The sequence below is a fragment of the Pseudomonas sp. PDM30 genome, assembly GCF_019218985.1.
GTDB lineage: Bacteria > Pseudomonadota > Gammaproteobacteria > Pseudomonadales > Pseudomonadaceae > Aquipseudomonas > Aquipseudomonas jessenii.
Genome location: NZ_JAHUWM010000004.1, coordinates 459727 through 516314, shown reverse-complemented (window position 1 = coordinate 516314; position 56588 = coordinate 459727). Strand labels below are relative to the sequence as shown.

Sequence of the window (56588 nt, the reverse complement as noted above, 5' to 3'; positions counted from 1 at the left end):
TTTCAAGTCGTTTGAACAGTCGTAACTGTCGACTACGTTGCGCTGTCAGGGAGCATTGTTTGTTCCCGTACGGAATTTGAATCGACCACCCTCCCGGATTCGCGACGATATGCGCGCTGTTTACCGAGCCTTTCTCAACCAATCGTGTGAGGGTGCTGTGATCGATAGTTTCGGCTGTCATGAGAGTGAGTCCATGGGGGAACAATGGCTCATATGCTACGCAATCAATAATAGTTTGCAATATTCGGCTCCTATGTGGGACGGCAGGAATACATCATTGATCAGGCAGGCCGTCTTACTCGGGAACGGGAACCTGCCTGAACGAGCGCGTTAAGCGGGGGCTTTCCAGTTCAGCATGCGTTGCTGGGCGACTTTGAGCAGGTCGCAGCCGTCCTGGGTCAGCAGGTAGAGCGCGTGGGTGATGTGCGGGATGTCTTTGAGGTCGCCGTGTTTGAAGCATTGGCAGTGCAGGGTTTGCAGCAATTCGCTGGAGGCCCGGATGCGCTGGAGGGCGGCTTCGAGGATGTCTTGAGGGTTGGCCTCTGTGTCGATGATCAGGGGCCGGGTGTCGGTGAGGTTGGATTGGAGTGGACGGTAGCGATTTGGAAACGGATTCAGAGTTTGCATATGAATTACTCGGTTTGTTGTTAAGTAACCGCCAGCACCGTGACCAAACGATGGGAGGCGGACTGTGCGCAGGCTTGGTCAACCGAGAACAACAACTCGGCTCGCCCGAAGGCGTCCCGCACACAGCCGCCATAGCAATGCACTACGAGGACATAGATGTCCGCGGCGCGAATGATGGCACACATGTGTGCGTTGTTCTCAGGTGACCAAACCTGATCGCTGATTTTGCAGCGATGGGGAGACACTAAATGTTCGTTACCAGGCAGCGATAGCCGACAAGGTGTCTTGTTTTGTAGGACCTTGCCGAAGCTTTCATAGGTCGTTGCTGACGGAGTTATCCACAGCGAGATTTCCAGAATGTGCTTGTCCTCAGAAGGACCGCGTTATCGTTCATCGCGAGCAAGCTCGCTCCCACAGGAGGTTGTGGTGGGGCTTCAGTTGGTGAATTTCGGCAGGCGCTGCCGGGCGATGTCGAGCAGGTCGTTGCCGTCCTGGGTCAGCAGGTACAGGGCGCCGACGATCTTGGGGATGTCGCTCGCTTCGGCCTGTTTGAAACACGTGCAATAAAGGGTTTCGAGCAGGTCGCTGGCGGCGCGTATGCGTTGTCGGGCGGCGTCGAGGATCTCGTAGGGGTCGGCCTCGGTATCGATGACCAGCACTGGGGTTTCGCTGTAGCGGCTCTTGAGCGGGTGATAGCGGGCTGTCGGCGTGTCGGCTTTTTTCATCGAGTGGGTCCTGTGCGAAATCGGCAAGTGTTCCCGGCAGGCCGAGACACTGTTTTCAGCCGCGCCGGAAACTATAGGAGGACCTGGCGTTGCAGGACAAGATGGCTGAAATGGACAGGCGTTGTAGGGTATTTATCGTGTTCCGAGGAAAAGGCTTACACATTTTCGGAGGTTTGTGCGCCGTAGCCGCTGCCGGTAAAAATGCCTACGGGCTTATCAGTCGCTGTTTAGCAAGTATCGGCAGAGAGGGCTTTGGACGCTGTCGGGTATTTCGAGTTTTGCGGTGGGTGTGCTGGCCTCTTCGCGAGCAGGCTCGCGAAAGCGATCTCAAGCCCTTCCAGCCATCCGCTGTATCATCCGGTATCGTTTTTGCCCCCGACCTTTTCTCGACTCGCTGCGATCGCCGGCTAGGCTTTTGACTCCGCAGCAGTCAACGGAGTGACAGCTTATGCACAACACCCTGGAACAGGTTTTCGGTTATCCACAATTTCGACCCGGTCAGGAGGCGGCCGTCAGTGCCGTGCTGGCCGGGCGCTCGGCGGCAGCGATTTTCCCCACCGGTTCCGGTAAATCCCTTTGCTACCAATTACCGGCGTTGTTGCTGCCGCACCTGACGCTGGTGGTCTCCCCCTTGCTGGCGTTGATGCAGGATCAACTGGCGTTCCTGCAACGCCACGGCATCTCGGCGGGCAGTATCGATTCGGCCCAGAGCCGCGATGACGCGAGCGACGTCATGGCCCGGGCAAAATCCGGCGAACTGAAGATTTTGATGATCTCCGTGGAGCGCCTGAAGAACGAGCGCTTCCGGCATTTTTTACAGCAAGTACCGATCTCGCTGCTGGTGGTGGACGAGGCGCACTGCATTTCCGAATGGGGGCATAACTTTCGCCCGGACTACCTCAAGCTTCCCGACTATCAACGCCAGTTCAACATCCCGCAGGTGTTGCTGTTGACCGCAACGGCGACGCCCAAGGTCATCGCCGACATGCAGGCGAAATTCGCCATCGCCGCCGACGATGTGGTGACCACCGGTTTCTATCGCCCGAACCTCAATTTGCTGGTGGAGCCGGTTCGCGGAGCGGACAAGCGCCGACGTCTTGTCGAGTGGATGAGCCAGCGTCCGGACCAGCCGAGCATCGTCTATGTCACCTTGCAGAAAACCGCCGAACACATCGCCGAACACCTGAACCGCAACGGCATTCAGGCCGAGGCTTATCACGCCGGGTTGCCCCATGAGCAACGGGAAGCGATCCAGCGTCGCTTCATGGGCGGGCAATCCAATTGCATCGTCGCCACCATCGCTTTCGGCATGGGCATCGACAAAAGCGATATCCGCAACGTGGTGCATTTCGACCTGCCCAAATCCATCGAAAACTACAGCCAGGAAATCGGCCGCGCCGGGCGTGACGGGCAGCCGTCGGACTGCCTGGTATTGGCCAACCGCGACAGCCTCAACGTGCTGGAGAACTTCGTCTACGGCGACACACCCGAGCTGGATGGCATCCGTTGCGTGCTTGACGAGATGCATGCCGCCGCCACCGAAGGGCAGTGGGAGTTTCTGCTGGGGCCGTTGGCAGACCAGAGCAATATTCGCCAGTTGCCGCTCAAGACCTTGCTGGTGCAACTCGAATTGCGCGGGTTGATCGCCCCGCGCTACGCGTACTACGCCGAGTACCGTTTCAAGTATGTGCAGGAGCCCGAGGTGCTATTGGCGCGTTTCGAAGGCGAGCGCAGGGATTTTGTCGCTGCGATCATCCAGACCTCCAGCCGCGCCCGGACCTGGGCCACGGTGAATTTCGAGGCGCTGTACGAGCAGCATCAGGCCGAGCGCAGTCGGGTAGTCAAGGCGCTGGATTACTTCCAGGAGAAAGGTTGGGTGGAGCTCGAAAGCAAGCAGATGACCGAGGTCTACAGCGTACTGCAAAGCGGGTTCGACAACGTCGTGTTGAGCGAGGAACTGCACGGCTATTTCACTCGGCATGAGCGCACCGAGGTCGCGCGGATTCACGCGATGCTGGATCTGTTCGCCACCGACCGTTGCCTGGGTTATCGCCTGGCCGAGTATTTCGGTGACCACAATGCCCCGCAGCAATGCGGACATTGTTCGGTGTGTCATGGGCAGGTGGCGCGGCTACCGGCACCACCGGAGTTGCCGGCGCTTGTGGATAAGAATTTCGAGGCGCTGTGTGGCGGTTTTATCCACAGGCACGAGCAGCACACGGGCAACGTGCCCTCGGCTGAACGCGTAACACGGTTTCTGTGCGGGATCAGCGTGCCGTTGTTCACCAAGCTCAAGGCGCGGTCGATTCCCGGGTTTGCGGCGCTGGAAGATTATCCGTATGCCGGGGTGCGCAGTTGGGCAGAGCAACATCTTGCCGGCTGAACCAAAACCCTGTGGGAGCGAGCTTGCTCGCGATGAGGCTGGCACATTCAACATTGATGGCGACTGACACACCGCCATCGCGAGCAAGCTCGCTCCCACAGGGAACTCAGTACCTGGCAGGGCTACATCCATCCGCTGAATGTTGCTCATCACAGGAATAAATTTCAAAAAAAGCCGGTGGCTGACTATGGTGGTGGCTGTCTTCGGATCGCCAACAAGAGAACAAAACATGAGCCAGACACCGTCGAATATTCAGCGCGCCGCCGTCATCGGCGCGGGCACCATGGGCCGTGGCATTGTCATGTGCCTGGCCAACGCCGGAGTGGCCGTGCAGTGGGTCGACAACAATCCGCAAATGCTGGAGCAAGCGCTGGCCACCGTGGCGGACACCTATGCCCACAGCGTGCGTCAGGGCCGCATTGATCAGGGCGAAGCCGATGCCCGTGTCGCGCGCGTTACGGCGGCGGATGGTTATGTGGCCATACGCGATGTCGACCTGGTCATCGAAGCGGTGTACGAAAACCTTGAGCTCAAGCAGAAAATTTTCCGCGAGCTCGATGGCCTGCTCAAACCTGAGGCGATTCTGGCCAGCAATACTTCGGCGCTGGACATCGATGCCATCGCCGCGGTCACACGCCGGCCGCAGCAAGTGCTGGGCCTGCACTTCTTCAGCCCGGCGCATATCATGAAACTGCTGGAAATCGTCCGTGGCGCGCAGACTGCACCGGCGGTGCTCGACGCGGCACTGGCGCTCGGCCAACGCATGGGCAAGGTCAGTGTGGTGTCGGGCAATTGCGACGGTTTCATCGGCAACCGCATGCTCAATACCTATGTGCTCGAAGCGCGAAAAATGCTGCTCGAAGGCGCTTATCCCTACCAGGTGGACGCAGCGCTGCAAGCCTTCGGTTTTGCCATGGGGCCGTTCCGCATGTTCGACGTGGTGGGCGTCGACCTGCAATGGCGCTCGCGCCAGTTATCCGGCATCGGGCAGGATGCTCCGGAGGTCCAGGTGGATAACCGTTTGTGTGAGCAGGGACGTTTCGGCCAGAAGAGTGGCAACGGCTTTTACCACTATGAACCGGGCAGTCGTCAGGCCGAACACGATCCGCAGGTCGACGCACTGGTGCTTCAAGTCAGTGAGGAGCTGGGGTTCCAGCGCCGCGAGATTGGCCCGGAGGAGATTCTCGAGCGCTGCTTGCTGGCACTGGTCAACGAAGGCGCGAAGATTCTTCAGGAAGGCATCGCCGGGTCGGCTCACGATATCGATCTGGTCTACCTCAACGGATACGGTTTTCCGGCGGACAAGGGCGGGCCGATGGCCTGGGCGGATCAGCAAGGGTTGGCGGACATTCATCGGCGCTTGATCGACCTTGAGACGCGTCAGGGTGATCACTGGAATCCGGCGCGGGTGATTAGGGAGCTGGCGGCGACTGGCAAGGGCTTTGCTGACAAGTGATGGATGCGGCGCCTGCAAGGGCGCCTTCGTAAGCAAGCCCGCTCCCACATTGGATATCGGTCGTACACAAAATCTGTGTTCACCGAAGATCAAATGTGGGAGCGGGCTTGCTCGCGAAGAACGATAACGCGGTTTTCGCCTTAGACTGGCGAACCCACTCAGGAATCAACGCTGATGCCCCAACGCACCGACTATCCGCACTTCCAGCCCATCACCACCCGCTGGCACGACAACGACGCTTACGGTCACGTCAACAACGTTACCTACTACAGCTTCTTCGATACGGCGGTGAACACTTACCTGATCGAAGTCGGCGGCCTGGATATCCATGACGGTGAGGTGGTGGGGTTCGTGGTGAGCTCCTCCTGTGATTACTTTGCTTCCATTGCTTTCCCGGACCGCATCGAGATCGGTCTGCGGGTGGGCAAGTTGGGCAACAGCTCGGTGCAATACGAACTGGCCGTGTTCAAGCAAGGGGAAGACGAGGCCTGTGCGGCGGGGCGCTTCGTGCATGTGTTTGTCGATCGTGCGTCGAATCAACCCGTGGCGATTCCTGCAGGGTTGCGCGGGGCGCTGGAGCGTCTGGTGGTTCAGTAAGGCAAAAAAAATCGCAGCCCATGGGCTGCGATTTTTGTTGTACTTACCAGCGAGGCGCTCGAGGCCTTAGTCGCGGTAGTACTTGTGGTGCTTCTTGCGATGGCCATAGGCATGACCACGGCCCGGATGGCCGTCACGGTAGTAACGACGATCACCATGGCCGCGATACGAACGACGATCGTCGTCGTCATCATGATCGTACTCTTTGCCCATGTAGTTACCCAGCGCGCCACCGGCGCCGCCGCCTGCTGCAGCGCCGATCAAGCTGCCGGTGGTGCCGCCCATGCTGCGGCCGACCACGTTACCGCCTGCTGCGCCCAACGCACCGCCAAGGGCGGCTTCGCCACGGCTGTGTTTGTTTGCGCCGACGGCGCTACCACCCGCGCCACCCAGGGCCGCGCCGATGGTGGAACCTGTGCTGCCGCCTAACGACTGACCGACGACCGAGCCTAGAACCCCGCCCAATGCGCCGCCTACACCGGCTTCGGTGGTGCCGCCAGCAGATGCGATACCGCTGACCAGGCCAAGGGACAACAAGAGAATCGAGGAGAACTTCATGGAGGAACCTCAAGGGGATGACGGCGCGATCCTGAGGCTCTGGAATGGGCGTGACAATCGAAATCCGACGAATAACACGACCTGTATACAATATTGCAAGTTACTGTTTTTTGGACGGAACTTAACGTTTTTTTGCCGGTCTTTTACTACTTCGCAAAGGCCGTTTTCATGAGGAAACGGCCTTTTTTGTGGGCGATTGGAAAGCGCTGGATCCGGAGTTTTTGGTGATTGGTCTGGCCTCATCGCGAGCAAGCTCGCTCCCACAGGGATTTCAGTCGAACGCAGATTATGTGAACAGCAGAAAAAACTGTGGGAGCGAGCTTGCTCGCGATGGGGCCAGTTCAGACAACGTGTTACGCCGACTTGGCCATGATCAACCCCGTCTCACTCGCCGCTTCCAACCGGATCGCCACAAATTTGGATGTCGGCGTATGGCTGTCATCGCCGGTGCTTTCCAGCGGCACCAACGGGTTCACTTCCGGATAGTAGGCCGCCGCTTGCCCGGCCGGGATATCAAACGCCAGCAGCGTGAAGCCTTTTACCCGACGTTCAACGCCATCGTCCCAGAGCGAAACGATGTCCGCCTTTTGGCCCGGCTTGAAGCCCAGGCGAATGAGGTCGGCTTCGTTGACGAACAACACATCCCGCTGACCCTTCACGCCGCGATAACGGTCGTTGAGGCCATAGATAGTGGTGTTGTACTGATCGTGGGAGCGCATCGATTGCATGATCAGGTCCGGCAGTACTCCGGTGGCGCGGGTGCGTTCGTGCACCAGGTCTTTGGGCAGCGCGTTCGAGCGGAAATTGGCCCGGCCCGAAGCGGTGTTCCACTTGCGTGCGCCGGCACTGTTGCCCAGGTAGAAACCGCCAGGGTTCTTGATCTTCTCGTTGAAGTCCTTGAAGCCGGGAATGGTCTCGGCGATCAGGTCGCGGATGCGGCTGTAGTCGGCCACCAGCCAGTTCCAGTCCACCGGGTGGCTGCCCAGGGTTGCGGCGGCGATGCCGGCCAGGATCGCCGGTTCCGAGCGCATCTGGTTCGACAGCGCCTGCAGCTGGCCATTGGAGGCGTGGACCATGCTGAACGAGTCTTCGACGGTTATCGCTTGCGGGCCTTGGGTCTGGATATCGATGTCGGTGCGGCCCAGGCAGGGCAGGATCAGCGCGTCCTTGCCATGGGTCAAATGGCTGCGGTTGAGCTTGGTGCTGATCTGCACGGTCAGGTCGCAGTTTTGCAGGGCCTGGAACGTGCGCGCGCTGTCCGGCGTGGCCTGAGCGAAGTTGCCGCCCAGGCCGATGAAGACTTTAGCCCGGCCTTCAGCCATCGCATGAATCGCTTCGACCACGTTGTGGCCGTTGCCGCGTGGCACCTTGAACTGGAAGCGACGCTCCAGGGCATCGAGGAACGCGACAGGAGGGCGTTCGTTGATGCCCATGGTCCGGTCACCCTGCACGTTGCTGTGGCCACGCACCGGGCACAGGCCTGCACCCGGCCGGCCGATGTTGCCGCGCAGCAGCATCAGGTTGGCGATTTCCTGGATGGTCGCCACCGAATGACGATGCTGGGTGATGCCCATGGCCCAGCACATGATGACGTTCTTGCCCTTGACGTACATGCGCGCCGCTTGCTCGATTTCTACCAGGCTCAGGCCGGACTGCTCGACGATCTGCTCCCACGGGGTGTCGTCGATGACGGCCAGGTAATCCAGCACGTTGACGCTGTGCTCGTTGAGGAAGTCGTGGTCGAACACCGCCGGGTCGCCGGTTTTCTGTGCGTCGCGCTCCCACAGCAGGAGGAATTTCGCCATGCCGCGCATGATCGCCATGTCGCCGCCCAGGGCCGGGCGGAAGAACGCGGTGTTGGTCGGCTCGGAGCCGTTTATCAGCATTTCGATGGGGTGCTGTGGATGCTGGAAGCGCTCCAGGCCCCGCTCCTTGAGCGGGTTGATGCACACCACTTGAGCGCCGCGTTTCACCGCTTCGCGCAGTGGTTCGAGCATCCGTGGGTGGTTGGTGCCGGGGTTCTGACCCCAGACGAAAATTGCATCGGCGTGTTCGAAGTCGTCGAAGGTCACGGTGCCTTTGCCGACCCCGACGCTTTGCGACAACGCGACACCGCTGGCCTCGTGGCACATGTTCGAGCAGTCGGGGAAGTTGTTGGTGCCGTAGGCGCGCACGAACAGCTGATAGAGGTACGCCGCTTCGTTACTCGCCCGACCCGAGGTGTAGAACTCGGCCTGATTGGGGCTCGACAGGCCGTTCAGATGCCTGGCGATCAGGGCGAATGCGTCGTCCCAACTGATCGGCTTGTAGCGATCAGTCTCGGCGTCGTAGCTCATCGGCTCGGTCAGGCGGCCCTGGTATTCGAGCCAATAGTCACTTTGTTCCAGCAGAGAAGTGACGCTGTGTTTGGCGAAGAATCTGGCATCGACACGGCGTTTGGTCGCTTCCCAGTTCACCGCCTTGGCGCCGTTCTCGCAGAACATCACCATGCCCTTTTCCGGAGAATCGCCCCAGGCGCAACCCGGGCAGTCGAAGCCACCGTTCTGGTTGGTCTTGAGCATGATGCGCAGGTTCTTCAGCGCGTTGTCGCTGGTCAACCAGGCCTGGGCCACGCTGATCAGTGCCCCCCAGCCGCCGGCCGGGCCTTTGTAGGGCTTGAAGCGAGGGACGGGTTTCTGGTCGGCTTGACGGTGTTGACTCACGCTTGATTCTCCAACGTTGGGCTGTAGACCCGCGGCGCATTCTTCTGTGGCAGATGGATGAGATTGAGGTTGTGGCGACGGGCCCATTGCACGGCAAGGCCCGTGGGCGACGACAGGCTGACCAGGGTCTGGATGCCGGCACGCAATACTTTCTGGATCAATTCGAGGCTGCAGCGGCTGGTGACAATCGCCAGCCCGCCAGCGGTGGGGATTTTCTGGCGGATCAATCCGCCGATCAGCTTGTCGAGGGCGTTGTGCCGGCCGATGTCTTCGCGGCCCAGCAACAACTCACCCTTGTCGTTCATGAACACTGCCGCATGCACCGCGCCGCAATGCTGGCCCAAGGGCTGGAAGGCGCCGATGCGCTCGCGCAGGCCATCAAGCCATTCGATCGGCGGCAACGGGGCGCCAGGCAATATCTGAAGGTCCGGCAACGCCTGCTCGACCGCTTCCACGCCGCACAACCCGCAACCGCTGGTGCCTGCCAGTTGTCGGCGCTGCTGCTTGAGGTTCCAGAACGCGCGGTTGGCGATGGTCACTTGCGCGTATTGCGCCGACCCCGAGCCGCTGAGTTGCAGGTCGTAGATGTCCGTGGCGTCCTGGATGATGCCGCTGCCCAGGCTGAAGCCGACGATGAAATCTTCCAGGTCCGTGGGCGTGACCAGCATGACCGCCTGGCTGATGCCGTTGAAGGCAATCGCCAGCGCGACTTCCTCTGCCAGCGCGGTGCTGGCCGATTCGGAGTATTCGAGATTGCTATATCTGTACGTCTGGCTTGCGGCGGGCGCGGGCGTTTCGAGGGCAGGCGCCGCGCATGCAGGGCGCTTGGTGTTCATGGCATCACCGACGGTTTGATCAGCTTTAAGACTAGGCGCGGCAACTTGTCGCGTCTAATCGCTAATACTGATCTGCCGATAGATGCCGTCGATCAACCGCCAATCAGCGATTGCTGATAGAGGGCAAAACAGGCTTCTGCCAGCGCCGAGCGCGGTGCGCTGCGACGCATGATCAACCCCAGGCGGCCAAGGGTCTGGGCGTTCTCGATCGGCTGCAGGCGCAAATGCTCGGTCAGGCCTTCGAGGCCGCCGTCCAATGGCATCACGGCGCAACACAAGCCGCCGTGCACGGCTTGTAACAGTTGGTGCACGGCATCGGTCTGCAACAACGGCTGCGGGGTCAGGCCACGGCTGTGGAAGTTATGGTCGATGGACTGGCGAAAGTGCATGCCACTGGTGAGCATGCCCAGCGGCAGTTCGATCAACGATTCCCAACTCAATGGCGCTTCGCCAAAGGTGAAGAAGCGTTGATCGTAGAGCAGACCCATGCGGGTTTCGCTGAAGGCCAGGGAGTCGAAGTGTTCGGCATCCAGGCGTTCCAGGTATGACACGCCCAGATCCAGGCGATTGTTCGCCAGTTGCTCGAGGATCTGTTCGGAACTCAGGGCCGAGAGTTCGAAGCGCAGGTTCGGGTGTTCGGCGTGCAAGCGTTGCATCAGTGGCAGCGGATCGAAGCTCGACAACGGCACTACGCCCAGGCGCAAGGTGCCGACCAGATTGCCGCGACAGGCGGCTGCCTCGGCGTACAAGCCGTCATAGGCCGCCAGTACGGTGCGCGCCCAGGCCAGCACCCGTTCGCCCGGTGCGGTGAAGCCTTCGAAGCGTTGGCCGCGATTGACCAGTGGCAGGTCGAGTTCTTCTTCGAGGCTGCGCAGGCGCATGGACAGGGTCGGCTGGGTGATGTGGCAGCGTGCGGCGGCCTGGCCGAAATGGCGGGTTTCGTCGAGCGCGATGAGGAATTTCAGCTGCTTGATGTCCATCTGCGCTCCAGGGGTTGGGAAGGTGCGGATTCTATCGCAAGCGGGGTCATTGGTCGGGTTGGATTCGTAGGTGACGACCGTGGTCTAGGCTCTGATGTCTGGAACCCGAAACCCAAGGAGAGTGCACCATGAGTCTTTTGAGCTTTGTGAAGGAAGCAGGCGAAAAATTGCTGGATTTGCTGACGCCAGGTAACGCCAACGCCAGTGAGCAGTTGAAGGAGCACATCAGCAAGGTCGGCCTGGGCAACCCGAATGTGCAGGCGACGGTCGATGGCGACAAGGTCACGGTGACCGGTGAAGTCGCCAGCCAGGAAGAGAAGGAAAAGATCCTGCTGGCGGTGGGCAACATCGCCGGGGTGGGCAGCGTGGATGATCAGATCACCGTGACTGGACCGGTGGTGAAGGCGGCAGTGTTTGTCACAGTGGTGAAGGGCGATACCCTCAGCGCGATTTCCAAGCGCGTGTACGGCGATGCCAACAAGTACAACAAGATTTTCGAAGCCAACAAACCGATGCTGTCGCACCCGGACAAGATCTATCCGGGGCAGTCATTGCGGATTCCTGAGTAAGTCGTCAAACCGCGTGATGGCCATCGCGGGCAAGCCACGCTCCCACAGGACCTGAGTCGATCACGAAGATTGCGAACGACGCAGATCCTGTGGGAGCGAGCTTGCTCGCGATAGCAGGCAACTCGGTCTAGAGCCCTGCAATCAAATCCCGATAATCCCCAACCGCCGCGAACTCCGCCGTATCCTTCGGTCCCTTGCGGCTATCCGGCTCTCGCACTGCCAGCAAATGCGCCACGCCAAAGTCCCGTGCACTGCGCAGGATCGGCAGGGTGTCGTCAATGAACAGGCTGCGCGCCGGATCGAAATCGATATCGGCTTGCAGCGCATCCCAGAACTGCGGATTTTCCTTGGGAAAGCCGTAGTCATGGGAGCTGATCAAGCGCTCGAAGTAGGGTGCCAGTTCGATTTTTTCCAGCTTCAACGACAGCGCGTCCCGATGGGCATTGGTGATCAGCACCACGCGCTTGCCGGCCCGTTTGATCGCCGACAGAAAGGTGTCGGCATCCGGGCGCAGGGCTATCAGATGCGCGGTTTCCAGTTTCAGGTCGCGCACCGACAGTTTCAGTTCGGCGCTCCAGAAGTCCAGGCAGTACCACTGCAACTGGCCGGCATTGCGCTCGAACAACGGCTGCAATTCCATCTCGGCCATGGCCCGGCTGACCCCGTGCAGTTCGGCGTAGCGCTGGGGCAGGTGCTCCATCCAGAAGTGGTTGTCGAAATGCAGGTCCAGCAGCGTGCCGTCCATGTCCAGCAGAACGGTATCGATGTCGGACCAGGGTAATGAAGGCATGGCAACGTCTCGGGCAGTAGAAAGATTTCTGGCGTAAACAATCGGGAAAGCCGCGTTATAGTAGCGCGTTCACGCCAAGGAGCTTTGCATGCGCCAGAAACCCACCATACTCGCCCGCGAAATTGTCGCCACCAGTCGATTGTTCTGCGTGGAAGAGCTGAAGCTGCGCTTTTCCAATGGCGTGGAGCGCACGTATGAACGCCTGGTCGGCAAGGGTGCCGGGTACGGCGCGGTGATGATCGTGGCGATGCTCGACGCCGAGCATGCGGTGCTGGTCGAGGAGTATTGCGGCGGCACGGATGAATATGAAATGTCATTGCCCAAGGGTTTGATCGAGCCGGGCGAAGACGTGCTGGCGGCGGCCGAGCGCGAGCTCAAGGAAGAGGCCGGTTTTGGCGCGCGGCAACTGGAGCACCTGACCGAGTTGTCGCTGTCCCCCGGCTACATGAGCCAGAAGATCCAAGTAGTGCTGGCTACCGACCTCTACGAAGAGCGTCTGGAAGGCGACGAGCCAGAGCCGATGCGGGTGGACAGGGTCAATCTGCGTGAGCTCTCGGCGCTGGCGCAAAACCCGCAATTTACCGAAGGCCGCGCCTTGGCGGCGCTGTACCTGGCCCGAGACCTGTTGACTCAGCGCGGAGCGTTCCAGCCATGAATTTCCCGCATCCGTTGATGGCGCCGGTCATTGAGCTGGCCTTGCAGGCCGGTGAGGCGATCCTGCCGTTCTGGCGCACAGGCACGGCCGTCACGGCGAAGGCTGATGACTCGCCGGTGACCGCTGCCGACCTGGCTGCGCACCACTTGATTCTGGCCGGGTTGACGGCGCTTGATCCGAGCATCCCGGTGCTTTCCGAGGAAGACGCCAATATTCCCCAAGACGTGCGGGCCGGATGGCAGCGCTGGTGGCTGGTCGATCCGCTGGATGGCACTAAGGAGTTCATCAGCGGCAGCGAAGAGTTCACCGTCAACATCGCCCTGATCGAAAACGGTCGGGTGGTGTTCGGTGTGGTGTCGATGCCGACCAACGGGCGTTTTTACGTCGGTGGTGCGGGACTCGGCGCCTGGCGTGGCGATAAAGGTGGCACGCCCGTGGCGATCAAGGTACGTGATGCGTTAGCGCCCGGCGAGTCGTTCACCGTGGTGGCCAGCCGTCGTCATTCGAGCCCGGAGCAAGAGCGATTGCTGGCCGGGTTGAGCGCCAGCCTTGGCGAGCTGCAACTGGCCAATATCGGCAGTTCGCTGAAATTTTGCCTGCTGGCCGAAGGGGCGGCGGATTGCTATCCGCGCCTGGCACCGACTTCCCAGTGGGACACGGCGGCGGCGCAAGGTGTGTTGGAAGGTGCGGGCGGGGAAGTGCTGGAATTGAGCGGTGAGCCGTTCAGCTATCCGGCGCGGGCGTCGCTGTTGAATGCGTTCTTCCTGGCATTGCCGGCGAAGGCGGCCTGGCGGGAGAAACTGCTGGAATTGGCACGGTCCTGAGCTCACCTTTACTTTGTGGCGAGGGGGCTTGCCCCCGTTCGACTGCACAGCAGTCGCCAATCAGGCAAAGAGATTTAGCTGAAAATGCGCAATGGTCGGGTTTGGGGCCGCTGCGCAGCCCAACGGGGGCAAGCCCCCTCGCCACAAGTGTTGTGTCAACCGATTCACCGGTGCAGCACGTACTGTCCGACAAACCTCACCGCATCCTCATCACGACCTTCGTTGACGACCCGTGTATGCAGCGTTAACCGAGCTCGGCTGTATCGCTGGAAGGTGGTCAGGAATTTCTTCCAGATCACCGGGTCCGGCGCCTGGCAAATGGCGTTGGCATCCCCCGTCACCGGCAGCGGATAGCTGATCTGCCCTTCCTGAATCACGATGTGCCCGTCGGTAATGCCTTCTTCCTTGAGGCGCAAATGCAGCCAGCCCCAACCGGCCAGGACCGCGCCGCAATACAGGCTGCCGCCGAACATGGTGCTCTTGTGGTTGACGTTGGCTTCCAGCGGCAAGTGCAGGCGCAGTTGCTGGTCATGCCAGTCGAGCACTTTGAGACCCATGTCCCTGGTGAGGGGAATGTCGTGATGGAGAATGGATTCCAGTTGTCGACTGTCGCGGCTCATTCAGGGGTCTCTCGCTTGAAGTGGATGATTGGACGGTAGCTCAATCGAGATCGTCAGGGTGGGCCGAGGCGCCACTGTCGGCGAAACTCAGACCGTGCTTGCGCAGTTTGTCGTGCAGGGTCTTGCGCGGAATGCCGAGGGCTTCGGCGACGCTGCGCACGGAGCTGTGCGAACGTGCCAGTTCGGCGGCGATGAGTGTTTTTTCGAAGTTCTCCACTTGCTCGCTCAAACCGCCGTCGACGACTTCGACCCTGTTGCCAGCGCTGCCTTCCGGCGTGCTGTTGTCGAGGGCCAGTTCCAGCCCGAGGGCAAAACGTTCTGCCGCATTTTGCAGCTCGCGCACGTTGCCGGGCCAGGTGTGGCGCAGCAGCAAGGCACGTTGCCCCGGTTGCAGTTCGTGGGGCGGCAAGCCGTGGCGGGCACTGGCTTCATCGGCAAAATACTGGAACAGCATCAGCGCATCTTCGCCCCGTTCGCGCAGCGGTGGAATCCGCAGCGGCGCAACGTTCAGGCGGTAATACAGGTCGGCACGGAAACGCCCTTGATCCGCTGCCTGGCGCAGGTCTTCCTTGGTGGCGGCGATGATGCGGATGTCCAGCGGGATCAGTTGATTGCCGCCCAGGCGTTCGACTACCCGCTCTTGCAGCAAACGCAGCAATTTGACCTGCACATCCAGGCTCATGCTTTCGATTTCATCGAGGAACAGCGTGCCGCCATTGGCGAATTCGAACTTGCCGATGCGGCGTTTCTGCGCGCCGGTGAAGGCGCCGGGCTCGTGGCCGAACAACTCGCTTTCGACCACTGATTCGGCCAGTGCACCGGCGTTGATCGCCACGAACGGACCGTTGCGACGGCTGGATAAATCGTGCAGCGCCCGGGCCACGACTTCTTTGCCGGCGCCGGTTTCGCCGAGGATCAGCACGTCGGCCCTGGTTGCCGCCAGGGCACCGATCTGCTCGCGCAGGCGCAGCATCGAAGGTGAGTGGCCAACCAGCCGCGTGCTTAGCTCGTTGCGGTCGCTCAAGGCCAATCGCAGGCTGCGGTTGTCCAGCACCAGCTGGCGCAGGGCCAATGCGCGGCGCACGCTTTCGAGCAGGGCGTCGCTGGCGAAGGGTTTCTCCAGAAAGTCATAGGCTCCGGCGCGCATGGCCTGCACCGCCAGCGGCACATCGCCATGGCCGGTGATCAACAGCACCGGTAGCTCAGGGTCCTGGGCGTGCAGTTCGCTCAACAGCTCAAGACCGTCCATGCCGGGCATGCGGATGTCACTGACCACCACCCCTGGCCAATCACGTTCAAGTTGCGTGGCCAGGCCCTTGGCTTCGGCCAGCGGCAGGATTTTCAGGCCGGCCAGATCCAGCGTCTGGCTCAAGGCCTGGCGCAAATGAGGGTCGTCGTCGATCAACACGACCTGAATGCGGTTGTCGATGGTCATGCACTTCGGTCCTCGGACGGTTGCAGGCTCACGCCCGGTGCGCCTGCGCGCAGCTTCAGGGTAATCAGGGCGCCGCCCTCCTTGTGGTTGGCGAACGACAGTTCACCGCCGAAGGCGCGCATCAGGGTTTCGCAAATCGCCAGCCCCAAACCGAGGCCCTGGGTGCGGGTCTTGGTGGTGTAGAACGGCTCGCTGGCGCGCCCGAGGGCTTCCATGCAAAAGCCGGGGCCGTTGTCGCGAATGTACAGGTTGACGCCATCGGCCGTGGATTGGGCACTGAGCCAGAGTTTACGTGGCGGGCCTTTTTCCGTCAGGGCATCCAGGGCGTTGGCCAGCAGATTGCCGAGTACCTGGCGCAGGCGGGTTTCCCCGGCTTCGACCCACAGGGTGGCGGCGGGCAAGTCGCGGATCAGCTCGACTTCCATGCTGCGGCGACGCTTGGCCAGCAAGGCCAGGGCATCGTCCAGCGCCGGTTGCAGGGCGACGCTTTCCGGGGCATGCCGGTCGCGCCGGGCAAAGGCGCGCAGGTGGGCGATGATCGAGGCCATGCGACCGGTCAATTCGCTGATCAGCTTGAGGTTGCCACGGGCATCGTCGGTGCGCTGGTGATCGAGCAACACTTCGGCGTTTTCCGCGTAGCTGCGAATCGCTGCCAGCGGCTGATTGAGTTCGTGGCTGATGCTCGCCGACATGGTTCCCAGTGCCGACAATTTGCCGGCTTGCACCAGATCATCCTGGGCGCGTACCAGCTCCTGCTGGGCCTGTTCGCGTTCCAGCACTTCCTGTTTCAGGCGCCGGTTCAGGCCTTCGAGATCGCTGGTGCGCTCGGCAACCCGGCCTTCCAGTTCGCGGCGGGCCTTGGCTTCGAAAGCAATGCGCTCGAGGTAGTGGCGGCGGCGCTGCATCATCAGGCCAAGCAGCAGCATCAACACCAGCAGCGCTGCGCCACCGATGGCCACCACCGTACGTACCGGGCGGTCGATCAAGGTGCGCGGGGCGAGGATACTGACGTCCCAGCCGGTTTCGGCGATCTGCTGGGTCTGGGTCAGCCAGGCGTCCGGGTTGAGCTTCAGCGGTTTTGGATCGCGGGTTGGATAGGGCTGGATCGCAGTGATGGCCTTGCTTTCGTCCTCGCTCAACGGGCGGGTCGAGCGGAATCGCCACTCCGGTCGCGAGGTGAGAATGACCACGCCGTTGTGGTCAGTCAGCAGCAGTTGTTCCGGGGTTTTGCCCCACAGGCTTTCGGTGTGGTCAAGGTCGACCTTGACCACCAGCACACCCACTATTTTTTCACCGTCGCGCACGCCAGCGGCGAAGAAGTAACCGCGCTTGGCCGAGGTCGTGCCCAGGCCGAAAAAGCGCCCGAGCCGCCCGGCCATGGCTTCGCTGAAATACGGCCGGAAGGAAAAATTGCGCCCGACGAAACTGTCGTGTTTGTCCCAGTTGGAGGCGGCCAGGGTCTTGCCGGTGGTGTCCATCAGGTACATGACTTCGGCACCGGTCTGGGCGGCGATGTTTTTCAGCAGGCGGTTGGCGTTGCCTTGGGTGACGCCATCGTCCGGTGCGCCGAGCACGGCGCGCAGGGCCGGCAGGTCGCCGAGGATCTGCGGCAACACTTCATAGCGATGCAGGGTACCCAGCAGGTTGGCGACGTAGAGGTCGAGGGTCTGACGATTCTGACTGGCCAGCTCGCTGCGGTAGTAACGCTCGGCGAGATGTTCCAGCGGCCACAGCAGCGGCGCCAGGCACAGTGCCAGCAGGGCCAGGCTGCGCCAACGGGGTCTGGGAGGGAGGGTCGGTTTCATGAGCAGCATGCGCCTGTGGGTACAGGCGCATTATGCCTAGGCTTGCGGGCGCAGTCTGCGCACTGTAGGCCTGGTGCGTTTTTGCGCTGAATCTTGCGCCGGGTTTTCAGGCGAAGACTTCGGCATCCTTGAGGAATACAGCGGCCTGGTCCTTTGCCGACAGCTGCGGCGTGCCTTGTAGTTGCCAGTCGATGGCCAGGTCCGGGTCGTCCCAGCGAATGCTGCGCTCGGCGGAGGGCGTGTAGTAGTCGGTGGTTTTGTAAAGGAACTCGGCAAACTCGCTCAAGACCACGAACCCGTGGGCGAAACCTTCCGGAACCCAGAGTTGGCGATGATTGTCGGCAGACAGGCGCACAGCGACCCATTTACCGAAGTGCGGTGAGCTGCGACGGATGTCTACGGCGACGTCCAGCACTTCACCGACCGTGACGCGAACCAGTTTTCCCTGGGTATTTTCCAGTTGGTAATGCAGACCGCGCAGCACGCCCTTCTGCGAACGGGAGTGGTTGTCTTGAACGAATTCAGTGTCTAGTCCGGTGGCCTCTTTGAAAGCCCTGGCGTTGAAGCTCTCATAGAAGAAACCACGTTCGTCACCAAAGACCTTGGGTTCGAGGATCAGAACACCGGGCAGGTCGGTGGTCACTACATTCATGGCGGCTCTCCAGCATCGTGCGTTTAATGGCCGCCATTCTTGCGCAAAGCGCCGACCGGGGCGAGTGCTCAAGTAAAAATCTACCGGCCTGTTCCAGCCCCTGCAAATGACCATTACCGGTTCCTGGGGGGTTGCGTATCGCCCGAACCAGTGGCGATATAGGCGCCTAATAAAATTTCAGGGGTTGTTGTATGCCGCTCGCCACGTTGATTCATCGCGCCAGTTTGCCCAGCCCGCAGGTGTCTGCGGAGCAAGCGCTAGAGCTGCTGGAAGAATATTACGGGTTCAGCGGCAGGTTGCAGGCCCTTGGCAGCCAGCAAGACCTGAACTACCGCGTCGACAGCGAGCGGGGACGTTTCGTCCTGAAAATCTGCCGTGGCGACTACTCGGTCCTGGAGCTTCAGGCGCAACACGCCGGGCTCAAGCATCTGGGTGAGCACCCCGATGTACAGGTGCCGCGTGTTATCGAGGCAAAAAACGGTGCAGACCTGCTGTCGCTGGACGTGGGTGGCCAGGCGGTGCACGTTCGCTTGCTCGACTACATCGAAGGCCAGCCACTGACGAGCCTGGGCCATTTCAACCCGACGGTGGTGTCCGGCTTCGGCCGCCTGTGCGGTGAAATGGACCTGGCCCTGGCGGATTTCGATCATCCGGGGCTGGTGCGAACCCTGCAATGGGACGCCCGCCATGCCCACGCCCTGATCGCGCATTTGCTGCCGGTGATCAAGGATGAAGACCAGCGCAAACTGATCGTCGAAGCGTCCGGGCAAGCCGAGCGGCATTTGCAGCCACTGCAGGACAAACTGCCGGTGCAGGCCATTCACATGGACATCACCGATGACAACGTGGTGTGGCAGCGCGATGCGCAGCGCCATTGGCAGCTGCAAGGCGTGATCGATTTCGGCGACCTGGTGCGCACCTGGCGCATTACCGATCTGTCGGTGACCTGTGCCGCTTTGCTGCATCATGGCGAGGGCGATCCGTTCTGCATTTTGCCGGCAATCCAGGCGTATCACGCGGTCAACCCGTTGCAACACGAAGAGCTGCTGGCGTTGTGGCCGCTGATCGTCGCCCGCGCGGCGGTGTTGGTGCTCAGCGGCGAACAGCAGGTCAGCATAGATCCGGGCAATGCCTACAGCCGCGACAACCTTGTCCATGAATGGGAAATCTTCCGTGTGGCCACGTCGGTGCCGTTGGCGCTGATGGAAGCAGCGATCCTCACCGCCGTCGGCCAGAACCTGCCCACCATCGGCAGCGAAGGCTTCGCGCCGCTGTTACCGAGCCTGGTCGGGCGTGAGTTCGCCTTGATCGACCTCGGTGTGCTCAGCCCGCATTTCGAGGCCGGGAACTGGGAGCAGGAGGGTGTCGATCAGCGCCTGCTGGATGAAGCGGCCGCGGCACATGGCCTGGCGGCCAGTCGTTACGGGCAATACCGCCTGTCCCACACCCGCCCGGACAGCGCCGCTGAACCGGACACGTGCCCGCTGCACGTCGAGTTGCGTGTGCCTCAAGGCACGGCGGTCGAAGCGCCGTTTGCCGGGGTGGTACACCAGCCATCGGCGGGCGTGCTGCAACTGGATGGCCCGCAACTGAGTGTGCGGCTTTGGGGTGTCACGCCGTCGCTGCACAGCGGCGCGGCCCTGGTCAAAGGCCAGGTGCTGGGTTCGGTCAGCGGGCCATTGATCGTGCAGTTGTGCCGTGGCGCGTCGATCGATGCGCCGTTGTTCTGCACGCCATCGCGCGCCGCCGCCTGGCAGGCGTTGTGCCCGTCACCTGCGGCGCTGCTGGGGCTGGCCTGTGATGCCGAAGCCGAGCTCGACGGAGCGACCTTGCTGGCCCGGCGCGATGCCAGCTTCGCCCGCACACAAAAACACTATTACGTTGATCCACCGCGCATCGAACGCGGCTGGCGCAACCATTTGATCGACATGCAGGGCCGCTCCTACCTCGACATGCTCAACAACGTAGCGGTATTGGGCCACGGCCATCCACGCATGGCGGCAGTCGCCAGCCGCCAGTGGTCGTTGCTCAACACCAACTCGCGCTTCAACTACGCAGCCGTGGCCGAGTTCTCCGAACGTTTGCTGAAGCTGTCCCCCGATGGCATGGACCGGGTGTTCCTGGTCAACAGCGGCAGTGAGGCCAACGACCTGGCGATTCGCCTGGCGTGGGCCTACAGCGGCGGTCGCGACATGCTCAGCGTGCTGGAGGCCTATCACGGCTGGACGGTGGGCGCGGATTCGGTGTCGACCTCGATCGCTGACAATCCCAAGGCCTTGAGCAGCCGCCCGGACTGGGTGCACCCGGTGACCGCGCCAAACACCTATCGCGGTGAGTTCCGTGGTCCAGACAGTGCGCCGGATTATGTGCGCAGCGTCGAACACAACCTGGCGAAAATCGCCGAGCAGAAACGCCAACTGGCCGGTTTCATCTGCGAACCGGTGTACGGCAATGCCGGCGGTATCTCGCTGCCACCAGGTTATTTGAAACAAGTCTATGCCATGGTCCGGGCCAGGGGCGGTGTGTGCATCGCCGACGAAGTGCAGGTCGGCTACGGGCGCATGGGCGATTTCTTCTGGGGCTTCGAAGAGCAGGGCGTTGTGCCGGACATCATCACCATGGCCAAGGGCATGGGCAACGGCCAGCCACTGGGCGCGGTCATCACCCGCCGGGAGATTGCCGAGGCGCTGGAGGCCGAGGGTTATTTCTTCTCTTCCGCCGGCGGCAGCCCGGTCAGTTGCCAGGTCGGCATGGCTGTGCTGGATGTGATGCAAGAGGAAAAACTCTGGGAGAACGCCCAGGTCGTTGGCGGGCACTTCAAGGAGCGCCTCGAAGCGTTGATCGATATTCATCCGTTAGTGGGCGCGGTGCACGGTTCCGGTTTCTACCTGGGCGTCGAGTTGATCCGCAACCGTGAAACCCTGGAGCCGGCCACCGAAGAAACCACCGCACTGTGCGATCGCTTGCGTGAGCTGGGGATCTTCATGCAACCGACCGGCGATTACCTGAACATCCTCAAGATCAAGCCGCCGATGGTCACTTCGCGCCAGAGCGTGGATTTCTTCGTGGACATGCTGTCGAAGGTGCTCGCAGAAGGGCTGTAAACACATCCCCCTGTGGAAGCTAGCTTGCTCGCGATGAGGCCATTCCAGTCACAGATTTTGCGACTGAAAGACCGCTATCGCGAGCAAGTTCGCTCCCACAGGGGGAGAATTTTAGTTCGATTGATATCGGCTTTTAATCGATTGTTTTTGTAGCGGTGGATGTAAGGTGCTTTAAAAGCCGATATTTATCGGATATAAAGTCGCCACAGCCCACGGCGTTTACACATACGCTTCCATTTCTGTCAGGTATCAATGTCACTCCGGAGTCCTGAGCCATGACCACGTTGAACAGCACCCCTCGCGCCGACGGCTTCTATATGCCAGCCGAATGGGCACCTCAAACCCAGACCTGGATGATCTGGCCCGAGCGCCCGGACAACTGGCGCCTGGGTGGCAAACCGGCACAAGCCGCTCACGTGGCAGTGGCCAAGGCCATCGCCCGTTTCGAACCGGTGACCGTGGCGGTTTCCGCCGGCCAGTACGAAAACGCCCGTGCCCGTCTGGACGTACCGAATATTCGTGTGGTGGAAATGTCCAGCGACGACGCCTGGGTTCGCGACTCCGGTCCTACCTTCGTTATCAACAACAGTGGCGAAGTCCGTGGCGTGAACTGGGACTTCAATGCCTGGGGCGGTTTTGACGGCGGCCTGTATTCGCCGTGGAACCGTGACTCGCAGGTTGGTGGCAAGATCCTCGAGATCGAGCGCAGCCCCCGCTATCGCACCGAAGGCTTCGTGCTGGAAGGCGGTTCGATTCACGTCGACGGCGAAGGCACCCTGATCACCACCGAAGAATGCCTGCTCAACCGCAATCGCAACCCGCACATGAATCGAGCGGAAATCGAAGCGGTCCTGAGTGCAAACCTGGCTGTGGATAAGATCATCTGGCTGCCGGATGGCTTGTTCAACGACGAAACCGATGGCCATGTGGATAACTTCTGCTGCTACGTGCGCCCGGGTGAAGTGCTGCTGGCCTGGACCGATGATCCGCAGGACCCGAACTACCCGCGCTGTCAGGCGGCGATGAAAGCGCTGCAAAGCAGCACCGATGCCAAGGGGCGCCCGTTCACGGTGCACAAGATGCCGATCCCGGGTCCGCTGTTTGCGACCGAGGAAGAGTGTGCCGGTGTCGATCCGGTTGATGGTACGCAGGAACGTAATCCTACTGTTCGTCTGGCCGGTTCCTACGTGAACTTCCTGATCGTCAACGGCGGCATCATCGCGCCGAGCTTTGACGACCCGCAGGATGGTCCGGCAAAGGAAATCTTGCAGAACCTGTTCCCACAGCATGAAGTGGTAATGGTGCCTGGTCGCGAACTGTTACTGGGGGGCGGCAATATTCACTGTCTTACCCAGCAACAACCCGCGCCGCACAAGGAGTGAGTGAGGTCGTAACAGCTTGAGTTGATTACGAAATCCCTCAGGCTGTCGATCAGCCTCCCGCAATGCACGGAGCCCGCGGCCCTACAGGCCTGCGGGCTTTTTTGTATCTGCCAGGCCACACTTCAGAAACCTTGGCACAGCTCTTGTATCTCCGCTGTTGTAACTCGGGGGAGGGAGGACTTCTATGTTCTGTCATAAACCTTGGATAAGTTAGCCGCTCACAAACCGGGAGAGAGCGCTGAAATGAACGCCGAAGTGAACGTAGTGAGCGACAAGGCGTTGCATCCCCTGGCAGTAAATAGCGAATCGCTCCAGATCCTGGCGCACTGGTTCAAGTCCAATGGAATGCGTCAGATCAGCGATACTGATCCGCGCCGGACAATGATCGAGCGTTACCCTGCTGGTTTATTCAGCGAAGCGGAACTGGATGCGTTGTGGGATGTGATGGAAGGATAAGAAGAACAACAACGGATTGAACAAAAAAAGCGCTGCCGGGATGGCAGCGTTTTTTTTTGCGCGCAGATTCATGCAATCACCGCGATCCCCTGTGGGAGCGAGCTTGCTCGCGATGGCGCCCGACCAGTCAGCATTTATATTGACTGACCCACCGCTATCGCGAGCAAGCTCGCTCCCACAAGGGAATGGTGTGAACCAGTGTTATTGGTTCACACCGGGATAAATGCTGTTTAGAAACTGTAGGTCCCCGTCACCACCAGACTACGCGGTGTCCCCGGCTGGATCTGGAATGCACTGGTTGCCGATTCGTAATACGTCTTGTCGCTGATATTGTTCAGCGCCGCGCGCAAATCCCAATCCTTCTGGCGGAAGCCTGCCAAGGCGTCCCAGCGGCCATAACCCGGCAACACGGTGGTGTTGAGGTTATCGGCATAGCGGTCGCCAACCAAGGTCAAGCCGGTTTCGGCGTACCAGCCCATTTCCGGTTTCCAGGTCAGGAACAGGCTGCCGTTGTGCTTGGCCACGTTGTTGATGCGCTTGCCTTCCAGGCCGTTGTTGTCCTTTTCGATGGTTGCGTCCTGCAGACCCACGCCACCGCGCATGTACCAGTTGCCGGTAATCCTGCCAGCGGCGGTCAGCTCGATCCCGCGAGAGCGTTGCAGCCCTGAAAGCAGGGTAATGGTCGGGTTGTTCGGGTCGCTGGTACGACGGTTGTAGAGCTCCAGCTCATAGATGGCCAGCGTGGTGCTCAGGCGATCGTCGAGCCAGTCGCTCTTCACCCCGATTTCTTTCTGCCTGGTCCGCTCCGGGCTCAGGTCATTGCTGTTACCTGCCGCGCCCGGGGTGATGCCGATCAAACCACCGCCGACCGGCGAGAACGTCTTGCTCCAGGAGGCGTAGAAGGAGTGATTTTGCAGCGGCGTCCAGACCACGCCAACGCGAGGGCTGGTGCTATGACTGTCACTGTCTTCGGAAATGTTGCGCACCTTGTTGGTCGACTCGATATCGAACGTGTCGTAACGCAGGCCGGCGAGCAATTGCCATTGATCGTTCAGGCGCAATTGATCCTGCACATACACCGCACGGCTCTCGACCTCGGTGTGGGTGTTGCTCGACACCACCATGCGCCCGGTATGACGCAAATTGCGGTCCGGGTTGTTCAGGTCCAGCGCCGGCACCGGTGAACTGCCCGGTCCGGAAGTGGCGGCGGTGTACAGCAACGGGTCGCGGCGCTGGCTGCCGATTTCGATACCGGTGAGCAAACGGTGCTCCAGGCCGAAGGTATCGAAACCACCTTCCAGCTCGACGTTGTTGTAGACATTACGGGTGTTCAGGTCCTGCTGCCAGTGCTGGCGCGTGACCTTGTTGGTGGCCGGGACATAGCCGGTCAAGTAAGTATTGTCGAAATCGCTGTCGAGTTTGAACACACCCAGGGTCTGGCGCAGTTGCCAGTTGTCGCTCAGTTCATACGTGAGTTTCGAGCGCAGGGACTGTGCCTTGTCGTCGATGAAATCGTTTTCGCTGCCGTAGGTCGTATCGCGTCCCACGTCTGCCGGGCGACCGTTTACGCCGGGGATGCCACGATCCGGCGTGCGGTTGTAGCGGCTGTATTCGTACTGCACCAACCAGTTCAGGTCGGGGGTCAGCTGCCAGCTCATCGAGGGCGCGAACAACTGGCGATTGCCACTCACACCATCACGAAAGCTGTTCTCGTCCATGTTGCCCATGTTCAGACGCAGGCTGATGTTCTCGGACGGGTCGGTGCTGAGGTCGGCATAGAGGCTGCGCAAGTCCTCGCTACCGCCCTGGGCTTCAATAGTCGAGCGGCGACCGAACTCAGGCAGTTTGCTCACCCGGTTGACGATGCCGCCCTGGCTGCCACGGCCATACAGCACAGCGGCGGGGCCTTTCAAAACGTCGATGCGTTCGATGTTGTGCAGGTCGCGAACGTACTGGCTGTCGTCGCGAATGCCATCGAGATAGAAGTCGTTGCTGGCGTCGAAACCGCGGATGCGCAGGCTGTCGAAGCGTGTGTCGGCGCCGCTGCTGACGTTGGGGATACCGCTGAGCGCCGTGCCCAGGTCGTTGGTGCCGTAATCCATGACGTTCGAGGTTTTGATCGAGTCGATGGCTTGTGGCACGTAGCGCACCGGTGTCGCGGTCCGGGTTGCTGTACTGGTTTGGGTTACGCGCGGGTCGTCGGCTTCAGCTTCGGCGCTGATCGATGTGGCAGGCAAGGTAGTCGGTGCAGCGTAGGAAAAACCGGCAGACAACAAGGCAGAGAGCCCAAAGCTGTAGGGCGCAAGACGAAAAGGGGCAGGCATTGAAGAGCGCATCCGTAGGATTTTAGATTGAAGCGTGTAGGAGGGCGCGGATAGTAATGCTTGTCATTTACTGTCGTTAGTTGTTATTGAGAATTTATCTCATTTGATTGTTTCGAATTGTGTCGGAGTTAATGCAAATGCCGACGCATTCATTCGACCGATTCAAGCAACAGACTGAAAGCCAATCCGGCGTTTTTCCGGAGCCGCTGCGGCACTAACCTGCCGACATCGAATTTTCCTGAATTTCTGTCGGAGCCTTCCCATGATCCTGCATTACATCTACGACCCATTGTGCGGCTGGTGCTACGGCGCCAAACCGCTGGTGCAGGCCGCCCAGGCTGTGCTGCCCGTGATTGCCCACGGCGGCGGCATGATGACGGGGGCCAATCGGCAAAAGGTATCGCCACAACTGCGCAGTTACGTCATGCCCCATGACCGGCGCATCGCCGAATACAGCGGGCAGCCGTTCGGTGAAGACTATTTCGAAGGTTTGTTGCGTGATCACACCGCCGTGTTCGACTCGGCGCCACCCATCGCTGCGGTGCTGGCTGCCGAGCAAATGGGAGGTCGCGGGCTGGAGTTGTTGGGGCGTTTGCAAAGTGCTCACTACGTGGAGGGGCGCCGCATCGCCGACGAATCGGTACTGATTGAACTGGCCCACGGCATGGGGCTGGACCGTCAAACCTTCGAAAGAGCCTTCAGGGTGGCCGACACCGAAGGCCATATCAGGAACAGCCGGGCGCTTTTGGCCAAGGTCGGCGGGCAGGGCTTTCCGACCCTGGCGCTTGAGCACAATGATCAATTCACCCTGATCGATATCGGGCCGTGGCTGGGCAAACCCCAGGCATTTGCGCAGTGGCTGAGTCAGTCGCTGCCCGATCAGGGATCATCCATTTCCGTAGCAGCCTGCGGCCTCGATGGCTGCCGTGATTGAATATTCCTGCTGCGTAAAGCAATTTCTTAGACGATTTTCGCCTATTTTTAGAAGATTCATGAAATTGACACATCGTTAAGGGCGCAGCTACGATTCGGCCCAACGCCTGTGGCCAACCGCCACGATCAAAAATTATAAAAAGGCCCGCCGCGAGAAATCGTGGGCGGGCCTTTTTGTTTTCGTCATGAAAAAAGAGCGCGATAGCGCCGTTTCGGCCGTTCGGCACAGCGCGTATCAACCGGAAATAAGGAAAAGAACAAAATGTTGAACAAGCGAATCAGCCTGATCGCTCTGGGGATGTTGAGTGCGACACAGGCCATGGCGAACGACCAGGCCGAATCCAAGGGTTTTGTTGAAGACAGCAGCCTCAAAGTGCTGCTGCGCAATGCTTACATCAATCGTGACTACAAAGACGGCAACCCGGATAAATCCGAGTGGGGCCAGGCGGCCATCGGCACGTTCTCGTCCGGCTTCACCCAAGGCACCGTGGGCGTGGGTGTGGACGCTTTCGGGTTATACGCTCTGAACCTGGAGCGCAACGAAGACCGTAGCGGCGCGCAAGGCATCGATTTCTTCAAAAAGGGCGACAGCGGCCAGCCGGCTGACGATCTGTCCAAGGGTGGCGCGGCGATCAAGTTCCGCCTGTCCAGCACCACCCTGACCTACGGCGACCAGATGCCGGCCCTGCCGGTGCTGAATTACGACAATTCGCGCCTGCTGCCGGAAAGCTACACCGGCACCCTGATCACCTCCAAGGAGATCAAAGGCCTGCAACTGGATGCCGGCCGCTTCACCGCCGAATCGCGCAAAAGCGCCGAAGGCCGTGACAGTGGTGGCTTGAAGTCGATCAACGTCTTGGGTGGTAGCTACCAGTTTACCGAGCAATTCAAGGCCGCGCTGTACGCTTCCGACGTCGAAGACGTGCTGAAGAAACAATATGTGAACGCCAACTACGTGTTCCCGCTCGACAAGGACCAGTCCCTGACCCTGGACTTCAACGGCTACCGCACCAAGCTGGAAGATTCCTACGTCCGCGAAAACGGTATCACCGGCGACGACAACAAGATCTGGAGCCTGGCGGCCACCTTCATCACCGGCCCGCACTCGTTCACCCTCGCACACCAGCGCAGCACCGGCGACAGCAACCTGGGCTACGCCTACGGCGGCTACCAGAAAGATCAAGGTCGCGTCGGCGACGGTGGAAACACCATCTACCTGGCGAACTCCTACTGGTCCGACTTCAACGCTGAAGACGAACGCAGCTGGCAAGTCGGCTACGGCCTGGACTTCAGCACCTTCGGTGTACCGGGCCTGAGCTACAACGTGGCCTATGTGCGCGGTGACAACATCACCACCTCCACCAGCGAAGGCGGCACCGAGCGCGAGATCTTCAACCAGATCAAATACGTCGTCCAAAGCGGCCCGGCCAAAGACCTCAGCGTGAAACTGCGCAGCTCGGTCCTGCGTGTGTCGCAGAAGTCGAGCGAGTACAACGTCAGCGGCAACGAAGTGCGTGTGTTTGTGGATTACCCGATCAACGTCTTCTGATGATCGGTTGCGGTATCGAGGCCTGATGAAGGGCTGAGAAAGGAAAAGCCCCGACTGGTTCGGGGCTTTTTCACAGCACAATCATTACACCACGTAATGAATGAAGTTCCCGCCCCCACCTTTATCCCCTCCCGCCAACCCCATACATTCACCTCCAACGCCTCTCCCATCATCCCGACGGGAAGGTCACTGGAGTTTCCCTCATGCCTTTCGTAACCGTACGTATCACCCGCGATGGCGTTACCACTGAGCAGAAAGCTCAGGTGATTGCCGAGATCACTGAAACACTGGGGCGCGTCCTCAATAAACGCCCTGACCTGACCCACATCGTGATCGAAGAAGTCGACACCGATAACTGGGGTTACGCCGGCATCACCACCACCCAGTACCGCAAGCAACTGGCCGAGGCGGAAGGGCAGTCATGACGTCCTCCGTCACCATCGATTTCATCTCCGATGTGGTGTGCCCCTGGTGCGCACTGGGGGCGACGGCGCTGGAGCAGGCGATCGAGAACGTGGCCGGGGAAATCCCGGTCGAGCTGACCTACAAGCCATTCGAATTGAACCCGGACATGCCGGCCGAAGGTGAGCAAGCGGTCGAGCACCTGATGCGCAAGTACGGGAGAACAGCCGACGACATCGCCGCCGGCAAGGCCATGCAAATCGCTCGCGGCGAGGCCATTGGTTTCAAGTTCGATCTGGAGAAGCGCACGCATTTCTACAACACCTTCGATGCGCACCGATTGTTGCTGTGGGCGTTGCAGGAAGGGCGACAAGTCGAGCTGAAGAGGGTGCTGCTACGGGCCTATTTCAGCGAAGGCCAGAACCCGAGCGATCACTCGACGCTGGTGCGTCTGGCGACTGAAGCGGGGCTGGATGCGACAGGGGCGAGAGAGGTGCTGGCGTCCGACGCATTCGCCAGCGACGTGCGTGAGCTTGAAATGTATTACCGCCAGCACGGCATCAACTCGGTCCCGGCCATGGTGCTGAACGGTCGCCACCTGGTGTCCGGTTCGCAATCGGTCGAGTACTACGAACAGATGTTGAGACAAATGGTGAACGCCCCGGCCGAAGCCTGATTACAGATTTCTACCCCACTTTTAATTGTCAGAGGTCTTCATCATGAGCATTTCGAAAAAAGTCATCGTTATCACCGGCGCATCCCAGGGTCTCGGCGACGGTATGGTCAAAGCTTTTCGTGAACTCGGTTACCGGATCGTCGCCACTTCGCGTTCGATCAAGCCGTCCACCGATCCGGACATTCTCACCGTGGCCGGTGACATCGGCGAGCCGGAAACCGCCCAGCGCGTCATCCGTGAAGCGATCTCCCGTTTCGGTCGCATCGATACCCTGGTCAACAACGCCGGGATCTTCATCGCCAAGCCGTTCACCGCGTATACCGCAGAGGACTACGCCAATGTGTTGTCGGTGAACGTCAATGGCTTCTTCTACATCACCCAGCTCGCCATCGCCGAGATGGAAAAGCAGGGCAGCGGCCACGTCGTCAACATCACCACTAGCCTGGTGGACCACGCCATCGACGGCGTGCCATCGGTGTTGGCTTCACTGACCAAGGGCGGCCTCAACGCGGCAACCAAATCCCTGGCCATCGAATACGCCAAGCGCGGGATCCGGGTGAACGCGGTCAGCCCCGGCATCATCAAGACCCCCATGCACGGCGAAGAAACCCACGCAGCACTGGGCAATCTGCACCCGGTCGGGCACATGGGCGAGATCGATGATATTGCGCAAGCGGTCGTGTATCTGGACGGCGCCAAGTTCGTCACTGGCGAAATCCTGCACGTGGACGGTGGTCAGAGCGCGGGACACTAAAGGCGCGTTTCCAAACCCCGGAAACAACAAAGCCCCTGCATTTCTGCAGGGGCTTTGTTTTGTATGGTGCCGGTACCAGGAATCGACCCCGGGAACTACTGATTACAAGAATCAGGCCTTCAATGTGAGAGCACCGCAGGGGTGTGAGTTTCGCCAACACTCGCCCACGACTGGAAAAGCACGGTGAATCAATTCGCCCTCTACGAGGAGCGCTTCACCAGACCGTACATCTAGATTATGATCGCGCTGCCGCCTGACCGTAATCCTCTATACCACGGGCCATTCCCCCGATCGCTACCCGATTCTACCTCGTTTGGCAGCAAATGCCGCGTTGGGCCTCCCGTACTGGCACCAATTATCCCAAGCGTATTGCGAATACTAGAAAAGATGATCTTTATAAAAAATAATAAACTTTTCTCCTGCTTATACTTGCTGGCAGTCATCATAACCATCGGCGTGGTGTACTCACTGGGCTTCCGGGAAGCGGCAAGCCAGATTGTGATCGCGCCCGAGCGCCTGAGAAACTTTACGTTCCCCATCTGGGAGCAACACGCTTTTTCGCAGCACGGTTTCCTCGTCTTCTATTCGATGGAGGACTACGCAAATAAGATCGCGTATTCCAACCACTCCACTGCTTATCTGTTCTACATGTACGCCCTCTATAAAGTGGAAATGTATGTGCAGGCATTACCGATGAGAGTGACAGGGGCTTTCCTGAACATCATTTCGCTGGCAGGCGTTACGTTCTTTTTTCTGTCTCGCCTGGTGGAAAAGCGCCTGGCATTCGGTCAGGGACTGCTGATTCTGTTATCGGTCGTATTCATGGTGTCGATGCCGGGATTCTGGATTTCTTCGGCCAGATTCAACGTCGACAATACGTTCCCATTGATATTTGCGTTCCAGGCGCTGGCTGCGTTCTTGATCTGGAAAAATCGGGAACGATCCGGAGCGGTCATGACAGTGATCGTGTTGTTTGCCGTGTTTTCTCCGATCTCGGCGGCGTTGCTGGGCGCCGCCTTGCTGGTTTGGGCATGCCGCAGCGACGGTCTCGACAGACGGATGTGTCGTCTGGCATTGGTGGCCCTCGTTGCGGCCGTTGCTTTCTATCTGCCGTCCCCACTGATATCGAAGGCACTGGGTTTCACCTCGTCCAACAGCGGCTGGCTGTTTCGCGCTGGTCTGGATGGCGACACCACTTATTTCACCAACATCGTGAAGTCGGTACTTGTTCCGCAGTTCCCGCGGCCATTTCCGACTATTGCCGTGCCCGTCCTGTTCCTGGTAGCCCAGTTGGCCTGTTTGCGCATGATCAAACGGCGTGAACCTGCCGGCGTTGCGGCACCGGCGGGGACCTCCCCGTTGGCCGGCGTCAGCATGTTCTACTACCTGCTTTTTTCGCAATACGTGATGACCAGCCTGCTGTGGCCGCAGGCCGTTGCCATTCATCCGTACCTGTATGACTACCTGCTGATGGCACCGGTTTTCGTCGCGATTGTTCTGAATTTTGCGTTCAAGCCTTCACCGGCTGCGTTGCGTTTCTGGGCGCTGGCGCTGTTGTTCTGCATTTCCTTCCATCTCCAGCAGGTCGCGCAGGCAAAATGCCAGGGGTGTTACTACCCGGGCGCCTGGGACGCGAGCAGCAAGCAGCCATGAAGACCGTCGCCATTCTTCAGTCGAACTACATACCCTGGAAGGGCTATTTCGACATGATCGCTGCGGTCGATGAGTTCATCCTCTACGACGACATGCAGTTCACCAAGAACGACTGGCGAAATCGCAACCTGATCAAGACGCCGCAAGGCGTCCAGTGGCTCAGCGTGCCTGTCGGGCAAGGCATCAGTCGCCGCATTCGCGATGTCGAGCTGGCCCCTGCCTGGCAGGCCAAGCACTGGAAAACGCTGCAGAGCAACTATCGGCGAGCGCCTTTCTTCGATGAGGTCGCCCAGTGGCTCGAGCCGCTCTATCTGGTGGAGACCCACACGGGTCTGTCGTCGATGAACCGGAAGTTCATGGAAGCGATTTGCCGATACATCGGTATTGAAACCCGCATTACGAATTGCTGGGACTATGTGTCTGCCGGCGACAAAACCCGGACTGCCCGCCTGGTGGACCTTTGTCAGCAGGCCGGTGCGACGCACTACCTGTCGGGGCCGGCGGCAAAGGACTACATTGAGGCGCCGCTGTTCGACGCCGCCGGCATTGCGCTGCAATGGTTCGATTACGCCGGCTTCCCCGAGTATCCGCAACTCTGGGGGGAATTCACCCATGGCGTCACCGTCCTGGATCTGCTGTTCAATTGCGGCAAGGACGCGCGCCGTTACATGAGGCATGTCAAAGCATGAGGCTGTCCATCGTCGCCACGCTTTACCGCTCGGCCAAGTTCGTCGAGGAGTTCCATCTCCGTGCTAGCCAGGCGGCACAACAACTGGTCGGAGACGATTACGAGATCGTACTGGTCAACGACGGCTCGCCCGATTCAAGCCTGGAACTGGCCGTCCAGTTGAGCGAATCCGATCACCACGTGGTGGTCGTCGATCTCTCGCGCAACTTCGGCCACCACAAGGCCATGATGACGGGCCTGCGACATGCCCGCGGTGAACGTGTCTTCCTGCTCGATAGCGACCTGGAGGAAGATCCGGCATGGTTGCTCTCGTTCAGCGAGCAGATGGAGCGCGAAAAGGCCGATGTGGTCTACGGTGTCCAGCAGCAGCGAAAAGGCAAGCACTTCGAGCGCTGGACCGGGCAGGTGTTCTACAAACTCTTCCGTTTCCTCAGCGGGCTGGATATGCCCGACAATATCGTCGTCGCCAGGCTGATGTCGCGCCGCTATGTGGATGCGCTGATTCAGCACGACGAACGCGAGTTGTTCATGGCGGGTCTGTGGGTCATCACCGGTTTCGATCAGCGTGCGCAGGCCATCGACAAGCGCAGTCGCGACGAGACGACCTACACGCTGGGAAAGAAAGTGGCGCAACTGGTCAATTCGATTACTGCCTTCAGCAGTGCACCGCTGGTGGGAATCTTCGGCGTGGGCTGCGCGATCTTCCTGCTGTCGGCCGCCTACACGAGCTTTCTCGTCGTCAACTGGCTGCTCCTGGCGAACCCACCCAGCGGCTATACGTCGCTGATGGCTTCGATCTGGCTGCTCGGCGGCCTGATCATCGCATTCGTCGGCGTGGTCGGGATTTATCTCGCCAAGATCTATTCCGAAGTCAAGCAGAGACCCTACACTATCGTCCGGCACGTCTACCGTCAGGCTGAGGCGCGGAGCATCGAATGAAAAAACTCATTATTTTTGGTCTCACCGACGCCGCCGAGCTCGCACTCTATTATTTTTCCAACGACTCCGGCTATCAGGTCGAGGCGTTTGCCGTCGATCCCGCCTACATGCCGGCCGACAAGAGCTTCAAGGGATTTCCGGTGGTGGCATTCGATGAAGTCACCCAGATCTACCCGCCAGACCGGTATGTCTTTTTCGTCGCGCTCGGCTATTCCAAGCTCAACCAGATCCGTAAGGAAAAATATCTGGCAGTCAAGGCGCTGGGCTACGAAATGGTCAGCTACATCAGTTCGCGAGCCACGTTGCTGACAGAGGACATCGGCGAGAACTGCTTCATCCTGGAAGACAATACCGTTCAGCCCTTCGTGCGCATCGGCAACAACGTGACCATGTGGAGCGGCAATCACATCGGACATCATTCGCGTATCGAGGACCACTGTTTCCTGGCCTCGCACATCGTCGTATCCGGCCGTGTGACGATCGGGGAAAGCTGTTTTCTCGGCGTCAACGCGACCCTTCGCGATCACGTCACCATCGGCGAGAAATGCATCATCGGCGCCGGCGCGCTGATTCTTGGAGATGTCGCTGCCGAAGGCGTGTACGTTGGACAAGCCACCGAACGGTCGCGCGTGCCGAGTACCCGCGTCAGGAACATCTGAAGAACCTCATAATTGGCGTGAAGAAATCCCATGTGGAAAAAACTAGGAAAGATATTCTGCGCAGAAGGGCAGAGCGATTGGTTGTATTCTCACGCGATGATTCCCATTGCCGAGCAGGTGGATGGCGACCTGTATCGCATCTATTTCTCATCGCGCGACAAGACTAATCGCGGACACGGCGGCTTCCTCGAGATCGACATGCGGGACCCGACCAAGGTCTTGCGCGTCCATCCGGATCCGGTCCTCGAACCGGGCGACCTCGGATGTTTCGACGACAGTGGCGCCTTGCCCAATTCGATCGTCAACGTCGGTGGCCGCAAGCTGCTGTACTACACCGGGATCAACCTGGGCGTGACGGTGAAGATCCGCAACTCCATCGGCCTGGCCGAATGGAACGAGGCCACCCAGCGCTTCGAGAGGCTGTTCCGCGGCCCCGTCATCGACCGCACCCGCGATCTTCCTCACTTCGTCGCCACCCCCGAGGTGCAGTTCGAGGCCGGACGATTCAGGGCCTGGTTCACCTCCTGTGTGCGATGGGAGCAAGGCCCTTCGGAAGCGAAGCACTTCTATCATCTCGAGTATGCTGAGTCCGCCGACGGGATCGAGTGGGAGCGCAACGGCACGGTTGCCATCGAGTTCCGTGACGAACACGAGTACGCCCTGGGTGTGCCGCGCGTGCTCAAGGATGCGGACATGTACCGGATGTGGTTCTGCTCCCGGGCCACGAAGGACTGCCCCACCTACCGGATCCGCTACGCGACCTCGTCCGATGGCGTGCAATGGACGCGACACGATGAGCAGGTGGGAATCGACGTATCGGAATCGGGTTGGGATTCGGAGATGATCTGTTACCCGTTCGTCTTCGATCATGCCGGTCGACGCTACATGCTTTATAACGGCAACGGCTATGGCAAGACGGGTTTCGGGATTGCTGTCTGGGGAGACGAGTGATTCTAATGCAGCGCTGGCGGCCCGTGATCAGGCCCATTCTCCGTTACGCAGTCGTCGGCGTCGCCTGCAATGCCATCGGTTATGCGGCCTACCTGGCATTGACGTGGCTGGGCATCCCATTCAAGCTGGCCATGAGCTTCCTGTACGTGCTTGGCATCTGCATCAGCTTCCTGGGCAACCGCAACTGGGCGTTCGAGCATCGCGGCAACGTCGTGGGGACGGCGTGGCGCTTCGGCCTGGCGCACGCAGCCGGCTATTTGCTCAACCTGGCCTTGCTGACGGTGTTTGTCGACAAGCTGGGATATCCTCATCAGTGGGTCCAGGCCGCTGCCATTTTCGTTGTAGGAGGTTTCTTGTTCGTCGTCTTCAAGCTATTCGTCTTTCGTCATGACCAACCGGATGGGAACCAGGCGTGAAGATCTGTTCTGAATGCGAGACGCCGTACGCCTCGGAGCAATGGACATGCCTCCAGTGTGGACATCAGGTGGCTCGAAAGAACGGTTTTGCCGCGTTTGCGCCAGAACTCGAGGACAAGCAGGAGGGCTTCAAGGCCGACTTCTACGAGACCTACGCGCATCTTGAAAGCGGCCATTTCTGGTTCCGGGCGCGTGGCAGGTTGATTACATGGGCGCTGATGAAATATGCGCCGCGCATGCGTTCATTTCTGGAAATCGGGTGCGGTACCGGCTTCATTCTGAGTCGGGTCGCCGTGGCGTTTCCGAAGGCCAGGTTGCTTGGCAGCGAGATGTTCTCGACCGGGCTGAAGTTTGCCTCCTCTCGCTTGCCCGGTGCGGAGTTCGTGCAGATGGATGCGCGCGATATCCCTTACATCGACGAGTTCGAAGCGATTGGCGCGTTCGATGTCATCGAGCACATCGAGGCGGATACCGTGGTGCTCCAGCAGATGCACCGTGCCCTGAAGCCCGGGGGAATCATGCTGTTGACCGTGCCCCAGCATCAGTGGCTGTGGAGCCAGGTGGATGAATATTCCTGCCACGTGCGGCGCTACGATGCCGCCGACCTGCATCGCAAGGTGGAAGAGGCGGGGTTTTCCGTCGTGCGCAGCACATCGTTCGTCTCGTTACTGCTGCCGGCGATGATGATTTCACGCGGCGCCAAGAAGCAACAGCGGGGCGATACGAGCGAGACCGCCGAATTAGCGGTACCCAAGGCGCTCAATGTGCTGTTTGGTTTCGTGATGTGGCTGGAGTGTTTGCTCATCAAGGTGGGAGTGAGTTTTCCGGTCGGTGCTTCCAGGCTGCTTGTCGTCCGGAAAAAGAGTTGATGCCCCCCGACATTGCATAACGACGTGAGTCTAGTTCGACCCGATTAAAATTTGCGTGCGAAGGCTCAAATGATGGAAGACAAAACGATCCAGTTCAATCGCCCCTACATGACGGGGAAAGAACTTTATTACATCGCTGAAGCCAAGTTCGGCAATATCCTCGCCGGTGATGGCCCGTTCACCAAGCGGTGTCATGAGTGGATGATCGAACGTACCGGTTCGAGCAAGGCCTTGCTGACCCACTCGTGCACGGCAGCGCTGGAAATGTCCGCGTTGTTGTTGGACATCCAGTCGGGCGACGAGGTCATCATGCCCTCGTTCACGTTCGTTTCCACGGCCAATGCCTTCGTTTTGCGCGGCGGCGTTCCCGTGTTCGTCGATATCCGTCCGGATACCCTGAACCTGGATGAGACGCTGATCGAGGCGGCCATCACGCCGCGCACCAGGGCAATCGTGCCGGTTCATTATGCGGGCGTGAGTTGCGAGATGGATACGATCATGGAGATCGCCCAGCGTCACAACCTGAAAGTGGTCGAGGATGCAGCGCAGGGGGTCATGGCCGCTTACAAGGGGCGGGCTCTGGGCAGTATCGGGGACTTCGGCGCCTTCAGCTTCCATGAGACCAAGAACGTCATTTCGGGCGAGGGCGGCGCATTGCTCGTCAATGATCCTGCGTATGTGTTGCGCGCAGAAATCATCCGCGAAAAAGGCACTGACCGTAGCCGTTTCTTCCGCGGCGAGGTCGACAAATACACTTGGCAGGAAGTCGGGTCGTCATTCCTTCCAGGGGACGTGACTGCCGCGTTTCTCTGGGCGCAGTTGGAAGAGGCCGAACACATCACGCAGGCGCGGCTTGCCATCTGGCAGCGGTATCACGAATTGCTGGCGCCGCTGGAAACCAGCGGGGCGCTGCGCCGTCCTATCGTGCCGGCCGACTGCCAGCACAACGCGCACATGTACTACGTGCTGCTGCCCGCAGACGTGCCGCGACAACCGGTGCTCGATGGCCTCAAGCGAGAGGGAATCAATTCGGTCTTCCATTACGTGCCCCTGCACTCCTCGCCGGCTGGCCAGCGTTACGGCCGTGTCCATGGCGCCATGGACAACACGGTGAACCTCTCGGAGCGCTTGCTGCGACTGCCGCTGTGGGTAGGTATGTCGGTCGAGCAGCAGGAACGTGTGGTGGAAGTCTTGCGGGACGAACTGTGTCGCTGATTCGACAAGCACTCTTGCCGGAGTTCGGCACGATCCCGAGTCCGAGTTTTATCGCAGCAGCTTTCGGCTCGGCGCGTTCTTTGTAGCCCAGGAAGGCCAAGCACTGCGCCAGTGTGTGTGTTTGTCGCGTGGGGAACCGTCTTGGGCAAGTTGGTTTTCGTTCAGTTTGAACAACAGGGAGGGTGCAGCGAGTTGCCAGTCAAAAAGGCCGCCGCCAGCTCCAATCAACTGAGACGCTGTGACCAAATCCGATATGAAACCCCAGAAACGAAAAAGGCCCACCGTAAGGTGAGCCTAAGTCGTTGTTCTGTATGGTGCCGGCACCAGGAATCGAACCCGGGACCTACTGATTACAAGTCAGTTGCTCTACCATCTGAGCTATACCGGCGTGTCAGGGCGACGATTATAGCGATTGGTTGGCTTCTGTAAACCCCTGAATTATGACTATTTTTGCGCTGGCTTCAGGTCAGGCGCGCAGCAGGGTTTTCTTGAGTTTCTGGATGGCTTGCCAGGTTCGACTGTTTTGCATCGCGCGCAGCTGTGCTTCGGCCTGTTCGGCGCGTTGCAGGGCGGCGGCGAGTTGGTGTTCGGTGTCGCCGACAGGGTGGCTGAAGTTGTGGCCTTTGCAGAACTGGAACTCGTCCAGGTTGCACGGCGGGATGTCGAAGGCGGGTTTGAGGTTCAGGTGTTCTTCGGCGAGGTAGTAGGTGTTGATGCCGTCGAACAGGATGGAGTGGTAGCCGGCGTCGGTGACGAGGGTTTCCCAGGCCTGGTCGCGGGCCCAGGGGGTTTCGATAAGGATCACCCATGGCCGCCATTGGCTGAAGTCCATGCCGCGCAGGACGGTTTCTTCGTGGCCTTCGACATCGATTTTCAGGAAGTGAATGGCGCGGCCCTGGGCGTGTTCTTCGCAGATGGAGGCCAGGGTGCGGGACTTGATCGTTTGGCTGCGCACGTCCATGCCGGCGTCTCGGTGCAGTTTGGCCATGGCCGGGTCCAGGGTCGAAAGGCCGGTGCCGGCGATGCCGTAGAAGGTCAGTTCGTCAGCACTTTCCCCGGCCGCACACTGCAGGTTGGTGTCTTTGGGGCGTTGCTGGCTCAGGGCTTCGAAATAGTTGGGCATCGGTTCGACGTTGATGCCGGTCCAGCCGTTGTCGTAGAACGCCTTGGTGACGGAGTCATGGGTGGGATCGTTTGCCCCGACGTCGATGTAGAAGCCGTTCTCGACGGTTTTGAGGGCGCGCCACAGGCGTATGTCTTCGAAATTCTGTGCGTAGGAAATGAACGTCACTGGCGCATCCTGTCGGAGGAATGTTCTTGTTCGTGGCCGCGCTGCCGGCGCCCTTGCGTGTGTGTATATCAAGAGTAATGAAAGGGTGCAATTTCCCCTGTCTGCGATCCGGGATTAGGCATTTATGTCGTTTTGATTAAATGCTTATGCACAATGCCATTGGCAGCGCACTGGGTTTAGGTCGAAATTGTGGATCCGTTCTCGTTTGTTCGCAAATACCTGTTTTTTCGATTTTTTATGCGAGTGTATAAAAAATGAACAGTGTGGATTTAGCCCTGAAACAGGCGTGGATATTGGATCCACGATTATTTCATCAACAGAGTTATCCACAGGTCGGATGTATTTAAGCGCGTTCGGCCAGGAGCAGGAAATTACGCGGCGTGAGCGGAGTTTCGCAGAAGGTGCCGACGCGGACGCTGTAGCCCTGCTCGGTGAGGAAAAGTGCCCGGTCAAGGACCAGCCAAAGCTCCAGTGGGCGTCGGAAAAGTCCGCGTAGTAGTTCAAGGTTGCGCACTTCGGCCAGTCGCTGCCAACCGGCGGCTTCGAGGGCTGGCCAATCTTGCGGGCCGATTGTGGATAACTCTTTGAGAGTGGCCAGATGATGGCAGTAATCGGCGAAGGGTTTGTCCAGCCAGGCGCTAGGCAGGGAAGGGGTTGGCAGGTACTCGTCAATGCCGCGTAGTTGCCGTTGCAGCAAGTCGAAGCCCAGGCGCCGGGCCATGGAGGTGTCGCGTTGACGTCGCACGCGGGCACCGGCGGTAACGGTTTCGCTCATGGGCAACGCGAGGTCGTCGAGGGAAAGCTGTAAGCCGGAGCCTTGGGCGGCCGAGGAAATCGGTGAGTATTGGGCAAGACTGATCCGGTTGTAGCAACACGGCGCGATGGCGAGCTGTTTGCAGCCTGTGACGCTGGCGAGTTGAATCAGCCGCACATGCAAATCACCGCAGGCGTGAAGCGCGACGGGCGTGTGATACGCACCCAGTAAACAAGCTGCGTCTGCCGCGAGCACATCTTGTTCGATATGCAGCGCATGCAGGTGATGGCGCTGGCTGAGTGCCTGGCCGCTGGTTACCAGTGCCGGGTCGTATTCCAGGCACGTCAGTTGTTGCCCCGGTTGCAGTAGACGGCGGCCCAGATGTCCTTTACCCGAGCACCAGTCCATCCAATGCTGCGGTGCTTCGGAAAACTGCAACCGACTGGCGAAGGCTTCGATCTGTTGCCATTTGCGCCCCGGTACATCGACGTTCAACCGATGGCCCGCCGCTTCGAGTGTGCGAGCCGGCAACTCATTCACGGCACTCAAGGCAACGGACATTGTTGCCAGGGAAGCAAAGGGCCCCGGTGCATTCAGAAGGGCAGGTTGGTTGTGAGCGTTTTCCGCGTCTTCCAGCGACCGCTTGCGTAGCCATTCGGCCAGAGCAGGGTAGTACGTTTCCCAGGGAAGATGCCGATGAGTGAACGGTCGGGGTTTCCACAGTGCCTGATGCTCTGTCAGAAAAGCATCCAGCGCGGTGAAACGGGCGAGCAGGGCCTCGCCCGTCAACACGCCGCTATCAACGCCCTTGGCAGGCATCGACGCGCAACCAGCGCTCCAGCAGCTTGAAGCCACGCACCAGCACGTAAGCCATTACCAGATAGAACATGCCCGCGGCGAAGAAGATCTCCACCGGCAGGTAGGTCCGGGCAATGATGGTGCGGGCCATGCCGGTCAATTCCAGCAGGGTCACGGTGCTGGCCAGGGCGCTGGCCTTGAGCATCAGGATCACTTCGTTGCTGTAGGCCGGCAGGCCGATGCGCGCGGCGCGCGGCAGCATGATGTAGAACAGCGCTTTTGGTTTGGACATGCCCAGTGCCCGTGCCGCTTCGATCTCGCCCGGTGGAATCGCCTGGATGGCGCCCCGCAGGATTTCCGCAATGTAGGCCGCGGTGTGCAAGGTCATGGTCGCCGTGGCGCACCAGAACGGATCGCGCAGGTACGGCCACATCGAACTGTTACGGATCGCGTCGAACTGCGCCAGGCCGTAGTAGACCAGGAACAGCTGAACCAGCAACGGCGTGCCCCGGAAAAAGAAAATGTAGCCGTAGGGAAATGCCCGCACCCACCACAGGCGCGACGAGCGGGCGATGCCCAGTGGAATGGCCAGCAGCAAACCGGCGATCACGGCGATGGCCACCAGTTCCAGGGTCAGGGTTGCGCCCTGGGCCAGTTTCGGCAGCCACTTGATGATGACTTCCCAGTTCATTGGGTGCTCCTCGCGAAGCCGCGAGCGGCACGTTTTTCCAGGAAGTGCATGCCGGTCATCGCCAGCACCGTCAGGCTCAGGTACATGAACGCGGCCACCATATAGAAGGTGAACGGTTGCTTGGAGACGGTCACGCCGATTTGCGCATGACGCATGATTTCTTCCAGGCCGATCACCGACACCAGCGCGGTGTCCTTCATCAGGATCATGAACAGGTTGCCCAGGCCGGGCAGGGCGATGCGCCACATCTGCGGCATGATCAGCTTGGTGAAGATGCGCCATTTCGACAGGCCCAGGGCCACGCCGGCTTCACGATGGCCTTTGGGGATGGCGAGGATCGCACCGCGAAACACTTCCGTGGCGTAGGCGCCGAAGCACAGGCCCAACGCAATCACACCAGCGGCGAAGGCGTTGAGTTCAAGGTCGGGGTTGCCGAAGAACTCGCCCAGGGCACGCATCAGATTGACCGTGCCGAAGTAGATCAACAGCACCCAGAGCAATTCCGGGATACCGCGAACCAGAGTCGAATAAGTGCCGCCAAGCCATTGCAGCGGCTTGTACGGGGAAGTCTTGGCCAAGGCGCCGAGCAGACCGAGTACCAGCCCCAGGCACAGGGCCGAGAGTGCCAGTTTCACAGTCATCAGCGCGCCAGCGGCGAGCGCCGGGCCGAATCCGTAGAGGTCGATAATCATGGATTTCTTTTCAAATCGCGGCAGGCAAGGCCGAGAACCGGCGCCATCAGGCGCCGGTCAGGCAGGTCAGTATCAATAGATGCTGAACGGGAAGTACTTGTCGTTGATCTTCTTGTAGGTGCCGTCAGCGACGATTTCTTTCAGCGCGGTGTTCAGTTTCTCGCGGATCGGGTCCTTCTTGCGCACGGCAATACCGATCTTGTCGCTCTCTTCAACTGGGTCACCCTTGAACTCGTAGCTACGGCCAGCGTCGCTTTTCAGCCATTCGTAGTTGACGTACTTGTCGGCCAGGATGCCGTCCAGGCGGCCGGAAGTCAGGTCGAGGTAGGCGTTTTCCTGGGTGTCGTAGAGCTTGATGGTGATGTCGTCACCATAGTTGTCTTCCAGGAAGGTGCCGGCCAGGGTAGCGCGCTGGGCGCCGATGATCTTGCCTTTGAGCGCGGCCTTGTCGGTTTTGAAGTCGATGTCTTTCTTGGCGATGAACTGCAGCTTGTTGGAGTAGTACGGGTCGGTGAAGTCCACCGCTTGCTTGCGCTCGTCGGTGATCGACATCGAGGAGATCAGGAAGTCGAACTTCTTGGCGTTCAGGGCCGGGATGATGCCGTCCCAGTCGGAGGTCACGACGGTGCACTCGACTTTCATCTTGGCGCACAGAGCGTCGCCGATCTCTTTGTCGAAGCCGACGACATTGCCACTGGCATCTTTATTGTTGAACGGCGGGTAAGCCGCTTCGATGCCCATCTTCAGGGTTTCGGCCATGGCACCGGCGCTGAACGCCAGGGTGACGGCGGCAGCCAGGAAGACCTTTTTGTAGTTCTGCATGTGGGTAGCTCCGTTAGCGGTTGCTGGACATGAATTGTTTGCAGCGCGCCGAAAGCGGGTTTTCGAACACCTGCTGTGGCGATCCTTGCTCTTCTACCAGGCCCTGGTGGAGGAACACCACTTCACTGGAGACCTGACGGGCGAAGCCCATTTCGTGGGTCACGAGCAGCATGGTGCGGCCTTCTTCGGCCAGCGCGCGGATGACATTAAGTACTTCCTGGACCATTTCCGGGTCAAGCGCCGAGGTGGGCTCGTCGAACAGGATGACCTTGGGCTGCATGGCCAGGGTGCGGGCGATGGCCGCGCGTTGTTGCTGGCCGCCGGACAACTGCGCCGGGTAGGCATGGCGCTTGTCGGCGATGCCGACCTTGGCCAGCAGGGCTTCGGCCACTTCGATGGCTTCGGCCTTGCTCTGGCCGAGCACGCGGCGCGGGGCTTCGATGATGTTGTCGAGCACACTCATGTGCGGCCACAGATTAAAGTTTTGAAACACAAAACCGATTTCGCTGCGCAGGCGATTGATCTGCTTGCCGTCGGCGGCCACCAGTTCACCGTTCTTCGCGGCCTTGAGCTTGAGTTCTTCGCCGGCGACCAGAATCTGGCCCTGGTGCGGGTTCTCCAGCAGGTTGATGCACCGCAGGAACGTGGACTTGCCGGAGCCGGAGGAACCCAGGATCGAGATCACATCGCCGTCGCGGGCGGTCAGCGAGATGCCTTTGAGCACCTCCAGCGAACCGTAGCGTTTGTGCAAGTTGCGGATTTCAAGCGCGGGCGTGGCCTCAGCCATGTGCGTTCCTCATATATGTTGCGCTCCTGCTGTTGGCGGCCTTCCTGGCGAGGCGGCCAACCTAGCATAGCGTTTCAATGGCAGCCAACAGCGCTACGGACGGTAATCGGCTGGTGTGTGGCAGGTTGTCGCATCGACGCAGCAGACTGTCGCCCCATCAACAACCGAACAGCCGTTTGAACCTTGCCTGTCGATAAAAAGCGCGGTGGCTGCCGCAAAAAAAGGCGCGATGTTGCCAGCTTTGACAGGGTGTTGGAAGCGCTATCCGGCCAAATGCACTGCTTGTGCACTTTTAATGTGCGCGGAGCACTTTTCAGGTGTGTTTCCGGTGCGCTGATGTAACCGCAAAAGTGGGGCGCAGGGTAACGCTTTGGCAAAGTGCCATTAAATTCAAAGGGTTGCGATGACCGTCCGGTCGAGGCGAGATCGCCGGGCTAGAGGGTTTTGAAATATTTTGGCGCAATTATTGCGTGCAGAATCCAGAACGCCCTGTTGGCTTCTTTTTACGAGAAGGTCCGCCGAACGGGATGCACGCATTCGCTTCTCCTTACAAAGGTAGTTTTAATGAGCAGTACCCAAAGCTCTAATGGCCTCGAACAGGGGCTCAAACCGCGCCACGTGACCATGCTGTCGATTGCCGGGGTTATCGGCGCCGGCTTGTTCGTTGGCTCGGGTCACGCCATCGCCGCTGCAGGTCCGGCTGTTCTGTTGGCTTACGCCGCCGCCGGCATGTTGGTGGTGCTGGTGATGCGTATGCTCGGCGAAATGGCCGTTGCCTCGCCGGACACCGGTTCGTTTTCGACTTACGCCGACCGCGCGATCGGTCACTGGGCCGGCTTCACCATCGGCTGGTTGTACTGGTGGTTCTGGGTTCTGGTGATCCCGTTGGAAGCCAACGCTGCCGCGACCATCTTGCATGCATGGTTCCCTGGTGTGGACATCTGGGCATTCGCCCTGGTCATCACGATGCTGTTGACCGTGACCAACCTGTTCAGCGTGAAGAACTACGGTGAATTCGAGTTCTGGTTTGCCCTGATCAAAGTGTTGGCCATCATCGGTTTCATTGTTCTGGGCCTCATGGCGATCTTCGGCTTCCTGCCGGGCAGCCAGGTCAGCGGCGTTTCCCATTTGTTCGACACCCAGGGCTTCCTGCCAAACGGCATGGGCGCGGTGTTGGGTGCCATCCTGACCACCATGTTCTCCTTCATGGGCACCGAGATCGTGACCATCGCGGCCGCGGAATCGAAAGATCCGGGCAAGCAAATCTCCAAGGCCACCAACTCGGTTATCTGGCGGATCGGCTTGTTCTACCTCGTGTCGATCTTCATCGTCGTGGCTCTGGTGCCTTGGAACGACCCGGTACTGGCAAGTCTGGGCTCCTACCAGACTGTACTTGAGCGCATGGGCATCCCTAACGCCAAGATGATCGTCGACATCGTGGTGTTGGTCGCTGTGACCAGCTGCCTGAACTCGGCGCTCTACACCTCGTCGCGGATGTTGTTCTCCCTGGGCAAGCGCGGCGATGCGCCGGCCATGTCCACCCGCACCAACAAAAGTGGCACGCCATACTGGGCGGTGATGCTGTCCACTGGTGCCGCGTTCCTGGCAACATTCGCCAACTACGTGGCTCCGGCTGCGGTGTTCGAATTCCTGCTGGCCAGCTCCGGCGCCATCGCATTGCTGGTGTACCTGGTGATTGCGATTTCGCAACTGCGCATGCGCAAGCAGCGTATAGCGCGCGGGGAGAAAATTGCCTTCAGCATGTGGCTGTTCCCGGGCCTGACCTACGCGGTGATCGTCTTCATCGTCGCGGCCCTGACCATCATGCTGTTCCAGGAAGCCCATCGCGTGGAAATTCTCGCGACCGGCTTGCTCAGTGCTTTGGTGGTAGCGGCCGGCTTGCTGGTGGCTCGCCGTCGCAAACTGGAAAAGCGTGGCGCGGTAGTGCTGAACTGATCCATATCGCGTAACGCAAAACGGCCGCTGTCAGTGATGACAAGCGGCCGTTTTTGTTTGAGTCGTAACCCTTACTCGGCTTTTTCTTCCGGCGCTTCCAGCGACTCGCGGTAGACATCCAGTGCGTCACCGAAGTCAGCAATGAACTGCGGTTCGCTCAGCCACGCCTGGGCGGTCTCGCGGTCCATGCCGTCGGCCCACATGCGGTAGTCGATCAGCATGTCGGCGGCCAGGTGGGTGGCGGCCATGCCTTCGTCGTCGGCGTTTTCCATGTCCAGCAGTTCTGGATGGTCGATGATGATAAAGGCCAGGTTCGTCAGCAGCACCGAGAGCATTTCGCTGCGGCTGACGGCTTCCGCGTCGCGCATTTTGCTGAACATCGCCAGGGTGTATTCCGGGATCGGCTCGGCGAGGTGGCCAAGATCATCGTCCAGCGCTGCGGGTTTGCGGCCGTGGATATTGATCTGCTTGGCTTTGGCTTTTGCGCGCTTGGCGCGTTTCTGTTGCTTGTTCAGGGAGGCCATGGGAACTCAGTTCGGTTTCTGTTGGGTTTGCGCGGCAATGGCGTCGGACGCCGCCACGTAGTCGGCCTGAAAGGCCGGTGATTCGATCCACGCCAGGGCGCCGGCTTCGTCGGTTTCGGTCGACCATTGGCGATATTCGATCAGCGCGGCAAGGATGAAGTCCATCGCGCCTTCCTCGCCTTCCTGCTCGTACACCAGCTCCAGCAACGGGTCTTCGAGGAAGGCCGTGCACAGGGCTTGCTGGCTGATCTTTTCGGCGTCGATCATTTTCTTGAACAGTTCGGTCAGGTCCACCGATTCGAAGTCGATGCGATCGTCGTTCGGGTCCAGTTCCACCGGCGCGGCAGCCCGCTGGGTGCGGTTCTGCTTGGCCTTGGCCTTGGCGCGGGAGGCGCGTTTTTGCTGCTTGTTGGCGGAGGCCATGGGCGTCGTTCCGTAATTCGTTGAAAGGGGCGGGTGGCTCAGCTGCGTGGCACCGTTCGCCCGGGTGTGCCGGGGACCAGTTCGCCGTTTTGCAACCAGGCCAATGCAATGGGCCATAGTGTGGCTTGGTATGCGCTGCGAAAAAAGGCGAAATGTCCGACTTCTTCTTCGCCGATGTCTTCAGGATGGATACGCAGGTGAGAGTTTGTGCTGCCGGTGAAGTAGCCGAGCAGGCGTTCGATGGCCGGGACCGTGCCGTAGGGATCGTCGCTGATGCTGATGGCCAGGGTTTGCGCGGTGACGTCGGCAAAGGGCAGCTGCCCGGCGGTTTTGCTGATTGTGCGGCCGCTGGAGCGTTTCTCGTAGCGGGCAGTGGAGAGGCTCCAGTCACGGACCACGCCGGCGGGTGTGTCTTCCAGCCAGCCGAGCCGTTTGCCCGGAAAGTAGCCGCACAGCATCGTCACCAGCGGCATCACCACATGCCACTTGCCGAACATCCGCCAGCGATGAGCGGGCGCATAGTCGCGCCAGTAGGCGAATTGCGCACCGACCGTCACCAGGCGCCGGATCAGGTGCCCGGACGCCCCCAGGCCCGCTGCACAGCCGCCAAAGCTGTGGCCGACCACATCGATAGGCTGTTGTGGGAACTCCCGCTGTGCGCGCTTGAGCATCGCCTCGAAATCCAGCGTTCCCCAATCGGTCCACGAGGCTTGAAGACCCTTGAGCGATGCCGGCCGCGACTCGCCGATGCCGCGGTAGTCATAGGTGATGACATCGAAGCCGTGGACGAACAGGTAGTCGGCGAAGCGCGAGTAGTGGCGACAACGGACCGAGGTGGCGGCATTGATGATCACGACCGGACGAGCGGCGTCCCGAGAAGGGTGTCGCCAGGTGAAGCCACCGAGGACAAAGCCGTCTGCAGCGGTTTCCTTGAACGGTTCACCGGACGCAACGCGTTGCAATGGCAACTCGATTTGAGTTGGGACGAGTGAAGGCGTTTCCTGCAAATTCATCGGCGTCGGACCTTTGCGGGTAGCTGCCAACAATAGTCTTGATGTCGTTGATGAACAATCCATTGGCCTCAACGCAGTGGTTGGTCGAGCCGTCGTTCTTCAAGTGCCATCCGCTCCCGATCCAGTGCATTACGGAGTTCCTCTTCGCTCGGCAGGACAAGCTTGTACTTGCTGGCGAGCAGTTGCTCGTTTCCTTCCTGCACTGAGTAATGCACCACGGATTCATCCTTTTGCGCACAGAGAATGATGCCGACGGTGGGGCTGTCCTGCGCGCTGCGTTTCAGGTCGTCGTACATACTCACGTACATGTCCATCTGCCCCAGGTCCTGATGGGTCAGTTCACCGCGCTTGATATCGAAGATGACGAAGCACTTGAGCAAGTAGTTGTAGAACACCAGATCGATGTAGAAGTCTTTGCTGTCGGTGCTGATGCGTTGTTGGCGGGCAATGAATGCGAAACCCTTGCCCAGTTCCAGCAAGAAGCCCTGCAATTGTTCGATCAGCGCTTGTTCGATCTCGCTTTCCTGAAGCTTGCCGGCATTGGGTAAACCAAGAAACTCCAGTACCACCGGATCACGGATGAAATCCCGAGGGCTGGCCTTCATGTTTTGAATGTGGGTGGCGGCCTCTTGCTTGACGCTGCCGCGATCGCGGCTCGCCAGCAGGCGTTCGTAATACAACGTATTGATCTGGCGCTCCAGCGCTCGGCTTGACCAGTTTTGGGTAGCTGATTCGTTCATGTACCAAAGACGAGCGCTGTCGTTGTCGACCCGAAGCAGGTGGCGGTAGTGGGTCCAGCTCAATTCGTGACGCAGTGCGTCACGAATTGGAAAGGCTTGATAGAACAGACGCATGTACCGAAGGTTGGAAGCGTCAAATCCCTTTCCGAACTCCGCAGTTAGCGTTTTGGCCAAGGTCGACGGTAACTCTTTGCCATACCTGACCCGTCGCGCGCCGTTCTGTTCGAACTCAACTATGTGCCGACCAGTTTGCCAACAGGTTTGCACTTGCACGGTGTCGGCCGCCCGAAGCACTTTCTGGCGTGCCTGAAGGATCAATTTGCCAAGGTTGCCAAGCAGTGATGCGAGATAGGGGTCGTGAGTGTCGTTGGGGGTGGGGGCTGTCATGAGGTCTTCCGCAGCAGGTTGAACAGCGAAAGAGAATGACAAGAGAGCCCCTTCGAAGATGCCGGGAGTTGCTGAGAAACAGGCAGGAAATACCGGGCTCTTCGGCAGGACGGGTCTAAATCCGGGCGAGGGCTGAGGAACAAATGGCGTAGTACGTTTCGTACTCAGGCCAAATCAATCTAAAACCCCTCCCTGCGACTGGAAATCCAAAGGATGTAACGATTGGGTTCCGCAGAACCCGGGAGTCGTCATCATGAAATACCTCCATACACTCCTGTTGCCCCTCACCGCTGCAGGCATGCTGATGTTTCCAGCGATGACACCTGCCGCCAGCCTTGAGCCCATCGACAGCCAGGGGGTGCAGGTGCAAAGCCAGGAGCAAAACGGCATCACCTACCTGTCCGGCGGTATCGGCGAGGATGAGTCCAAGGCCATCCAGCAGACCACTGGCTACAACCTGCACATGACGTTCTCTGTCGGGACGGGAAATGAATACACTTCTGACGTGAATGTAGTTATTCAGAAAGCCCCGGGGCAGACCGTACTGACGCTCAATGACGCCGGTCCGCTGGTTTACGTGAAACTGCCTGCCGGTAAATATACGGTCATTGCGACGCGTAACGGCGAAACACGGCAGGACGTTGCCGATGTTGGCAATGGTGCAGCCCGTAACCTGGTTTTCCACTGGAATGATGCGAGTTAACGAGAGGCTCTGAACCCTGAGTCCTGCGACTCAGGGTTTATCGTGATTAACACCCGCATACGCTTGGATGAGTGCAACGCGTAAAGGGTTGGTTTCTACGCTCAGCAGCTTGATGGCCAAGGCGCAGCAGACCACGATCAACATGGGTTTGAATGGGCCAGATGACTTCAAAACGTTCCGGACTTACCGAAGGAGTATTGGAGCGGTGGCTGGAGTTGCAAGCCAAATGGTTCGCCATTCCCACTGATCCTGCTACCGCAAGAAAAACAAAAGGCTACCCAAGATAGCCTTTTGTTATGCCAGTACGATCACCCTCTATCAGGCAATCAGGTCGGCAGTTTGCAGGTTGCTCACCCCCACCAATTGAATTTCGAACTCGGCGGCAGTGTCGGCGTCGGTGCTGCCGTAGAGGATGCCGCCGGCGAACCGTAGCTGCCCTGCGGCATTGCTGCTGAAGGCGCTGGAGCCGATGAAGCTGAACGCATCGTTGGCCGCCGTCGCCAGGTTGGCGTCCAGGGTCGACAGGTCGATCTTGTCGCCTTCGATGGTCTTGAAGTCGCCAATGACATCGCGCAGGGCGGCGCCCAGGCCCATTTCACTCAAGGCATTGAAGTCGAATTTGTCGGCCCCGGTGCCACCGTAAAGCTTGTCCAGACCCGTGCCGCCGATCAGCAGGTCGTTGCCGGCTCCACCGGTGAGCGTGTCGTTACCGGCACCGCCGGTGAGGGTGTTGGCAAGCGCATTGCCGGTCAGCTTGTCGTGATAGTTGCTGCCCGTGAGGTTTTCGAAGTTCAACAGGGTGTCGGAACCGGAACCACCGGTGGCTTGCACGGTGGTCAGCCCCAGGTTGGCCGTGACCGCCGCAGTGGCGTAGGCATAAGACGCGGTATCGATACCGGCGCCACCGTTGAGGATGTTGTTGCCGGCCCCGGCGTCGAAGACGTTGTTGAGGCTGTTACCGGTGCCGTTGGCAATGCCGGTCGACAGCAGGCGCAGGTTCTCGACGTTGTCACCCAGGGTGTAGGCCCCAAGGAAGCTGTAGACGCTATCGGTGCCGCCGGTGCTGGCCGTGGCATTGGTTTCGCTGACGACATCGCCGGCATTGTCGACGTAGTAGCGGTCGGAGCCATCGCCGCCGATCAGGCGGTCGGCACCGGCGGCGCCATTGAGTGAGTCATTGCCGACACCGCCGTTCAGATGATCATTGGCGCGGCCACCTGTAAGCGTGTCGTTGCCCGCGCCACCGTCGATGATCACGCTGCCGGCGCTGGTCCAGGTCAGGGTGTTGGCCGAGGCATCGCCTGTCAGGCTGGAAACCTTGTTGCCGCTCGCGTCAAAACGCTGGGTATAAACGTCAACTTGCCCATTGACCACCGTGGATTCCCAGGCAACCACATAGCCGCCATCGGCCAATGTAGTCACCTGGGAGAACAATTGATTGCCGGTGGTGACGGTGTTGATGCGGGTTTCGGTACCCACCTTGACGCCGCTGGCATTGAAGAGTTGGCAGAAGATGCCATTTGCATCACCGGTGCCTTGGCCTGCCCAGGTCACCAGATAACCGCCATCCGTCATGGCGGTGACGTTAGGTTCTTCCTGATTGCCTGCGGTGGTGGTGTTGACCCGGGTTTCTGCACCCACTTTTACGCCAGCGGCATTGAAAAGCTGCGCGTAGATGTCGCCAGGGGCATCGGTTTCGTCGTTGCCATCGCCATCATCGGGAGCCGATTGCCAGGTGACGACGTAGTTACCGCTACTCAGAACCTTGACGACGGGGTCTGTCTGATCGTCGGCCACCCTGGTATTGATGCGGATTTCTCCACCCGATTTGCTGCCGTCGGCCTTGAACCGCTGACCGAAGATGCCGGATGTATCGCCTGTTCCGTTACCTTCCCAAACCACCATGATGCCGCCATCGGCAAGGCCGGTGACAGTAGGGCCATCCTGGTCGTACTGAGTGGTGGTAGAGACGCGTGTTTCTACGCCCACCTTTGCCCCACTGGCGTTATAGCGCTGCAGGTAACCGCCCCAGCCGCTGCCGTCCTGACCGTACGAAGCCCAGGACACCACAAAACCGCCGTCCTTGAGCGCGGTGATCTGCGCACTGTCCTGCATGCCGTTTCTGGTTGTGTTGACGATTGACTCACTTCCAACCTTGACGCCATTGGCGTTGTAGATCTGGACGGCGATGTCCGACATATCGTCGAAGGTATCCGATTGCCAGGCGACTACGTAGCCGCCGTTGGCCAATGCGGTAATGGTGGGATCTTCCTGTGCGCTGTTTGTAACGCTATTGACGAGGGCTGGCCCGCCTACCTTCACGCCACTGGCGTTATAGCGCTGGGTGTAGATGTAATCGGTGGTGCTTGTTCCCTGATCGCTCCACGCCACGATGTAACCGCCATCTTTCAGAGCCGTGAGGGAGGGCTCGGAATGATAGCCAGTTGTAGGATTGACGCGGATTTCGCCCAGGGTTGGCATTTGCAAATTCCTTTTACGCAAAGAGAAGGCGGGAATGACCGGCAGTTTACAGGGCAAAACGATGGCGTCAAACTGCCATCATTCGGGCGATCAGAGCGGTAGCTTCGGACTGCTGGCCCCTGCCAGCTGTGTTTCGAACCAGGCGGCCGAGTCGGCGTCGCTGGAGGTGGCTTGGGCGAGTTCTCGGCGATAGCTTCAAGAATCTCGAAAGCTGTTTTTTTGAGAGGAGGGTGTGGGAAAGGCTGGGAGGATGGGTCTGGGAAAGTATTAAGGAGCCTGGTCCGGAAATGGTCCGGCGGCCATTGAATCGCAGGCAATAAAAAACCCCAAGGAATCATCTTCGCTTGGGGTTTTTCGGTATTTTGGTGCCAGAGACGGAATAGAACCGTTAGCTGTAGGCCGTGTAAATAAAGGGTTTTTGTGGTTTGGGTAATTTGCTTGCCCCCAAATCTGCCCCCAAAAAGAATTATGCCAATACTTGACTTGGATAGATGGCACGTCGGGGGGAGCGTTTCTTCAAACGACACCCTACAGAAGCAGTATTTTTTCACTGATCAATTTCGAAGCGCAAACATAGAGATGCGTGCTGATGCATCTGGTTTGCCGCCAGCACAAAAACGTTAATGCACTGACTGCCCACTGTTTGCATCTGACTGAACTAGTCACACCATGGTGACGACCAGCTGCAGGCGACCCAGAACGATTTTCATGACCAGCAGCAATCGGCCAAAAGTGATCGTTCAAAATGGCGCCACCTCCTGTCAAACGTAGCGACTCGCAAAGGACGCTTTCGGCAAAAAGTAACTAGTCGATCGTTCTCCAACATCTGGGAGGGTTTCACGCCGCGCAAAATCCTGATGAGCGGCCAAAATCCAGCTACATTTTCTTAGTAGCGAATGTGTAGTGCTGATGGCTTAGCTCTAGCTACATAAAGGTGCTTTGTTTTTGGGTTTTATATGTGACCCTAATTTCAGTTCATAGGTGACAGATTTTAAAGGGAAGAAGGAATGTCCACAAAGACCGGTGAAGCTATTCATGGTGTTTATGATGAAGCAAAGAACTTCCTAATAATTGGTCTTACTGGGCGTACCGGTTCAGGCTGCTCAACTGCGGCTAGTAAGTTGGGCGCCCCGAACTTTGACTTTCCAGTTGATGGCTATGAAGGTCTTACTGAAAACGAACTTAAAAAACATAAAATAATACACAAATACTTAAAAGGTGATGAATGGGTTCCGTTTTATAAGCTCGAGGCAAGATCGATAATTACATATCATCTCTTGTTGTTGGGTAGAGATTCTTTTATATCGTTCTTGCTAAGCGTCGCTGGAGCAGGGATTTCTCAAGAAGAAGCGGCTGTGACTTATGATGATTCTAATTCGGTGCGAGAGGAACTTTTTCGACTTCACTCGTTTAACGGAAAGGTTGAGCCGGGTGAGATTGAGTCTTGGATGGAGCTGTACTTTTCAACGCTACCCGCTGTCACTGAGAGAGTAAAAAACAATTTAGGAGTAGCGAGCTTCACTAAGCTCTACCAAGGCGCGGGGGACAATATCAGATCATCGGGCTTTGCAGATAGCAATGTTTTTGATGTTGAGATGCTATTTAACTTCCCCAAGCACTTAAATTTTATAATTAAGCTTGTTCATAAATTTACGAAGTCAAAGGGAGTGCCATGCAGAATTGTCATAGATGCAATCAGAAATCCGTATGAAGCATTTTTTCTGAAAAGAAGGTATGCGAATTTTTACTTGGTGTCGATCAATACATCAAACGCTAAAAGGCTTAGCAGCCTACATGAATATAGAAAGCTTACAATAAAAGAAATATCTGACCTTGATAATAAGGAGTATCCGGGAAAAATATCCGGAGTCAGTAAGTTTATTGCGCAAAATATTCAGGCATGTATCGAGATTTCTGATATTCATATTCACAACTCAAAATTTAGTGAGTTCAATCAGAATGATTTGGTGAGTCAGCTAGCGTGGTATCTGGCACTTATGATGCACCCAGGCTTAGTGATGCCAACGTCGGTTGAGAACTGTATGCAAATAGCGTACACAGTAAAGCAAAGTTCAGGGTGCATATCGCGACAGGTTGGGGCCGTAGTAACTGATGATAGCTACAGCGTTAAGTGTGTCGGTTGGAATAGCACTCCTCAAGGACAAACCCCGTGCTTGTTGAGAAGCGCTGAAGACTTGCTGGGAGGAGTTAATGGCGGTGATTATAGTGAGTATGAGCGAAACGATAATGTTTTTCGCAAGGCATTAAGTGATAAGTATTTTGAATTGATTAAATCCGGTGCTACTCAAAAGCGAAATATTCCATTTTGTTTTAAGAGTATACAAAATGAAATTGAGGGTGAAAAAAATCAGGTTCATACTAGGTCGCTGCACGCAGAAGAAAATGCTTTTTTACAAATAGCAAAAAATGGTGGGCAAAAACTTTTTGGTGGCATTCTGTTTACTACTGCTAGTCCCTGCGAGCTTTGCGCGAAAAAAGCTTATCAGTTAGGTGTTGTGAAGATTATATACATTGACCCTTATCCTGGCATCGCTACTGAGCACATTCTTTCTGTAGGTGCAAAACAGCCAGTGCTCGAGTTGTTTCGTGGAGCGGTCGGTCGTGCTTTTTATCAGCTATATCAACCTTTGATGCCTTATAAAGATGAGTTGGAGTTACTTTTCTCTATTCCTTCTTATCATAATCCTGAAAGTCCATCAAAAAACTTCCTAGCGCAAGAAAATAAAAAACTACTTGCCGAGGTCGATGCCTTGAGAGATGAGTTACGTAGAATAAAAGAAAGTTGACTATCTGAGATAGCCAGCCAGTTGCTATCTTTTACAGTCAATGCCATCACCAGCCTTAGTGCAGCAACGTAGAGGCTGGTTCGTGGGTTAATGAAGTCGCCATCGTCCAAATCTCTCGCGGCCACTCCCTATCGCGATTGTCCGTCATCCAATGTGTGACTGATTTCAAAAAACGGGGGAACGGGGGAACAGTGGGAACAGCCAATGTTTCCGGGGGCTTTGGCGGGGGAACTTGTACCCCAGCGTTTTTTGGGGGGAACAGAAACACGCAGATCGGCGGACAACGACTTGAGTTAACCAGTTAACCTAGAGTTAACTGAGTAATTTAGTCGGTTAATTCATAGGTCCACATCTTGAAAGCTGCGGCCCGCTTAGCTCTCAGGCGATTTAGTCGGTCAATTCAAGCGGTTAACCAGTTAACCAAGTAATTTAGTTGGTTAACTCCTTAGTTAACCGCTCTGAAAGCCACGGCCCGCTTGCTTCTCAGGCGAATTGGCGGTTAGCTGAGTTAACCTGGGAAAATGCTTAGTTAACCGGGCTACAGGCCACGGCCGGTAAGGCTTTCAGCCCAGTTAACCAACCGAGTTAACCAGTTAACTAACTTTGGCGGGGTGCCGCTAACGAATTTGCGCGAGTCTTCGCACCCGTCTCTGGTCCAATTTGTCAGGGTCCCCCGGCGTATTTCTGGAAGAGGGAGGCCGTTGTCTTGTGTCGTGCTGCGCAATTGCACTGCACTTCACCGCCCCCATTGGTGTCTCGGCCAGCGAACGTCTGGGTCAGAAGCGTGGGGCTATCACTTAGTTTCCGCGGCGGCCTCCCGCTGCCTATTGATGCGGGTTTCAAGCTCGTCCGCCAGCCCCTTCGGCATGTTGTCAGAGGCAGTGGGGAACCGCTCTTCCGGCGGCGTTCCCCGACCAATACATCCATTCTCGAAATTGATAGTGGCAATGGCGGAGCATCGGTCAGCGTTAGCCCTCAACAGAGCGAAGAGCTCGCCTGCGTCTAACGGAACCGCTTGAATCGCGAAGCGCCCATCAGATTGAAGGATGTGAAAACGTACTTCTGTGCGCGGCCCCGGTTTTTTTTGAATGATATAGCTGAGCATTTCCAGAGAACTTCGGTAGGAGTCATCCTCATCTAAGAGCGGCACCACATCAAATGTGAGTAATTTATTGCCGGGTTGAATTATGGCGTCCGCGTCATTCCTCAGCCGTACTTTTGTGGCCGCAGCTAGGTAATCACTGTCAACCCATGCCCTAATGAGCGACGCGGGTGCATCCCCACTGTTGACGGCAATAACCCTTAATGTAGTGCCATCAACCGAAGGCATGGTTAACGCTGCCTGTGAGTGAGGTGTGTGAACAAGTTTGTGCAGAGCAGGAGCCGCGATTCCCATCACAGATATGAGAGCGGTAAGAAGGGCAAGTGCGGTGGTGGAAAAGGGAACGAAGCTGCGCCAATCCTGGTAGGAGTTACATTTTGAGCAAATCCGCGCACTACTTGGAATCGGGTTTCGGCATTGTTTGCAGAGAGCGGACTGTATTTCCGACTCTGCTGCTAGCACTTGATTCGGACAGGAAAGCTGGTCCTGCTTTGGGTTGGTATCTGTCATCGCGTTCCTCTAGGGTTGCCTTGGGCAAGTGAAGTGCAAGCTGTTAGAGCGGCTGAGCTCATTGACCTCTCGATCATCGATGAGCCATCACTGCAGATCAATCTGCTCGATTCGCATAGGCTTCGCGAACCTTGGAGTGGCCTAACACCACCGCTTGCAGGATCACCAACCCTCGTCGAAGTAATTCTTCGCTCCTTTTTGGGGCGAACCAGCGACCGTTGAATTTTCCCCCATGGAACAAGTTGTTTCTTACTCTGCACACGAGGCGCAGAACTAGTTCTGCTTGGTTCTGATGGTCAGGAAGCGTCGTTGACCAACTGAGGGCTCCGTCTACCAACACTTGTTTTTTGGGGGGATAGGTAAGGTAGTACTGGATCGCATCTTCAGTTTCCTGATTCGGAGGCATGTCAAAAACTGCGATGACCTGCGCCGCGAAGGTACCCCAATCGGCTTTTGGGTTACTCGGGGAACCCTCCAGAAGCCCAACGGCCTTGAGGCAATACTCGCAGCGCGCGAACTCGTGAAAAAACGAATAGGCAAAGCGATCCAATTCGGTGGGAGTGCTCACGTTGCGGTGTCCTCCACTGCTTGCGGGGGCCTAAGGCACCTTGTGGACGTTCGTATTGTGGTACGCCAGATAGAGGCCGCTAACGGAGTGTCCCTCCGTTGGGCGGAGGTCGGCTTGGCTGAGAGGGCGCACTCCATAATCGAGCTCGGCGTGGTGATTCGGGCACACGCAGACGATGTTCTCTAACACGTCCGGTCCATTATGGGGTGCCCCCAGTGGCTGAACATGATGAGCTTCGGCGTATCGGCTCCCATCAGACAGCACGATCGTGTGACCGCAAAGTTGGCATTGATAGTTGTGTAGTTGCTTGACTCGTCGCGCCAGCAATGTGTCGCGAATGATTCGATAGGTTGTT

At 58.6% G+C, this 56588-nt stretch carries 52 protein-coding genes and 1 tRNA gene (2 of these 53 only partly in view); 25 read left to right on the top strand and 28 right to left on the bottom strand.

The window, feature by feature from the left end:
• From KW840_RS12895 to KW840_RS12885, 3 genes are all read right to left on the bottom strand, one after another.
• Positions 1-181, bottom strand: the beginning of a protein-coding gene (locus tag KW840_RS12895) for a hypothetical protein (RefSeq protein ID WP_218495337.1). 263 nt of this gene lie to the left of the window's left edge; only the first 181 of its 444 coding nucleotides appear in the window; its start codon is at positions 179-181; its stop codon lies off the left edge, out of view.
• A gap of 149 nt (positions 182-330) precedes the next feature.
• Positions 331-627, bottom strand: coding sequence for a hypothetical protein (locus KW840_RS12890; protein ID WP_218495336.1), 297 nt, complete (start codon positions 625-627; stop codon positions 331-333).
• 434 nt (positions 628-1061) lie between these two features.
• Positions 1062-1352: a hypothetical protein gene (locus KW840_RS12885; protein ID WP_218495335.1), complete on the bottom strand. Its 291-nt coding sequence runs from the start codon at positions 1350-1352 to the stop codon at positions 1062-1064.
• 448 nt (positions 1353-1800) lie between these two features.
• Between KW840_RS12885 and KW840_RS12880 the strand changes: the two genes are divergently transcribed.
• From KW840_RS12880 to KW840_RS12870, 3 genes are all read left to right on the top strand, one after another.
• Positions 1801-3735 carry an ATP-dependent DNA helicase RecQ gene (locus KW840_RS12880; RefSeq protein WP_218495334.1) on the top strand — a complete coding sequence of 645 codons (1935 nt, stop codon included), beginning with the start codon at positions 1801-1803 and terminating at the stop codon, positions 3733-3735.
• 229 nt (positions 3736-3964) lie between these two features.
• Entirely contained in the window at positions 3965-5191 is a 1227-nt protein-coding gene (locus KW840_RS12875; RefSeq protein ID WP_218495333.1) for a 3-hydroxyacyl-CoA dehydrogenase, read from the top strand.
• A gap of 174 nt (positions 5192-5365) precedes the next feature.
• Entirely contained in the window at positions 5366-5788 is a 423-nt protein-coding gene (locus KW840_RS12870; protein ID WP_007972849.1) for a thioesterase family protein, read from the top strand.
• Positions 5789-5854: 66 nt separating this feature from the next.
• Here KW840_RS12870 and KW840_RS12865 read toward each other — a convergent pair whose 3' ends face one another.
• The 4 genes from KW840_RS12865 to KW840_RS12850 form a co-directional block, all read right to left on the bottom strand.
• Positions 5855-6346 carry a glycine zipper domain-containing protein gene (locus KW840_RS12865; RefSeq protein WP_057712453.1) on the bottom strand — a complete coding sequence of 164 codons (492 nt, stop codon included), beginning with the start codon at positions 6344-6346 and terminating at the stop codon, positions 5855-5857.
• Between the two features lie 353 nt (positions 6347-6699).
• Positions 6700-9048: an FdhF/YdeP family oxidoreductase gene (locus KW840_RS12860; protein WP_218495332.1), complete on the bottom strand. Its 2349-nt coding sequence runs from the start codon at positions 9046-9048 to the stop codon at positions 6700-6702.
• On the bottom strand, positions 9045-9884 hold the full coding sequence (gene fdhD / locus KW840_RS12855; RefSeq protein WP_218495331.1) for a formate dehydrogenase accessory sulfurtransferase FdhD: 840 nt from the start codon (positions 9882-9884) through the stop codon (positions 9045-9047). The genes KW840_RS12860 and fdhD overlap by 4 nt, the downstream gene beginning before the upstream one ends.
• A 92-nt stretch (positions 9885-9976) precedes the next feature.
• Positions 9977-10864 carry a LysR family transcriptional regulator gene (locus tag KW840_RS12850; RefSeq protein WP_057712450.1) on the bottom strand — a complete coding sequence of 296 codons (888 nt, stop codon included), beginning with the start codon at positions 10862-10864 and terminating at the stop codon, positions 9977-9979.
• 128 nt (positions 10865-10992) lie between these two features.
• Here KW840_RS12850 and lysM point away from each other — a divergent pair, with 128 nt between their 5' ends.
• Positions 10993-11433, top strand: coding sequence for a peptidoglycan-binding protein LysM (gene lysM / locus KW840_RS12845; RefSeq protein ID WP_007972838.1), 441 nt, complete (start codon positions 10993-10995; stop codon positions 11431-11433).
• Positions 11434-11560: 127 nt separating this feature from the next.
• Here the strand turns inward: lysM and yrfG are convergent, their stop codons facing one another.
• Positions 11561-12223, bottom strand: a complete 663-nt coding sequence (yrfG, locus tag KW840_RS12840; protein WP_057712448.1) for a GMP/IMP nucleotidase — start codon at positions 12221-12223, stop codon at positions 11561-11563.
• 88 nt (positions 12224-12311) lie between these two features.
• Between yrfG and nudE the strand changes: the two genes are divergently transcribed.
• The gene (nudE, locus tag KW840_RS12835) at positions 12312-12878 is read left to right on the top strand and encodes an ADP compounds hydrolase NudE (RefSeq protein ID WP_090452543.1); all 567 of its coding nucleotides are present in this window, start codon (positions 12312-12314) and stop codon (positions 12876-12878) included.
• Positions 12875-13702 carry a 3'(2'),5'-bisphosphate nucleotidase CysQ gene (gene cysQ / locus KW840_RS12830; protein WP_057712446.1) on the top strand — a complete coding sequence of 276 codons (828 nt, stop codon included), beginning with the start codon at positions 12875-12877 and terminating at the stop codon, positions 13700-13702. Before nudE ends, cysQ begins: the two co-directional genes overlap by 4 nt.
• Before the next feature lie 164 nt (positions 13703-13866).
• On the opposite strand, the gene KW840_RS12825 is transcribed toward cysQ, so the two are convergent.
• From KW840_RS12825 to rfbC, 4 genes are all read right to left on the bottom strand, one after another.
• A complete protein-coding gene (locus tag KW840_RS12825) occupies positions 13867-14322 on the bottom strand; it encodes a YiiD C-terminal domain-containing protein (RefSeq protein ID WP_218495330.1) in 456 nt (151 codons plus the stop codon).
• Between the two features lie 40 nt (positions 14323-14362).
• The gene (locus KW840_RS12820) at positions 14363-15757 is read right to left on the bottom strand and encodes a sigma-54 dependent transcriptional regulator (RefSeq protein ID WP_218495329.1); all 1395 of its coding nucleotides are present in this window, start codon (positions 15755-15757) and stop codon (positions 14363-14365) included.
• Positions 15754-17562 carry an ATP-binding protein gene (locus KW840_RS12815; protein WP_090457724.1) on the bottom strand — a complete coding sequence of 603 codons (1809 nt, stop codon included), beginning with the start codon at positions 17560-17562 and terminating at the stop codon, positions 15754-15756. Before KW840_RS12815 ends, KW840_RS12820 begins: the two co-directional genes overlap by 4 nt.
• A gap of 106 nt (positions 17563-17668) precedes the next feature.
• Positions 17669-18214 carry a dTDP-4-dehydrorhamnose 3,5-epimerase gene (rfbC, locus tag KW840_RS12810; protein WP_057712444.1) on the bottom strand — a complete coding sequence of 182 codons (546 nt, stop codon included), beginning with the start codon at positions 18212-18214 and terminating at the stop codon, positions 17669-17671.
• A 191-nt stretch (positions 18215-18405) separates the two neighbouring features.
• Between rfbC and KW840_RS12805 the strand changes: the two genes are divergently transcribed.
• From KW840_RS12805 to KW840_RS12795, 3 genes are all read left to right on the top strand, one after another.
• On the top strand, positions 18406-21318 hold the full coding sequence (locus KW840_RS12805; RefSeq protein ID WP_218495328.1) for an aminotransferase: 2913 nt from the start codon (positions 18406-18408) through the stop codon (positions 21316-21318).
• Positions 21319-21593: 275 nt separating this feature from the next.
• The gene (aguA, locus tag KW840_RS12800) at positions 21594-22700 is read left to right on the top strand and encodes an agmatine deiminase (RefSeq protein WP_057712442.1); all 1107 of its coding nucleotides are present in this window, start codon (positions 21594-21596) and stop codon (positions 22698-22700) included.
• Between the two features lie 243 nt (positions 22701-22943).
• Positions 22944-23156 (top strand): hypothetical protein, encoded by a 213-nt coding sequence (locus tag KW840_RS12795; RefSeq protein ID WP_057712441.1) that lies wholly within the window; start codon positions 22944-22946, stop codon positions 23154-23156.
• A 230-nt stretch (positions 23157-23386) separates the two neighbouring features.
• Here KW840_RS12795 and KW840_RS12790 read toward each other — a convergent pair whose 3' ends face one another.
• Positions 23387-25480 carry a TonB-dependent siderophore receptor gene (locus KW840_RS12790; protein ID WP_218495327.1) on the bottom strand — a complete coding sequence of 698 codons (2094 nt, stop codon included), beginning with the start codon at positions 25478-25480 and terminating at the stop codon, positions 23387-23389.
• A gap of 262 nt (positions 25481-25742) precedes the next feature.
• On the opposite strand from KW840_RS12790, the gene KW840_RS12785 reads away from it, so the two are divergent.
• From KW840_RS12785 to rffA, 13 genes are all read left to right on the top strand, one after another.
• A complete protein-coding gene (locus KW840_RS12785) occupies positions 25743-26414 on the top strand; it encodes a DsbA family protein (RefSeq protein ID WP_218495326.1) in 672 nt (223 codons plus the stop codon).
• A 261-nt stretch (positions 26415-26675) separates the two neighbouring features.
• Positions 26676-27962, top strand: coding sequence for an OprD family porin (locus tag KW840_RS12780; protein WP_218495325.1), 1287 nt, complete (start codon positions 26676-26678; stop codon positions 27960-27962).
• 203 nt (positions 27963-28165) lie between these two features.
• On the top strand, positions 28166-28387 hold the full coding sequence (locus tag KW840_RS12775; RefSeq protein ID WP_218495324.1) for a 4-oxalocrotonate tautomerase family protein: 222 nt from the start codon (positions 28166-28168) through the stop codon (positions 28385-28387).
• Positions 28384-29040 (top strand): DsbA family oxidoreductase, encoded by a 657-nt coding sequence (locus KW840_RS12770; protein WP_218495323.1) that lies wholly within the window; start codon positions 28384-28386, stop codon positions 29038-29040. Before KW840_RS12775 ends, KW840_RS12770 begins: the two co-directional genes overlap by 4 nt.
• A 43-nt stretch (positions 29041-29083) precedes the next feature.
• A complete protein-coding gene (locus tag KW840_RS12765; RefSeq protein ID WP_057712436.1) occupies positions 29084-29794 on the top strand; it encodes an SDR family NAD(P)-dependent oxidoreductase in 711 nt (236 codons plus the stop codon).
• A gap of 429 nt (positions 29795-30223) precedes the next feature.
• Entirely contained in the window at positions 30224-31447 is a 1224-nt protein-coding gene (locus KW840_RS12760; RefSeq protein WP_218495322.1) for a hypothetical protein, read from the top strand.
• On the top strand, positions 31444-32136 hold the full coding sequence (locus KW840_RS12755; protein ID WP_218495321.1) for a WbqC family protein: 693 nt from the start codon (positions 31444-31446) through the stop codon (positions 32134-32136). Before KW840_RS12760 ends, KW840_RS12755 begins: the two co-directional genes overlap by 4 nt.
• Positions 32133-33074: a glycosyltransferase family 2 protein gene (locus KW840_RS12750; RefSeq protein WP_218495320.1), complete on the top strand. Its 942-nt coding sequence runs from the start codon at positions 32133-32135 to the stop codon at positions 33072-33074. The genes KW840_RS12755 and KW840_RS12750 overlap by 4 nt, the downstream gene beginning before the upstream one ends.
• Complete coding sequence (locus KW840_RS12745) at positions 33071-33733, top strand: acetyltransferase (RefSeq protein WP_218495319.1); 663 nt, start codon at positions 33071-33073, stop codon at positions 33731-33733. The genes KW840_RS12750 and KW840_RS12745 overlap by 4 nt, the downstream gene beginning before the upstream one ends.
• 30 nt (positions 33734-33763) lie before the next feature.
• Positions 33764-34684, top strand: a complete 921-nt coding sequence (locus KW840_RS12740; protein ID WP_218495318.1) for a hypothetical protein — start codon at positions 33764-33766, stop codon at positions 34682-34684.
• Between the two features lie 5 nt (positions 34685-34689).
• Entirely contained in the window at positions 34690-35100 is a 411-nt protein-coding gene (locus KW840_RS12735; RefSeq protein ID WP_090452568.1) for a GtrA family protein, read from the top strand.
• A gap of 68 nt (positions 35101-35168) precedes the next feature.
• A complete protein-coding gene (locus KW840_RS12730; RefSeq protein WP_340312526.1) occupies positions 35169-35969 on the top strand; it encodes a class I SAM-dependent methyltransferase in 801 nt (266 codons plus the stop codon).
• 72 nt (positions 35970-36041) lie between these two features.
• A complete protein-coding gene (rffA, locus tag KW840_RS12725; RefSeq protein WP_218495542.1) occupies positions 36042-37184 on the top strand; it encodes a dTDP-4-amino-4,6-dideoxygalactose transaminase in 1143 nt (380 codons plus the stop codon).
• Between the two features lie 312 nt (positions 37185-37496).
• On the opposite strand, the gene KW840_RS12720 is transcribed toward rffA, so the two are convergent.
• From KW840_RS12720 to KW840_RS12690, 7 genes are all read right to left on the bottom strand, one after another.
• Positions 37497-37572 (bottom strand) — tRNA-Thr (locus KW840_RS12720).
• A gap of 78 nt (positions 37573-37650) precedes the next feature.
• A complete protein-coding gene (locus tag KW840_RS12715; protein WP_218495317.1) occupies positions 37651-38475 on the bottom strand; it encodes an FkbM family methyltransferase in 825 nt (274 codons plus the stop codon).
• Positions 38476-38818: 343 nt separating this feature from the next.
• Positions 38819-40048, bottom strand: coding sequence for a methyltransferase (locus KW840_RS12710; protein WP_218495316.1), 1230 nt, complete (start codon positions 40046-40048; stop codon positions 38819-38821).
• Positions 40029-40718 (bottom strand): ABC transporter permease, encoded by a 690-nt coding sequence (locus KW840_RS12705; protein ID WP_057712426.1) that lies wholly within the window; start codon positions 40716-40718, stop codon positions 40029-40031. Before KW840_RS12705 ends, KW840_RS12710 begins: the two co-directional genes overlap by 20 nt.
• Positions 40715-41410 carry an ABC transporter permease gene (locus KW840_RS12700; protein WP_057712425.1) on the bottom strand — a complete coding sequence of 232 codons (696 nt, stop codon included), beginning with the start codon at positions 41408-41410 and terminating at the stop codon, positions 40715-40717. The genes KW840_RS12705 and KW840_RS12700 overlap by 4 nt, the downstream gene beginning before the upstream one ends.
• Before the next feature lie 72 nt (positions 41411-41482).
• On the bottom strand, positions 41483-42232 hold the full coding sequence (locus tag KW840_RS12695; RefSeq protein WP_015093061.1) for an ABC transporter substrate-binding protein: 750 nt from the start codon (positions 42230-42232) through the stop codon (positions 41483-41485).
• Between the two features lie 13 nt (positions 42233-42245).
• Positions 42246-43019, bottom strand: a complete 774-nt coding sequence (locus KW840_RS12690; RefSeq protein ID WP_007972784.1) for an ABC transporter ATP-binding protein — start codon at positions 43017-43019, stop codon at positions 42246-42248.
• 564 nt (positions 43020-43583) lie between these two features.
• Between KW840_RS12690 and gabP the strand changes: the two genes are divergently transcribed.
• The gene (gene gabP, locus KW840_RS12685) at positions 43584-44975 is read left to right on the top strand and encodes a GABA permease (RefSeq protein WP_218495315.1); all 1392 of its coding nucleotides are present in this window, start codon (positions 43584-43586) and stop codon (positions 44973-44975) included.
• A gap of 71 nt (positions 44976-45046) precedes the next feature.
• Here gabP and KW840_RS12680 read toward each other — a convergent pair whose 3' ends face one another.
• From KW840_RS12680 to KW840_RS12665, 4 genes are all read right to left on the bottom strand, one after another.
• Complete coding sequence (locus KW840_RS12680; RefSeq protein ID WP_057712423.1) at positions 45047-45499, bottom strand: hypothetical protein; 453 nt, start codon at positions 45497-45499, stop codon at positions 45047-45049.
• A 6-nt stretch (positions 45500-45505) separates the two neighbouring features.
• The gene (locus KW840_RS12675; RefSeq protein WP_090452584.1) at positions 45506-45922 is read right to left on the bottom strand and encodes a hypothetical protein; all 417 of its coding nucleotides are present in this window, start codon (positions 45920-45922) and stop codon (positions 45506-45508) included.
• A gap of 38 nt (positions 45923-45960) precedes the next feature.
• A complete protein-coding gene (locus tag KW840_RS12670; protein ID WP_218495314.1) occupies positions 45961-46935 on the bottom strand; it encodes an alpha/beta fold hydrolase in 975 nt (324 codons plus the stop codon).
• Positions 46936-47003: 68 nt separating this feature from the next.
• A complete protein-coding gene (locus KW840_RS12665; protein ID WP_057712420.1) occupies positions 47004-48062 on the bottom strand; it encodes a YhcG family protein in 1059 nt (352 codons plus the stop codon).
• A gap of 253 nt (positions 48063-48315) precedes the next feature.
• On the opposite strand from KW840_RS12665, the gene KW840_RS12660 reads away from it, so the two are divergent.
• The gene (locus KW840_RS12660) at positions 48316-48765 is read left to right on the top strand and encodes a hypothetical protein (protein ID WP_057712419.1); all 450 of its coding nucleotides are present in this window, start codon (positions 48316-48318) and stop codon (positions 48763-48765) included.
• A gap of 318 nt (positions 48766-49083) precedes the next feature.
• Here KW840_RS12660 and KW840_RS29005 read toward each other — a convergent pair whose 3' ends face one another.
• Positions 49084-51246, bottom strand: coding sequence for a calcium-binding protein (locus KW840_RS29005; RefSeq protein ID WP_218495313.1), 2163 nt, complete (start codon positions 51244-51246; stop codon positions 49084-49086).
• Positions 51247-52253: 1007 nt separating this feature from the next.
• Between KW840_RS29005 and KW840_RS12650 the strand changes: the two genes are divergently transcribed.
• A complete protein-coding gene (locus KW840_RS12650) occupies positions 52254-54053 on the top strand; it encodes a hypothetical protein (protein WP_218495312.1) in 1800 nt (599 codons plus the stop codon).
• Positions 54054-54846: 793 nt separating this feature from the next.
• Here KW840_RS12650 and KW840_RS12645 read toward each other — a convergent pair.
• The 3 genes from KW840_RS12645 to KW840_RS12635 form a co-directional block, all read right to left on the bottom strand.
• Positions 54847-55665, bottom strand: coding sequence for a hypothetical protein (locus tag KW840_RS12645; protein ID WP_218495311.1), 819 nt, complete (start codon positions 55663-55665; stop codon positions 54847-54849).
• Positions 55666-55762: 97 nt separating this feature from the next.
• The gene (locus KW840_RS12640; protein ID WP_218495310.1) at positions 55763-56233 is read right to left on the bottom strand and encodes a hypothetical protein; all 471 of its coding nucleotides are present in this window, start codon (positions 56231-56233) and stop codon (positions 55763-55765) included.
• Positions 56234-56263: 30 nt separating this feature from the next.
• Positions 56264-56588, bottom strand: the 3' end of a protein-coding gene (locus KW840_RS12635) for an HNH endonuclease (RefSeq protein WP_218495309.1). The gene runs 437 nt beyond the window's last position; only the last 325 of its 762 coding nucleotides appear in the window; the start codon falls outside the window, past its right edge; it ends in the stop codon at positions 56264-56266.

What these genes read in the sequence shown, in the direction of transcription:
- KW840_RS12890 (WP_218495336.1), bottom strand. Translation starts at nt 627, where the DNA reads ATGCAAACTCTGAATCCGTTTCCAAATCGCTACCGTCCACTCCAATCC.
- KW840_RS12885 (WP_218495335.1), bottom strand. Translation starts at nt 1,352, where the DNA reads ATGAAAAAAGCCGACACGCCGACAGCCCGCTATCACCCGCTCAAGAGC.
- KW840_RS12880 (WP_218495334.1), top strand. Translation starts at nt 1,801, where the DNA reads ATGCACAACACCCTGGAACAGGTTTTCGGTTATCCACAATTTCGACCC.
- KW840_RS12875 (WP_218495333.1), top strand. Translation starts at nt 3,965, where the DNA reads ATGAGCCAGACACCGTCGAATATTCAGCGCGCCGCCGTCATCGGCGCG.
- KW840_RS12870 (WP_007972849.1), top strand. Translation starts at nt 5,366, where the DNA reads ATGCCCCAACGCACCGACTATCCGCACTTCCAGCCCATCACCACCCGC.
- KW840_RS12865 (WP_057712453.1), bottom strand. Translation starts at nt 6,346, where the DNA reads ATGAAGTTCTCCTCGATTCTCTTGTTGTCCCTTGGCCTGGTCAGCGGT.
- fdhD (WP_218495331.1), bottom strand. Translation starts at nt 9,884, where the DNA reads ATGAACACCAAGCGCCCTGCATGCGCGGCGCCTGCCCTCGAAACGCCC.
- KW840_RS12850 (WP_057712450.1), bottom strand. Translation starts at nt 10,864, where the DNA reads ATGGACATCAAGCAGCTGAAATTCCTCATCGCGCTCGACGAAACCCGC.
- lysM (WP_007972838.1), top strand. Translation starts at nt 10,993, where the DNA reads ATGAGTCTTTTGAGCTTTGTGAAGGAAGCAGGCGAAAAATTGCTGGAT.
- yrfG (WP_057712448.1), bottom strand. Translation starts at nt 12,223, where the DNA reads ATGCCTTCATTACCCTGGTCCGACATCGATACCGTTCTGCTGGACATG.
- nudE (WP_090452543.1), top strand. Translation starts at nt 12,312, where the DNA reads ATGCGCCAGAAACCCACCATACTCGCCCGCGAAATTGTCGCCACCAGT.
- cysQ (WP_057712446.1), top strand. Translation starts at nt 12,875, where the DNA reads ATGAATTTCCCGCATCCGTTGATGGCGCCGGTCATTGAGCTGGCCTTG.
- KW840_RS12825 (WP_218495330.1), bottom strand. Translation starts at nt 14,322, where the DNA reads ATGAGCCGCGACAGTCGACAACTGGAATCCATTCTCCATCACGACATT.
- KW840_RS12820 (WP_218495329.1), bottom strand. Translation starts at nt 15,757, where the DNA reads ATGACCATCGACAACCGCATTCAGGTCGTGTTGATCGACGACGACCCT.
- KW840_RS12815 (WP_090457724.1), bottom strand. Translation starts at nt 17,562, where the DNA reads ATGAAACCGACCCTCCCTCCCAGACCCCGTTGGCGCAGCCTGGCCCTG.
- rfbC (WP_057712444.1), bottom strand. Translation starts at nt 18,214, where the DNA reads ATGAATGTAGTGACCACCGACCTGCCCGGTGTTCTGATCCTCGAACCC.
- KW840_RS12805 (WP_218495328.1), top strand. Translation starts at nt 18,406, where the DNA reads ATGCCGCTCGCCACGTTGATTCATCGCGCCAGTTTGCCCAGCCCGCAG.
- aguA (WP_057712442.1), top strand. Translation starts at nt 21,594, where the DNA reads ATGACCACGTTGAACAGCACCCCTCGCGCCGACGGCTTCTATATGCCA.
- KW840_RS12795 (WP_057712441.1), top strand. Translation starts at nt 22,944, where the DNA reads ATGAACGCCGAAGTGAACGTAGTGAGCGACAAGGCGTTGCATCCCCTG.
- KW840_RS12790 (WP_218495327.1), bottom strand. Translation starts at nt 25,480, where the DNA reads ATGCCTGCCCCTTTTCGTCTTGCGCCCTACAGCTTTGGGCTCTCTGCC.
- KW840_RS12785 (WP_218495326.1), top strand. Translation starts at nt 25,743, where the DNA reads ATGATCCTGCATTACATCTACGACCCATTGTGCGGCTGGTGCTACGGC.
- KW840_RS12780 (WP_218495325.1), top strand. Translation starts at nt 26,676, where the DNA reads ATGTTGAACAAGCGAATCAGCCTGATCGCTCTGGGGATGTTGAGTGCG.
- KW840_RS12775 (WP_218495324.1), top strand. Translation starts at nt 28,166, where the DNA reads ATGCCTTTCGTAACCGTACGTATCACCCGCGATGGCGTTACCACTGAG.
- KW840_RS12770 (WP_218495323.1), top strand. Translation starts at nt 28,384, where the DNA reads ATGACGTCCTCCGTCACCATCGATTTCATCTCCGATGTGGTGTGCCCC.
- KW840_RS12765 (WP_057712436.1), top strand. Translation starts at nt 29,084, where the DNA reads ATGAGCATTTCGAAAAAAGTCATCGTTATCACCGGCGCATCCCAGGGT.
- KW840_RS12755 (WP_218495321.1), top strand. Translation starts at nt 31,444, where the DNA reads ATGAAGACCGTCGCCATTCTTCAGTCGAACTACATACCCTGGAAGGGC.
- KW840_RS12750 (WP_218495320.1), top strand. Translation starts at nt 32,133, where the DNA reads ATGAGGCTGTCCATCGTCGCCACGCTTTACCGCTCGGCCAAGTTCGTC.
- KW840_RS12745 (WP_218495319.1), top strand. Translation starts at nt 33,071, where the DNA reads ATGAAAAAACTCATTATTTTTGGTCTCACCGACGCCGCCGAGCTCGCA.
- KW840_RS12740 (WP_218495318.1), top strand. Translation starts at nt 33,764, where the DNA reads ATGTGGAAAAAACTAGGAAAGATATTCTGCGCAGAAGGGCAGAGCGAT.
- KW840_RS12735 (WP_090452568.1), top strand. Translation starts at nt 34,690, where the DNA reads ATGCAGCGCTGGCGGCCCGTGATCAGGCCCATTCTCCGTTACGCAGTC.
- rffA (WP_218495542.1), top strand. Translation starts at nt 36,042, where the DNA reads ATGGAAGACAAAACGATCCAGTTCAATCGCCCCTACATGACGGGGAAA.
- KW840_RS12710 (WP_218495316.1), bottom strand. Translation starts at nt 40,048, where the DNA reads ATGCCTGCCAAGGGCGTTGATAGCGGCGTGTTGACGGGCGAGGCCCTG.
- KW840_RS12705 (WP_057712426.1), bottom strand. Translation starts at nt 40,718, where the DNA reads ATGAACTGGGAAGTCATCATCAAGTGGCTGCCGAAACTGGCCCAGGGC.
- KW840_RS12700 (WP_057712425.1), bottom strand. Translation starts at nt 41,410, where the DNA reads ATGATTATCGACCTCTACGGATTCGGCCCGGCGCTCGCCGCTGGCGCG.
- KW840_RS12695 (WP_015093061.1), bottom strand. Translation starts at nt 42,232, where the DNA reads ATGCAGAACTACAAAAAGGTCTTCCTGGCTGCCGCCGTCACCCTGGCG.
- KW840_RS12690 (WP_007972784.1), bottom strand. Translation starts at nt 43,019, where the DNA reads ATGGCTGAGGCCACGCCCGCGCTTGAAATCCGCAACTTGCACAAACGC.
- gabP (WP_218495315.1), top strand. Translation starts at nt 43,584, where the DNA reads ATGAGCAGTACCCAAAGCTCTAATGGCCTCGAACAGGGGCTCAAACCG.
- KW840_RS12680 (WP_057712423.1), bottom strand. Translation starts at nt 45,499, where the DNA reads ATGGCCTCCCTGAACAAGCAACAGAAACGCGCCAAGCGCGCAAAAGCC.
- KW840_RS12675 (WP_090452584.1), bottom strand. Translation starts at nt 45,922, where the DNA reads ATGGCCTCCGCCAACAAGCAGCAAAAACGCGCCTCCCGCGCCAAGGCC.
- KW840_RS12670 (WP_218495314.1), bottom strand. Translation starts at nt 46,935, where the DNA reads ATGAATTTGCAGGAAACGCCTTCACTCGTCCCAACTCAAATCGAGTTG.
- KW840_RS12665 (WP_057712420.1), bottom strand. Translation starts at nt 48,062, where the DNA reads ATGACAGCCCCCACCCCCAACGACACTCACGACCCCTATCTCGCATCA.
- KW840_RS12660 (WP_057712419.1), top strand. Translation starts at nt 48,316, where the DNA reads ATGAAATACCTCCATACACTCCTGTTGCCCCTCACCGCTGCAGGCATG.
- KW840_RS29005 (WP_218495313.1), bottom strand. Translation starts at nt 51,246, where the DNA reads ATGCCAACCCTGGGCGAAATCCGCGTCAATCCTACAACTGGCTATCAT.
- KW840_RS12650 (WP_218495312.1), top strand. Translation starts at nt 52,254, where the DNA reads ATGTCCACAAAGACCGGTGAAGCTATTCATGGTGTTTATGATGAAGCA.
- KW840_RS12645 (WP_218495311.1), bottom strand. Translation starts at nt 55,665, where the DNA reads ATGACAGATACCAACCCAAAGCAGGACCAGCTTTCCTGTCCGAATCAA.